Source organism: Qipengyuania pacifica (assembly GCF_019711555.1).
Lineage (GTDB): Bacteria > Pseudomonadota > Alphaproteobacteria > Sphingomonadales > Sphingomonadaceae > Qipengyuania > Qipengyuania pacifica.
The window spans coordinates 283,936-340,322 of sequence record NZ_JAIGNQ010000001.1 but is presented as its reverse complement, the minus strand read 5'-3'; the positions used below and the strand labels follow the sequence as shown (position 1 = coordinate 340,322).

The window sequence follows — 56,387 nt, the reverse complement described above, 5'->3', positions numbered from 1 at the left end:
CCATGGTGCTCGAGGCGCGCGGTCTGGACGTCACACCGGCCACATTGGCAAGGGTTCGCGCGCAAGGTGATGAAAACGGGGCGAAAATTCTCGAACGAATCCTTGACGATGAAATTCGTCACGTTGCCGCAGGGTCAAAGCACTTTCATGCGATCTGCGAAATGCGCGCGCAGAACCCGCAGAAAACATGGCAAAATCTGGTCGGAATGCATTTCGCGGGTGGTTTGAAGCCGCCGTTTAACGACTCAGCGCGTTTCGCAGGCGGCCTGCCGCGCGACTATTACGCGGGTATTGCCTGATTAACCTTTTCACCGATAACTCGAACTCACGAGACGCCGGGGGGTTCCGGCAGTGACTTAAAAGGTGGGTTCGACACGGGACGTCGGGTTCACTCAGGATCGAAAGGCGCGCAAAGCGCCAGATGGACGGGTTAGCATGATCACCAAGCGCAATACGCTTGCTCTCGCAGTAGTGGCCAGTTTCGGCATCGCAGCAGCTCCGGCTCAGGCGCAGGAAACCAACACCGCTGCTGCAGTCGGTGCGATCGACATGAGCAAGGTGGCTGCTCCTACCCAGACCGGCGAAGATGCCCAGTTCAAGCAGCTGTTCGCACAATGGGACAATCTGGATCGCGCTACTCCGGCAGCGACCAGCGTTTCGGTTCCCTCGCGCATGCCGCTCGATAACACCAAGCTGACCAGCGATTACGGAATGCGCACCCACCCGGTTCTGGGCGGACGTCGCAATCACAAGGGCGTCGATCTGGCCGCACCCGTCGGCACACCGATCTATGCTACCGCCGATGGCTATGTCAGCAAGGCCGAATGGTTCTCCAGCTACGGCAAATATGTTTCGATCGAACACGGTGCGAACCTGCAGACCTGCTTCGCACATATGTCGGATATCGCTGTAAAGGCCGGCACCCGCATCAAGAAGGGCGACATCATCGGCTATGTCGGCTCGACCGGTCGTTCGACCGGCCCTCACCTTCACTATGAAGTCCGCGTCGACGGCCAGGCCGTGAACCCGGTTCCCTACATGGTCGAATCGGAAGCCCAGCGTGCATTCGCTCTGGCGACGGGCACGGGTGGCCAGGGCGACGGCGACGACAACTGATTTTCGGGCCTTCGGGCTTCGCAAAAGGGCGGCGGGAGCGATCCTGCCGCCTTTTTTCTTGCCCGTGCGGATGGGTTAGGTAGGTTTCTTCTCGAAACTGGAAGAGTCCCCTCGTCGAGAAGGGGGCCACCGGAGAGGAGAAAGCAAGCCAATGCACCCCATCGCCCATGCGCAGACGCGCCCGGACCATCCCGCCATCATCATGGCCCCCAGCGGCGAGACCGTAACATTCGGCCAGATGGACAATTACGCCAATCGCTTTGCGCAACTGCTGCGGTCGCGGGGCTTGCAGCGCGGCGATCACTTTGCCGTGTTGATGGAGAATAACTCCCACTATCTGCAGGTCGTCTGGGGTTCGCAGCGTGCGGGCACGATGATGGTGCCGATTTCCACCCGGCTGACCGCGCCCGAGATCTGCTATATTCTGAAGGATGCGAACGCCAAATTCCTGCTGACGACCCGCAGGTTCGCCGATGTGATCGAGGGCATCCGCGGCGATTGCGCCGATCTGCCGCTGCTGATTGTCGGCGGCGAAGGCGATGAGGATTACGATGCGGCCCTTGCAGCGCAGCCCGCGGAGCCGATCGCGGATCAGGCGCCGGGCCAGTACATGCTCTATTCCTCCGGCACGACCGGAAGGCCCAAGGGGGTGAAGCCTGCGCCGCCAGTGGATGAGGACATCCAGGGCGTCAATCCGCTGGTCGGGCTGGCAGTCATGGGGGCGGGCATGCCGGCAGACGGCAGCATGGTCTATCTCTCCCCCGCGCCGCTCTATCATGCCGCGCCGCTTGGCTGGTGCACGACCGCGCAGCGCCTGGGCGGCACCGTGGTGGTGATGGAGAAATTCGATCCCGAACTCGCGCTCGCCACGATCGAGCAATACCGCGTGACCGACAGCCAGTGGGTGCCCACGCATTTCGTCCGGATGCTCAAGCTCGATCCCGAACTTCGCACCCGCTACGACCTGTCCAGCCACAAGCGCGCACTCCACGCCGCCGCGCCGTGCCCCGTTCCGATCAAGCGCGAGATGATCGAATGGTGGGGCCCGATCATCAACGAATATTACGCCGGGTCGGAAGGGATCGGCATGACGCTGATCAAGGCCGAGGACTGGCTGGACCATCCCGGCAGCGTGGGCAAGGCGATCCATGGCACGCTGCATGTCTGCAATCCCGATGGCGAGGAAGTACCGGCCGGGCAGGATGGGCTGCTGTTCTTCGAGAACGAGAATATCCCGACCTATCACAACGATCCCGACAAGACGCGCGAGGCGATGCATCCAAAGGGCTGGATGACGCTGGGCGACATCGGGCATCTCGATCCTGACGGCTATCTCTACCTGACCGACCGCAAGAGCCACATGATCATTTCGGGCGGGGTGAACATCTATCCGCAGGAGATCGAGAACCTGCTCGTCACCCATGACAAGGTGATGGATGCCGCGGTGATCGGCGCGCCCTGTCCCGATTTCGGCGAGAAGGTGGTGGCGGTGATTCAGCCGATGGACATGGAGGCCGCGGGCGACGCGCTGGAGGCGGAACTGCGCGATTTTCTGGCGCCCAGCCTGTCCAAGATCAAGATGCCCAAACAGTTCGACTTCCGCCCGCAACTGCCGCGCGAGGCGAACGGCAAGCTCTACAAGCGCGAGTTGCGCGATGAATATCTCGCCAAGGCGGAGATCGAGACGGAGCAGGCCTGATGGCCACGCAGGAAAGGAGGCCCCGGCTGGACCCGGCTACCGCCCGCCAGGTCATCGACCCGTCCAGCTATGCCGAGTGGGACGGACTGCTCGATACCTTCGACCGCCTCCGCGCCGAAACACCCGTCGCCTGGGTCGAGCCAGAGGACGGCGGCGTCCATCCGCCGTTCTGGCTGGTCACCCGCTATGACGACGTCATGCGCATGTCGAAGGACAATGCCACCTTCCTCAACAACCCGCATACCGTGGTCTTCAGCCTGACCGAGGGCATCGAATTCGCCAAGGCGTTCAGCGGCGGGAGCGAGCATATGGTTGCCAGCCTGGTGACCTTCGATGCGCCGATCCACATGAAATACCGCAAGCTGACGCAGGAATGGTTCATGCCCAAGAACCTGCGCACGGTCGAAGACGAGATTCGTGCCATCGCGCACGCAGCGGTCGACCGCCTGCTGGCAGGCGGCGGGGAAGCCGACTTCGTCAAGACGGTGGCCGCGCCCTATCCGCTGCATGTGGTGATGCAGATCCTCGGCGTGCCGGAGGAAGACGAGCCGCGCATGCTGATGCTGACCCAGCAGATGTTCGGCGGCAGCGACGAGGATCTCAACCAGTCCGGCATGAAGGACCTGCCGCCCGAGGCGATTACGCAACTGGTGGCAGGCGCGGTCAAGGACTTCGAAGCCTATTTCGCCAAGCTCACGGCAGAACGCCGGGCCAGCCCAACCGCGGATGTTGCCAGCACCATCGCCAATGCGGTGATCGACGGCGAGCCGCTGAACGACCGCGACATGATGGGCTATTACATCATCCTGGCCGCCGCGGGGCACGATACGACCAGTGCCAGTACGGCAGGCGCCATGCTCGCCCTGGCGCGCGATCCGGAGCAATGGGCCCGGGTGCGCGCCGATCGCAGCCTGCTGCCGGGTATCGTCGAAGAGGCGATCCGCTGGACCACGCCGGTCCAGCATTTCATGCGCACTGCCGCCGAGGATACCGAGGTCGGCGGCCAGCCCATCGCCAAAGGCGACTGGCTGATGATGAACTATGTCGCCGCCAATCACGACCCGGCGCATTTCGAGAACCCGCGCCGCTTCGATGCCGCGCGCAGCCCCAACCGGCACCTCGCCTTCGGGGCGGGCGCACACCAGTGCCTCGGCCTCCACCTCGCCCGGCTGGAAATGCGCATCCTGTTCGAGACGCTGCTCGACCGGATCGAGACGGTCGAACTGGCAGGCGAACCGGCGCGCAGCAGATCGACCTTCGTCGGCGGGCTGAAGACCCTGCCGCTGCGCTTCACCCCGGCCTGATTCGCCCGGCAGCTGTTCCGCTTCGCGCCGCGATGGGCCGAGACATGGACCGGGTGTTACACAGTCCAGGGGCAAAAACCTGTCGGTTTACGCAAGATCGCGTCAGCTTGCGCGGAAAGGCGTTGGCTTGCGCAGAAACGGCGTCAGCTTGTGCGAACCGGATGTCGGCTTGCGCAGGCGAAATGTCGGCTTGCGACGCGTACGTGTAAACTTGCGGCCTGGCAGACTGGGCGCGGCCGCGGGTGATGGACGGTAGGAAAGAGCCGCCGCGAAGCTAGCAGGCCAAGCGCTTGTAGGAAATCCACCACCTTCTTGCGGTACGCTGCATCCGCGCCGCGAATTTGCTATCGCTGAGCGAGCCCGGTTGCTACGCCTAAAGCACCGTAAAAAGGACAGAAACGAGCATCGCCATCAGGGGGACAGGGGGATGACCATCTTCGAGCCGCATAACCTGCCCTTCGCCGTCGCGCTGGCGGTGATGCTGGCGCTGGCGGCGATCCAGTTGGTAGGTCTTGGCGATGTCTTTGGCGGGGCGGATGTGGACGCCGATATCGATGGCGATGCCGCGATTTCTTCCGGGCCGATAGATGGCATTTTCACCCTCCTCGGTATCGGGCGGGTCCCCCTAACAATCTGGCTCGCACTTTTTCTGCTGCTGTTCGCCGGTATCGGCGTAGGTGGTCAGGCGCTGGCCGACAGCCTGCTCGGAGCGCCGCTGGACCGCTGGCTCGCTGCAGTCATGGCGGGCATTGCCGCATCACCCGTTACCGGAGTTCTGGCGCGACCGCTCGGGGCAATCTTGCCGCGCGATGAGACGACTGCAGTCTCTCTCGATGCATTGTTGGGTCGGCGAGCACGGATCACCGATGGAACTGCGCGCAGCGGATCGCCCGCCCGCGCGCAGGTTCGCGATCACTACGGCCATCCGCATCACGTCATGGTCGAACCGCACGAAACGGCCAGTGAGATGCACGCCGGGGACGAAGTATTGCTGGTTCGCCGCGAAGGCGGCAGTTTTTACGCGACAGCGCTGGCCGAGCGCCGCCTGTCGCCCGATTGATTTCTTCAAGGAGGGGTAATTGAATAATCTTGTAGAACTGGCGGTACCGGTTGGTGCGGTCGTCGTATTCATTCTGGTCGTCGGGCTGACAATTGCACGGCTGTACCGCCGCGCTTCGAAAGAAGTCGCTTTCGTGCGCACGGGCGTGGGCGGGGAAAAAGTCGTGATGAACGGCGGCGCGCTGGTGCTGCCGGTGTTCCACGAAACGATGCCGGTCAACATGAACACCGTGGTGCTGGCCGTGGTACGGCGCGACACCGAAGCGCTCATTACGCTGGACCGCCTTCGTATCGACGTGAAGGCTGAATTCTATGTCCGCGTGCGGCCCGATGCAGGCGCGATCGCCATGGCCGCGCAGACGCTGGGACAGCGCACCATGGTGCCCGAGGCGCTGAAGGATCTGGTCGAAGGCAAGTTCGTCGACGCCCTGCGCTCTGTCGCCGCCGGCATGACCATGAACGAATTGCACGAGCAGCGCGCCGACTTCGTCCAGAAGGTGCAACAGGCGAGTTCCAACGATCTCGCCATGAACGGGCTCGAACTGGAATCGGTTTCGCTAACCGGGCTGGACCAGACCAGCATCGAACATTTCAACGCCAACAACGCCTTCGACGCGGAAGGCCTGACCAAGCTGACCGAGCAGATCGAAGCGCGCAAGAAACTGCGCAACGATATCGAGCAGGACACCCGCGTCCAGATGGAAACCAAGAACCTCGAGGCGAGCCAGCGCTCGTTCGAGATCAGCCGCGATCAGGAATATGCGCGGCTGGAGCAGGAGCGTGAAGTCGAGGTCCGGCGCGCGGCGCAATCGGCCGAGATCGCCCGCGAACAGGCCGAACGCAACCGCGAGGCGGATGCTGCGCGGATCGAAGCGAAGAAGCAGGTCGATGCCCAGCAGATCGAAGCCGACCGGCTTGTCGAGGAAGCGCGGATCGACCAGCAGCGCGCGCTCGAGATCGCGCGACAGGAGCAGCAGATCGCCGTTCAGAACAAGAGCCGCGAGGAAAGCCAGGCCAAGGCCGACGCCGACGAGGCCCGCGCCAAGGCGGTGGCCGCGGAAGAACAGGTCGCTACCTCACGCGAAAGCGAGATCGCCGAGCGCCAGAAGAAGATCGAACTGATCGAAGCGTCGAAGCAGGCCGAACGCGACGCCATCAAGATCCGCGTCGATGCCGAAGCCGAAAAGGATGCTGCATCCAACCGCGCCGAGGCCGCCCGCCGCGAAGCGGAAGGCGAGGCCGAGGCCGAAAAGCTGCGCGCCGAAGCCGCCCGCGTGCGTTTCGAGGTCGAAGCTGCCGGTCAAAGGGCGATCAACGAGGCGGCCAACCTCCTGTCGTCCGACCAGATCAGCCTGCAGACCAAGCTGGCGCTGCTGAACGTGCTGCCCGAAGTCATCCGCGAAAGCGCAAAGCCTATGGAAGCGATCGATTCGATCAAGATCGTTCAGGTGGACGGGCTGACCAACGGCAATGGCAAGAGCGGGACGTCGACCACCGGAAACGGTTCGGGCAACCTTGCAAGCGATGCGGTGAGCGCAGCGCTTGCCTATCGGGCGCAGGCGCCCGTGCTAGACGGCCTGATGAAGGAACTGGGCCTCGACGGTTCGTCCTTGGACAATCTCGTGAAGGGTCCCGCAGCAGCCGAAACGTCGCTTCGTCTCGCCGAAGTGCAGGATGAACCGGCAGAAGAGACGACTAAGCCGCAGGGCAAGGCGAAGCCGGAGAAGGCTTCCGCCAAGGACGACGCCGAGGTTGAGTAAAAAAGCCAGCTAGAAGGGAGCAAGGGGGCGCCGCGGCGCCCCCTTCTTTGCCCTTTTACTCGCTCAGCAACCGCTCCGCCATCGCGCGTACTTCCGCGCCCATGTCTTCGCGTTCCATGGCGAGGGCCAGGGTTGCTTCGACGAAGCCGGTCTTGCTGCCGCAGTCGAAGCGGCGGCCGGCGAAGGTCGCGGCGTGGAAGGGCTGGTTGCCGATCATCCGGGCCATGGCGTCGGTCAACTGGATTTCACCGCCCGCGCCCTTTTCCTGGTCTTCCAGCAGGCGCATGACTTCGGGCTGGAGGATGTACCGGCCCGAAACGATCTTGTTGCTCGGCGCTTCGGCCACCGGGGGCTTTTCGACGAGACCGGTGACTTCGGTCAGCGTCTCGCTCTTCACCTCGCCGGGCGCGATGACGCCGTAGCTGGAGACGGCTTCCTGCGGCACTTCCAGCACCGAGATGAGGTTGCCGCCGACTTCGTTATAGGCATCGACCATCTGTTTCATGCAGCCGGTCCCGCCGCCCTTCTGCGCCACCATAAGCTCGTCCGGCAGCAGGATGGCGAAGGGTTCGTCGCCCACGATGGCGCGGGCGCACCAGATGGCATGGCCGAGGCCGAGCGGCACCTGCTGGCGCACGGTTATGATGTCGCCCGGCGTCGCCCGGGTCGGCTCCAGCACCGAGAGGTCCTTGCCGCGTTCGCGCATCGTGTGTTCGAGTTCGTAGGCGATGTCGAAATGTTCGACGATCGCGGTCTTCCCGCGGCCGGTAACGAAGATGATCTGTTCGATCCCCGCCTCGCGCGCTTCGTCCACCGCATACTGGATCAGCGGGCGGTCGACGATGGGCAGCAGTTCCTTGGGGATCGCCTTGGTCGCGGGGAGGAAGCGCGTGCCCAGCCCGGCGACGGGAAAGACGGCTTTCTTGATCGGCTTGTGCTGGTTCATGGCTGCAGGGGGTAAGTCGCCAGCGGTATCGGGTCAATCGACATAGGTTATGCGGCATGCGCGCTCCTGGCCCGCTGCCGTGATGCGACAGCGGCGTGACGCTTGCCAGCGGCGCTGCCTTCTCTAAGGAAGCGGCATGGACAAACTGATCATTCGCGGCGGCAATCGCCTTTCCGGTACCATCCCGATTTCGGGCGCGAAGAATGCCGCGCTCACCCTGATTCCCTGCGCGCTGCTGACCGAAGAGCCGGTGACGCTGCGCAATCTGCCGCGGCTGGCGGATATCGACGGGTTCCAGCACCTGATGGGCCAGTTCGGCGTGGCGCACACGATCCAGGGCCAGCGACCGGAAGATTTCGGTCGCGTGGTCACGCTGGAAGCGACGCGGCTGACCGGCACCGTCGCGCCATACGAACTGGTGCGCAAGATGCGCGCCTCCATCCTCGTGCTCGGCCCGATGCTGGCGCGCATGGGCGAGGCGACCGTGTCGCTGCCCGGCGGCTGCGCGATCGGCAACCGTCCGATCGATCTGCATCTGAAGGCGCTGGAGGCCTTCGGCGCGCATATCGAACTGGCGCAGGGTTACGTGAAGGCGAGCGCCCCCGACGGCGGCCTGCCCGGCGGCGATTTCGATTTCCCCATCGTGTCGGTCGGCGCGACGGAAAATGCGCTGATGGCGGCGGTGCTGTGCAACGGCACCAGCAGGCTGATCAATGCCGCGCGCGAACCGGAAATCGTCGATCTGTGCCGGTTGCTCACCGCCATGGGTGCGGAGATCGAAGGTATCGGCACGTCCGAACTGACGATTCACGGCGCCAAGCGGCTGCACGGTGCGACCTATCGCGTGATGCCGGACCGGATCGAGGCAGGCTCCTATGCCTGCGCTGCGGCGATCACCGGCGGCGACGTGCGGCTGGAAGGCGCGGAAGCGGAAGACATGGGCTCCACCCTCCACGCGCTGCGCAATATCGGCGTCGAGATCGAGAGCGACAAGAAGGGGATCGATGTGCGCGCCAGTGGGCCGCTGAAGGCGCACAACCTCACCACCGCGCCATTCCCCGGCCTTGCCACCGACATGCAGGCGCAGCTGATGAGCCTGCTGACCCGGGCCGAAGGCACCAGCGTGCTGAAGGAAACGATTTTCGAAAACCGCTTCATGCATGTGCCCGAACTGGCGCGCATGGGGGCGGACATCGAAACCGAAGGCCGCACGGCAATCGTGCGCGGGCCGGTCGACCTCACCGGCGCCGAAGTCATGGCGACCGATCTGCGCGCCTCGATGAGCCTGGTCATCGCGGGGCTTGCTGCAGAAGGCGAGACCACGGTGCGGCGGCTCTACCACCTCGACCGCGGTTACGAGCGGCTGGAAGAGAAGCTCCAGCTTGTCGGCGCGGATATCGAACGGGTTGGCGACGATTGAGGCAGCGGGTGCGGACCTTTCCGCGATGACGGGCGTTGGGTCAGCAACAAAGGAGTTTTGTCATGCTACTCAAGCTTTTGACCCTCGGCGGGCTCGGATATGCCGGCTATCGCTATTACGAAAAGAACAAATCGCAGCCGGCCTTTTCCGGCAACCAGGGCAACGCCTCGGTGCGCGACGCTGGTCCGGAATCCATGCGCGACAGTTCGGGCCGCAAATGGACGCAGGCTGACGAGGAAAGCGACCAGAGCTTCCCCGCCAGCGATCCGCCGGCCAATTACTGACCCGTTTGCTCCAGTTGGAGAGGACGAGAGTCCTAAGGGGCGGTTGGAGCGATCCAGCCGCCCCTTTCATGTGTAACCAGCCAGATGCGAATTGCCCCGGCAAGGCCCGGCGGCGTCGCGGCGCGGATCCGCTCGGCATCGATCTGGGCGACCAGCGCGTTGATCGACTGGTTGCGCGCGGCAGCCGCTGCGGTCAGCATCTCCCAGAACATGGGCTCGAGACTGATCGACGTGCGGTGGCCGTCGATCCGGACGGAGTATTTTTTCGGCGGATGGTACGGGGGCATTTCCATAAGCGGCGGCCCCTTACATCGCCGGGGCCGGGCCCGATACGATTTTTTTGGGGTGTGCGGTGAACCGTGCCGCGCCTAGGTTTCAGGCATGGCTGACGGCTATGACGAACTCACCGACAAGGAAAAGCAGACCCTGCGCCTGATGGTGCGCGGGCACGATGCGAAATCCGCGGCGAGCGAACTGGCGCTGTCGGTCCATACGATCAACGAACGCCTGCGCGCCGCGCGCCGCAAGCTGGAAGTCACCAGCAGCCGCGAGGCGGCCCGGCTGGTGCTGGAACGCGAAGGGGTGGCCCCCGAAAAACCTGTATCCAGAGATTTGGGGGATGCGGGGGCCCGGCAAAGCGATGACGATGGCGGGGCAACGGCAGGCATGCCCGCCCGCCGTCCGATCCTTGCAGGAGTCATCATCATGCTTACCCTTGCCGCAGCCGCATTGTTTCTCGTCCCCGCGGTCGTCCAGAACGACACATCTACAGGGACAACCCAATCGTCACCCAGCGATGCCGAGGTCGAAAGCGCCGCGCGGGCCTGGCTTGCGTTGCTCGATGCGGGCGACTGGGAGGCGAGCTTTGCCGCCACAGCATCCTCGTTTCGCAAAGCCAACACGCTGAAGCTCTGGAGCGATACGGCGGAAAAGGTCCAGTCCGGCCTCGGGAAGACGCTGTCGCGCGAATATATCGGGCAGGACGATGTGCCGTCGCCGCAGGGCATCACCATCGTGAAGTTCCACACGGATTTTGCCAATCGCACAGGCGTGGTCGAAACGATCTCGCTGGTGCGCGAGGATGGCGCGTGGAAAGTCGCAGGCATTTACGTGTCGTGATGGGAGAGGGCGGATGCCTTGCGCGATCCGCCCTCCCGCCGATCAATACATGTGCTGGCCACCGTTGATGCTCATGGTCGAACCAGTGACGAATTCGGCATGGTCGGAACATAGGAAGCTGACGCCGCGGGCGATTTCGCTCGCTTTGCCGAGCCGGCCGACGGGGATCTTGGCGACGATCTTTTCCAACACCGGTTCGGGCACGGCGGCGACCATGTCGGTGTCGATATAGCCCGGGGCGATGGCGTTGACGGTGATGCCGAAACGCGCGCCTTCCTGCGCCAGTGCTTTGGTGAAGCCGTGGATGCCGCTCTTCGCGGCGGCATAATTGACCTGGCCATACTGGCCCGCCTGCCCGTTGATCGAACCGATGTTGACGATCCGGCCCCAGCCGCGTTCCTTCATGCCCGAAAAGGTCGCCTTGGCGAGATTGAAACAGCCGCCCAGATTGGTTCGCATCACGGCGTCCCAGTCTTCGTAGCTCATTTTTAGCAGCGTGCCGTCACGGGTGATGCCGGCATTGTTGACGACGACGTCGATCGGGCCGTGTTCTTCCGCCACCTTGCCGCAGGCATCCTGCACCGCGTCGAAATCGCCGACGTCGAACTTGATCGTCGCAATGCCGGTTTCATCGGTGAATTTGCGCGCCGCATCGTCATTGCCCGCATAATTGGCGATGACGGTGAATTCGCGCTCGTCGCGCAGGCGTTCGCAGATGGCGCGGCCGATTCCGCGCGTGCCCCCGGTAACGATGGCCACACGTGTCATGATCTTTCTCCCAAGCTTTCCGTAGCGTTGCCACGACTTAAGCGAGGGATGCACGACGCGCCAAGTCCTTTCGCCCAGACGGGCGAGGATGCAGACGTATTTTCCGGTAGTGCCTAGAAGTTGACGCGGGTGCCGACGTAAACGGCCTGATCGTCTTCGACCCCATCGGTCAGCGGGGCAAGGCGGTTGTTATCCTTCGACAGGCGAACGCCAGCCGTCACGTTGACGTTGCCGATCACGCGATAGGATGTGCTGAGATCCACGCTCTGGCCGGGCAGGCCGTCGGGCGTGCGCAGCGAACGGGTGCCGCTGTCTTCCCGGTTGATCGCGACGCGCGAATTGAAGCGACTCGGCTTGTCGGCCTTTTCGCTCTTGTCGGGTGCAAAGGCGGCCAGATCGGGCATGCCCATGTCGCGCAGGCCGACCGAAACGGTCTTGGGCTGCGTGGGCTGCGAGAAGCTCTGGTAACCGCGGGCGACGCCGAGGTTGTAACTGGTCGGGTTGACCGCAAGAACGCGTTCGCGGTTACCGGCGGTGCCGACCGAATCGATGCCGCTGCGGATCGAAATCGCGCGGGCCGTTGCATCGTCCACCCGGACGGCCACGGTGACGGTGCGGTCCTTGCTCAGTCCCGGCTTGCTGGCCGGGGTGAAGCGAAGACCCTTTTCCCCCATCACGGCAGCGACGCGCGCAGCAAGCTGCGGATCGATCTTGGCCGGGGTGAAGGGCAGGTAGGCGATGTCTTCGGGAAGTTCCGCGGCAGCGCTGGTCTGAACGACGGCAAGGCCGGCAGCGGGAATGGAAAGGGCCAGACCGGCAGCAACCAGCGCCGCGGGTACGAACCGCGCCTTGCTCTGGTTTTTGACCGAATGTGCCACCGAATTTCTTTTCCTATGTTGCTGCACCAGTAAGCCAGAAATCCGCTGAACGGTCCCTGACTCCTGCATTAAAGGCGCAGGCGATTCCCTCTACTCCGGCAAACATCCTACCACTCGCCCATGCCTTGGCCAGCTTTTCCACAAACCCTGGTGGTAATTGACAGAAAGTGTTGCCCAGTTTCCACAAGCACGCGAACCCTAACTTGTTCCCGGGCAATGAATTAAGGCCATATTCACGCGCTGGAGACTGTGTGGGCCGCTGGCCCGTTTGCCTTGCTCCGAGGCGTGCAGGCATTATAGAGCCAAGAAACCTGCAGGATACCAAGGACCGACATGAGCGCTTTCGCAAACATCCGCCGCCCCGCAACCTTCGCCGTTGCGATCGCAGCCACGTTTGGCCTCGCGGCATGCGGTGGCGGGCGCGAACGGCCGCGGGCCGACGTCGCAGCCTCACAGGTCACCACCATCGGCGTGAACTCCTATCTCTGGCGCGCCGCGCTCGATGCGGTCAGCTTCGCACCGCTGCTGCAGTCCGACAGCAATGGCGGCGTGATCGTGACCGACTGGTACGCCAACCCCAGCAATCCGGGCGAACGGGTGAAGATGACCGTCACCATCCTCGATTCGGATCTGCGTGCCGATGCCCTGCGCGTTGCAGCAAGCCGCCAGGTCAATCAGGGCGGGACATGGGTCGATGCGCCGGTGCAGGCCGCAACCGTGCAGAAGCTGGAAGACGTCATCCTGACGAAGGCCCGCGAACTGCGCCGCGAAGCGATGGGCTGACCTGAGCAGGCATTGGCGGGCGCTGGCCTGAAAAGCGCCTTCCAATAGCCGGCAAAATCCGTAAACGCGGCTGCCTATGAGCAGCGATACCCGTTTCGATCCGGCCAGCGCCGATGCGCGCTGGCAAAATGCGTGGGACCAGGCGCAGACCTTCCGCGCCGACAGCAATTCCGCCAAGCCCAAGAGCTACGTGCTCGAGATGTTCCCCTATCCTTCAGGGCGCATCCACATCGGCCACGTGCGCAATTACACGATGGGCGACGTGCTGGCGCGCTACAAGAAGGCGGTCGGGCACGAAGTACTGCACCCGATGGGCTGGGACGCCTTTGGCATGCCGGCCGAAAACGCGGCGATGGAAAAGGGCGTCCACCCGGGCGGCTGGACCCGCGCCAACATCGAACACATGAAAGCGCAGCTGAAGCGGCTGGGCTTCGCGCTCGACTGGAGCCGCGAGCTGGCCACCTGCGAGCCGGATTATTACGGCCACGAGCAGGCGCTGTTCATCGACCTCTACGAAGCGGGCCTCGTCTATCGCAAGGAGAGCGAGGTCAACTGGGACCCGGTCGAAATGACCGTTCTGGCCAATGAACAGGTGATCGACGGCAAGGGCTGGCGCAGCGGCGCCGAGGTCGAGAAGCGCAAGCTGGCGCAGTGGTTCCTCAAGATCACCGACTTTGCCGAAGAACTGCTCGAAGGGTTGGACGGCCTCGAAAACTGGCCCGACAAGGTCCGGCTGATGCAGGAAAACTGGATCGGGAAGTCCAAGGGGCTGGAATTCAGCTTCGACCTGTCGAACGGCGAGAGACTGCCGGTCTATACGACGCGGCCCGACACGATCTTCGGCGCCAGTTTCGTCGCCGTTGCGGCCGATCATCCTGTGGCGCAGTCGCTGGACAGCGACGAGGCACGCGAATTCATCGCCCTGTGCAAGAAGGGCGGCACGACTGCCGCCGAACTGGAAACCGCGGAAAAGCTCGGTTTCGACACGGGTATCACCGCGAAGCATCCGTTCACCGGCGCGGACCTGCCGGTCTATATCGCGAACTTCGTGCTGATGGATTACGGCACGGGCGCGATCATGGCGGTGCCGGGCCACGACCAGCGCGACTTCGAATTCGCGACCAAATACGGCCTGCCGATCCCGCGCGTGGTCGCTGCCAGCGTCGAAGATGCCGGCAAGCCCTTCGCGGGCGAGGCCGAGGCGGGGGAAGGCGTGCTCGTCAACTCCGACTTCCTCGACGGGATGGCGGTCGAAGATGCCAAGCGCGAAATCATCGCCCGGATAGAACAGCAGGGCCGCGGTCAGGGCAAGACCGTATGGCGCCTGCGCGACTGGGGCGTATCGCGCCAGCGGTACTGGGGCACGCCGATCCCCTTCATCCATTGCGACACATGCGGCGTGGTGCCCGCGCCTAAGGACAGCCTGCCGATCACCCTGCCCGAGGATGTCGATTTCCAGACGCCGGGCAACCCGCTGCTGCGCCATCCGACATGGAAGCATGTCGACTGCCCCAAATGCGGCGGTAAGGCGGAGCGCGAAACGGACACGCTCGACACTTTCGTCGATTCGTCGTGGTATTTCCTGCGCTTTGCCAGCCAGCCCGCGGACAAGCCCTTCGACAAGGACGAGATCGCCAAGTGGCTGCCGGTCGAACAGTATATCGGCGGCATCGAACATGCGATCCTGCACCTGCTCTACGCCCGCTTCTGGACCCGCGCGCTGGCCCACATGGGACAGATCGATGTGAAGGAACCCTTCGCTTCGCTGTTCACGCAGGGCATGGTCACGCACGAGACCTACAGCCGCAAGACGGGCGGCAAGACCGTCTATTATGCGCCCGACGAGATCAGCCGCGAAGCCGAACGCGCGTTGCTGAAGGACGATGGCGGCGAGGTCGAGATCGGCCGTGTCATCAAGATGTCGAAGTCGAAGAAGAACGTGGTCGACCCCGACACCATCGTCGACACCTATGGCGCAGATGCCGTGCGCTGGTTCATGCTGTCCGACAGCCCCCCCGAACGCGACCTGCCATGGTCCGAAGCCGGGATCGAAGGCTGCAGCCGTTTCGTCCATCGCCTATGGCGCCTGTTCGGTGCGTTCGATGCAGGTGTTCAGGGCACCGATCAAACGCTTGATCGACATGTGCACAAGACCGTTCAGGCGGTCGCGGGCGATATCGAATCGCTCGGCTTCAACAAGGCGGTGGCGCGGATTTACGAACTGACCGGCGCGGTGGAAAAGGCACAGCCTTCTGCCAGCCGCTCGGCCGCGATCCGCACGCTGGTCCAGCTTGTCGCACCCATGATGCCCCATCTGGCCGAAGAAGCCTGGGCTTCGCTGGGCGAAACCGGGCTGGTCGCCGATGCGGATTGGCCGACGGTCGATCCAACGCTTCTGGTCGACGATGAAGTCACCATCGCCGTTCAGCACAAGGGCAAACTGCGCGATACGCTGACCGCACCCAAGGGTGCTTCGAAGGAAGATCTCGAAGCCATGGCCCTTGCCAGCGAGAAGGTCCAGCGCTCGCTCGACGGGGCAGAAGTGCGCAAGGTCATTGTGGTCCCCGACAGATTGGTGAATATCGTCACCTGATGCGTATCCTCCTCGCCAGCCTCGCCCTCGCCACACTGTCGGCCTGCGGCCTTTCGCCCATGTATGCGGGCGGCGGCAGCGGTGCGGTGGCGCAATCGCTCGCCGCGATCGAAGTGGCGCCGATCGAAGGGCGCGCGGGCTGGCTGGTGCGCAGTGCTCTGGAAGAACGCTTTGCCGCAGCGGGTAATCCCGCGCCGCGCTACCGGATCGATATCCGCCTGGACGACCGGCTCGAAGGGTTGGCGATCCTGCGCGACGATACGATCAGCCGCGAACGCCGCACTTTGCGCGCACGCTATCAGCTGACCGACCTTTCGACGGGCGAGATCGTCCTCGATGCGACCGACGGGTCGGATGCCGGCATCGACGTGGTGTCGAGCGAATATGCCGTCATCGCCGCCGAACAGACGGCGCTTGAAAATCTCTCGCAGGACCTTGCCCAGCGGATCGTGACGCGCGTCGCGCTGGCGCTTCGCAAGCAGCGGTGAAGCTGACGAACCGCGATTTCGCGGCGAAGGGGCGTTCGGCCGCGCAGGGCTGTTCGATTTTCTTCTTTTGCGGCCAGGATGAAGCCGGGGCGACAGCTGCGGCCAACGACCTAGTCACGTGGCTTCCCGAACCGGGCGAGCGGCTGGAGATGTCCGGCGGCGAGGTGAAGAACGATCCGGCCAAGCTGGGCGATGAAGCGCGCACCAATTCGCTCTTCGGCGACAAGCGTCACATCTGGATTCGCGCCAGCGGAGACGAGGCGGCAGAGGCGCTGAAAGTGTTGATCGAAACCAGCGATGCGGGGGCGGGCGAGGCCTGTCCGGTGATTGTCGTGGCCACGTCCGCCACCGACAAGTCGCGCACCGCCAAGCTGCTCGAAAAGCGCCGGGATGCGCTGGTGGCCATGTTCTATCCACCAGATCTGCCCTCCGTCACCCGCAGCGTGCGCGCATTGGCGGATGGGGCGGGCGTGCGGCTGGGCGGCGATCTGGCGGAACGGATCGCGCGCGCCGCCAATCTCGACATCCGACTGGCCAAGAGCGAAGTCGACAAGCTGGCTCTTTATCTGGATGCCAGCGCGCAAAGTCCGCAGACGGCCACCGCGGACGATCTCGATGCCATCGGCGCATCGAGCGAAGACGATGGTTTTGCCTCGCTCGTCAATGTCGTGATGGGGGGGCAGGCCGCCAAGCTCGGGATCGAACTGGGGCGGATGAAGCAGCTCGGCCTCAATCCGGTGGGCGTGCTGCTGGCCTTTGAGCGGCGTGCGGCGCAGCTGGCGCGGATCGCCGCAGCACTCGGCTCGCGCGGGTTTGGCGATCTGGATCGGGGCGAAGAGGCGCGGCTCGGCATCTTCTTCAAGGAAAAGCGCGAGATCGGGCAGCAACTGGCGCTGTGGCGGCACGGCGACAAGCTGGACCGGCTGACCCGGCGGCTCGTCTCCCTGCACCGCGAGTTGCTGACCAACAGCCAGGCGGCCGAACTGCTGCTGGCGCAGGGCCTGGCGGACATCGCCAGGGTGGCGACAGCGCGGACCCGCTAAGCGGCAGGTATCAGTTTTCGGGGACCGAGAACGTGCCTGTCACGCGGCCGCCCGACTGGCCCTGGCCGGTGACCGAGGACGATCCGCTGGCACGGCCATCAACGCTGGATACGCCGGTCGCCAGATCGATGACCAGCCGTCCGCCGTTCAGCGTATCGCCGCCGCGATTGAGGCGGACATTGCCCGCCATGGTGATGATCCGGCGGTTGAAATCATAGACCGCGGTATCGCCGCGCGCGCGCTCGTTCCCGCGGGTCACCTGGACGCCGCCTGTAGCCATGATGCGCTGGATTTTCAGCGAACCGGCATCGGTATAATTGACGATGGTGCGCGCCGCATCGAGATTGAGGCCAGCCTGCGTGATCTTCACATTGCCCGACAGGACGACGCGGTTCTGACGGTCCTGCAGTTCGATGCGGTCGGCCGCATAGCTGACCGGCGCATTGGAATTATGCCCGGCAATCGCCTGCGCCGAAAGCTGGATGCCAGCAAAGGCGGCCGCCGCGACGGCAAAAGACCCGATGCCCCAGCGGGCGATGGTGGGGAGCAACGGCTTCATCAGGGCATCCTCAGCTTTCCGGGTTCCATGCGCAAGCGCGCATTGCCTGTCAGGGTAATGGTGCGTGCCGACAGATCGGCGTTCAGGCGGTCGGCGCTGAAGGTACCGGCAGGTATGGCGCCGTCGACCCCGCCCGAACCGACGAGTTGCTTGTTCGCAAGATCGAGCGATACGCCGCGCGCGACCATGCGGTAACCGTCGGCGGCCGTCAGGCGCAACGGCCCGCGTACTGCGACGATTTCGTTATCGATACTGTATTGCCCGCCCTGCGCGACCAGCCTTGCGGGACCTTCGTCGAGCAGCAGACGCGCCACGACATCGTTCATGCGCACGATGCCTTCGGCGCTGGAGCGCTGGACCGCATCGCCCGCTGTCAGAGAGAAGGGACGGTTCTTGTTGTCGGCACCGCGATAAAGCGCATTGTCGACGCGCAGCCGCTCGTTGATGACGGCCACCTTGTTCCGATCGAGCAGGAAGCTGACTTCACCGCGCGGACTGAGCGGTGTGATCACCATCAGCGCTGCCAGCACCCCGACGCCCATGGGCAGAGCGCGCGACAGGAAAGCAACCATGCGATCGTGCGAGCCACCGGGCTCGGCCCAGTGCTGGCGCTCGCTGCGGCGCGCTTTCGCTTCCTGCGTTTCTATCCTGCGGTGCCGCGATACCATGGGTTATGCCTGACCGGCCTATCCTTACATATGGCTGAAGATGTCGTGGTCGGCCCAGCCTGCCACGTCCAGCCGCGCGCGTGTGGGAAGGAAATCGAAGCAGGCCTGTGCCATCTCGGTGCGCCCTTCGCGTTCCAGCCGACGGTCGAGTTCTTCCTTCATCCGGTGAAGATAGCGAACATCGCTTGCGGCGTATTCACGCTGCGCATCGTTCAGCACCGGGCCGCCCCAGTCGCTCGACTGCTGGGCCTTGGAGATGTTTTCGCCGAGCAGTTCCTCGACCAGCATCTTCAGTCCATGGCGGTCGGTATAGGTACGGATGAGCTTGCTGGCGATCTTGGTGCAGTAGCAGGGCGTCGCCATGACGCCGAGGTAATGCTCGATCGCGGCCAGGTCGAAGCGGGCGTAATGAAAGAGCTTCAGACGGGCCGGATCGGCCAGCACGGCTTTCAGGTTCGGCGCATCGTAACTGCTGTCGGGGCCGAACCGGACAAGGTGCTCGTCGCCCTTGCCGTCGCTGATCTGGACGACGCAAAGCCGGTCGCGGATCGTGACCAGACCCATGGTTTCGGTATCGACGGCAACGGGGCCGTCGGCGAGTACGCCTGCGGGGAGGTCTTCTTCGTGGAAATGCACTGCCATGTGCGCGGCCTTAGGCCGATTGGGGATTGGTGGGAAGGGGTGCTGGCGAGCAAAGGCGGATCGGCCTAGTCCCGCTGTCATGGCAGGCGAACCGATCCCCGAAAGCTGGCAACCCCTACTTGAACCGGTCCTGGCGACCGCAGAGGCCCGGCAACTGGGTGGGTTTCTGGTTGCTGAAGAACAGGCGGGCAAACAGATCTACCCGCCCCGCGGCTGCCGGTTGAAAGCGCTCGAACTGACGCCGCTGGACGAGGTGAAGGTCGTGATCCTGGGGCAGGATCCCTATCATGGTCCGGGTCAGGCCATGGGGCTGTGCTTTTCCGTCCCCGAAGGGGTGAAGATCCCGCCGAGCCTTGTAAACATCTACAAGGAACTGGAAGCGGACCTTGGTGTGGCGCGCGCCGATCATGGCGATCTGAGCAATTGGGCGCGGCAGGGCGTGCTGCTGCTTAATAACACCCTGACGGTCGAGGCGGCCAAGGCCGGCAGCCACGCCAAGCGAGGATGGGACGCCATCACCGACGCCTGCGTTGCAGCAGTTGCGGCCCGCGATGAACCGAGCGTGTTCATTCTCTGGGGCAGCCATGCGCAGGCGAAGGCAAAGCGGATCGCCGGCCTGCGCGAAGGGCCGCACTGCGTGATCGAGAGCCCGCACCCCAGCCCTCTATCGGCGCATCGCGGGTTTTTCGGCTCGAAGCCGTTCAGCAGGACCAATGCCTTTCTTTCAGACCATGGCCGCGAGGCGATCGACTGGGCGTTGTAATCGCTTGCCAGTCGCCGGCACCTGTAGGATGATCGGTGGGATGGCAGGGGGAACGATGAAGCAAGCGATATTCAGGGCGAGCACTGCGCTGGCGGTGCTGGGCATGGCGATACCTGCGGGGGCGCAGACCGACAGGGCGCCCGCCGTGCAGACCGAACCCGCTGCGCAGATGGATGCTGCCAAGGCAGCCGCGCTGGCCGAAGCCATGCGCGCCAGCGAATTATGGATCGAAGGTCAGCGCCGATACCGCAACATTCCTGCGATCTCCGCCGCTGTGGCTTTGGGCGACCGGACGGTGTGGGCGAAGGGGTTCGGCGCGACCGATCGCGGGCAGGACAAGCCCGCTACACCCGAGACGATCTATTCGATCTGCTCGATATCCAAACTGTTCACTGCCGTCGCGCTGATGCAGCAATGGGAACAGGGCAAGGTCGCGCTCGACGCGCCGATTACGCAATATCTGCCGTGGGCGAGGCTGGCCGACGATCCGCGTGAAAGCGTGCCGATCACCTTGCGCGGGGCGTTGACCCATTCGGCAGGCCTGCCGCGCGAAGCGGACTTTCCCTACTGGACCGGGCCCGATTTTACCTTTCCCTCGCAGGAGCAGGTTCGCGCGACCATCGGCAGCCAGTCCCCGCTCTATCCTGCATCGACAACCTGGCAATATTCGAACCTCGACCTGACGCTGGTCGGCGAGACGGTCGAAGCGGTGAGCGGCCGACCCTATGCGGACTATGTGACCGCGAACATCCTCGAGCCTCTCGGCCTCAGCGATACGCGTCCGGGTATTCCGGCGGAACTCTACGGCAAGCAGATGGCCGTGGGCTGGGGCGCTCTGGAGGCGGATGGCACACGTCCGGAACTGAAGCTGTTCGATCCGGCGGGCATTGCGCCTGCGGCAGGCTTCAGCGCCAGCGTGGCAGACCTCGCCAAATTCGCCAGCTGGACGTTCCGCCTTGCCCGGACGGGGCAGCGCGAAGTCCTGCGGCCCTCGACCCTGCGCGAGATGGAACGGGTGCATTACGTGTCGCCCGATTGGGAGACCAACTGGGGCCTCGGCTTTGCCGTGCGCAATATCGGCGGCACCACCGTGGTCGGGCATGGCGGCAGTTGCCCCGGCTATCGCAGCATGCTGATGCTGGCGCCGGCCGAAGAGATGGGCGTGGCCATCGCCATGAATGCGATGGACGATCCCGGGCGCCTCGCCGAAGGGATCGCGGCGCTGATCAAGGCGCGCGGCGAAGCCAAGCCGTTCGATGCGGTCGAAGGTGTCGACCTCGCTGAATTCGCGGGCGTCTATGACGGGCAGCCGTGGTCGGGCGAATTCATGTTCGTGCCATGGGCCGGCGGGCTCACCTGGATCGACCCCGATGCCGGGGCACCGGCGGACAAGATGTCGCGCCTGAAACCCCTGGGCGGCGATCGCTTTCGGGTCATCTCGCCCAGCGGCGAAGAGCGCGAGGAGGTGGTCTTCGAACGCGACCGTGCAGGCAGGATCCACACGGTCCGGCAGCATTCGAATACCAGCCGCCGGCTCAGGCCGCTGTAGCTCAGAAAATCGTGTAACCGCCGTCGATTACTACCGAATCGCCGGTGTGGAACCGGCTGGCATCGCTGGCGAAATAGACGGCGATGCCGGCAAAGTCCTCACCTTCGCCCCAGCGCCGCATGGGTACGCGGCCGATGGCCTTTTCGTTGAAGGCATCCCAGTTCTGCAGGCGTTCGGTCATGTCGGTGGCGATCCAGCCGGGCAGCACGGCATTGGCGCGAATGCCGTGCCGGGCAAGCTCCACCGCCGTGCCGCGCACCATCGCCAGCACGCCGGCCTTGGTAGCGGCATAGGCCTGGTTCTGCGGGGCGCCGTGGATCGCCGATACGCTGGATGTCACCAGCAACGAACCGCCCTTGTCACCCCGTTCCGCGCGTTCGACCATGTGCCGCGATGCTTCGCGCAGCGTCCAGAATACCGCGTCGAGATTGACCGTGGTCACCTTGCGCCATTGCTCGGTCGTCTGCTCAATCAGCGGGGCGCTGCCGCCCACGCCCGCATTGGCGATGCAGGTGTCGATCCGGCCCATCCGCGAAAGGCTTTCCGCCATCGCGTCCACCACGGCGGCCTCGTCCGACACGTCGACCGACAGCGCTTCTATCCGCGTGCCATAGGCTTTCAGCTGTTCGAGGGCGGCGGCGTTCTTGTCCGCCTTGCGGCCCCAGATGACGACATCCGCGCCCGCCCCGGCAAGCCCTTCGGCCATGCCCAGCCCGATACCGCCATTGCCGCCGGTCACCACCGCCACCTTGCCGGTCAGATCGAAGGGGGTGAAGGCCATGGCTGTCGCTCCTGTCAGCGGGGTAGTTCGCTCGCCCCCATCAGGGCGAGATCGACGGCGCGCGCGCACTGGCGCCCTTCGCGGATCGCCCACACGACGAGGCTCTGCCCGCGCCGCATGTCGCCGCAGGAAAACACATTCGCTTCGCTGGTGAGATACCATTCGGTATCCGCCGCCACATTTCCGCGGCCGTCCAGATCCACGCCTGCCCGGTCGAGCAGCCCGCGGCGCTTCGGCCCGGTAAAGCCCATGGCCAGCAGGATGAGATCGGCCTTCAGCGTGAATGTGCTGCCTTCCACTTCCTGCATCCTGCCGTCTTTCCATTCGACGCGCACGCATTCGAGCCCGGCGACATCGCCGTTTTCTTCGGTGACACGCTTGGTCAGGACGGCCCAGTCGCGATCGACCCCCTCTTCGTGGCTGGACGACGTGCGCAGCTTCAGCGGCCAGTCGGGCCAGGTCAGCGCCTTGTCTTCCTTCTCGGGCGGCTTGGGCATGATTTCCAGCTGGGTGACGCTGGCGGCGCCCTGCCTGTTGCTGGTGCCCACGCAATCGCTGCCGGTATCGCCGCCGCCGATCACGATCACGTGCTTGCCGGTCGCGGTGAGCGAGCCGCGCGGGGCGGCGCGCACTTCCTCGTCGCCTGCGTTGCGCTTGTTCTGCTGGGTCAGGAATTCCATCGCCAGCCGCACGCCGTTCAGTTCCGATCCGGGAATGTCCAGCATGCGCGCTTCTTCCGCGCCGCCCGCCAGCACGACCGCGTCGAAATTTTCCTGCAGCGCCTGGAAGCTGACTTCCACGCCCACTTCGCTGGAAGTGCGGAACTGGACGCCCTCGGCCTCCATCTGCACCGCCCGGCGGTTTATCAGGTGCTTTTCCATCTTGAAGTCGGGAATGCCGTAGCGAAGCAGCCCGCCGATGCGGTCGGACTTCTCGAACACGGTCACGGCATGGCCGGCGCGCGCCAGTTGCTGCGCGCAGGCAAGCCCTGCCGGACCGCTGCCGATTACCGCCACCGATTTGCCGGTGCGCTTTTCGGGCACTTCAGGTTTGACCCAGCCTTCCTGGAACCCGCGGTCGATGATCGCGCATTCGATCGACTTGATGGTTACCGGGCTGTCGACGATGTTGAGCGTGCAGGCCGCCTCGCACGGGGCGGGGCAGACGCGGCCGGTGAATTCGGGGAAGTTGTTGGTGGAATGCAGCACTTCCAGCGCATTCTTCCAGTCGTCCTCGTAGACCAGATGGTTCCAGTCCGGGATGATGTTGTTCACCGGGCAGCCGTTATGACAATAGGGGATGCCGCAGTTCATGCAGCGCGCCGCCTGGTTCCGCAGTTGTTTCTCCGACAGCGGAACGACGAACTCCTTGTAGTGCGTCAGCCGTTCTTCGGGATCGCGATAGGTGCGATCCTCGCGGTCGAATTCGAGGAAACCTGTTTCCTTGCCCATTCAATCAAACCCTAAACTAAATTCGCAATCCCCGCGAAAGCAGGGACCCAAGGCCGCGCCGCACCCGTACCGGCTGGATGCCGGCCTGCGCGGGAATGGCGAGGTATGCGTGGTCATTCCGCGGCTTCCATCGCGGCCTGTTCGCGTTCTTCCTCGAGCGCCTTCAGCGCCCGGGCATAGTCGCGCGGCATCACCTTGCGGAAATTCTTGAGCTCGTTCGCCCAGTCATCCAGCAAGGCCTTGGCGCGGGCCGATCCGGTGTGCAGCAGATGGCGTTCGACCAGCACCTTCACCCGCTCCGCGTCGTGGTAGAGCGGATCGCCCATGCCGAAATTCTCGACCGAAACGCCGCGCTGCTGCGGCCTGCCCCAGCTCTTGTCGGCCCCGTCGCCATCGCCCGGCTGGACATCCAGCACATCGACCTGCGCCAGATTGCACAGCTTTTCGAACCGGCGCTCCGGATCGTAGACATAGGCTATGCCGCCGCTCATCCCGGCGGCGAAGTTGCGGCCGGTGGGGCCCAGCACGCAGACCACGCCGCCGGTCATATATTCGCAGCCATGGTCGCCCGTGCCTTCGACGACGGCGACCGCGCCTGAATTGCGCACGGCAAAGCGTTCGCCCGCCACGCCGTGGAAATAGGCTTCGCCGGCAATCGCGCCGTACAGCACCGTATTGCCTACGATGATGTTTTCGCCCGGCGCGCGTGGGGCCTCTTCGGGCTGGCGAACGATGATGCGCCCGCCCGACAGGCCCTTGCCGACATAATCGTTGGCATCGCCGGTCAGGCTAACGGTCACGCCGTGGGCCAGCCACGCACCGAAGCTTTGTCCGGCAACGCCGGTAAAGTCGATCCGGATGGTGTCGGGCTGCAGGCCCGAATGGCCATGCACCTCCGCAATCCGGCCCGACAGCATGGCGCCGACGGTGCGGTTCACATTGCGGATCGTGCGGGTAAGCTGGACGGCCTGCCCGCTTTCGATGGCGGGCGTGCAGGCCTTGATCAGTTCCACATCCATTGCCGCGGCAAGGCCGTGATCCTGCGTTTCGGTATGGTGGAGAGACTGGCCCTCTTCCAGCGGCACCGCGTGGAGAATGCGCTTCAGGTCGACGCCATGCGCCTTCCAGTGGCGTTCCACCCGGCGCATGTCGAGCCTGTCGACCCGGCCGATCATTTCTTCGATCGTGCGGAAGCCCATTTCGGCCATGATGGCGCGCAGTTCTTCCGCCACGAAGAAGAAGTAATTGATGACGTGTTCGGGCGTACCGGTGAACCGCTTGCGCAGCACCGGGTCCTGTGTTGCCACGCCGACCGGGCAGGTGTTGAGATGGCACTTGCGCATCATGATGCAGCCGGCGGCGATCAGCGGGGCGGTGGCGAAACCGAATTCATCCGCGCCCAGCAGTGCACCGATGGCCACGTCCCGGCCCGTACGCAGGCCGCCATCGACCTGCACCGCGATGCGGCTGCGCAGATCGTTGAGCAGCAGCGTCTGCTGCGTTTCGGCAAGGCCGATTTCCCATGGGGATCCGGCATGCGTGAGCGACGTCAGCGGGCTCGCCCCGGTGCCGCCTTCGTATCCCGAAATGGTGATATGGTCGGCCTTGGACTTCGATACGCCCGCGGCGACCGTGCCGACTCCGACTTCGGATACCAGCTTGACCGAAATACGGCTCTTGGGCTGGACGTTCTTCAGGTCGTGGATCAGCTGGGCAAGATCTTCGATCGAATAGATATCGTGATGCGGCGGGGGCGAAATCAGGCCCACACCCGGCGTCGCATGACGCACCGCGCCGATGCGCTTGTCCACCTTGTGTCCGGGCAACTGCCCACCTTCGCCGGGCTTTGCACCCTGCGCCATCTTGATCTGGATATCGTCGGAATTGACCAGATATTCGGTGGTCACGCCGAACCGGCCGCTGGCGACCTGCTTGATCCGGCTGCGCATCGAATCGCCATTGTCCATCGGGCGGAAGCGTTCCGGTTCCTCGCCGCCTTCGCCCGTGTTCGAACGTCCGCCCAGCCGGTTCATAGCGATGGCCAGCGTCGAATGCGCTTCGTGGCTGATCGAACCGAAGCTCATCGCGCCCGTGCTGAAACGCTTGACGATCTCGACCGCCGGTTCGACCTCATCGATGTCGATGGGCTGTTCGGCAGGCTTCAGTTCCATCAGTCCACGGATCGTCAGCAGCCGTTCGGACTGCTCGTTGATCGCCGCTGCGAACTCCTGGTAATTCTTCGGATCGTTGCCGCGTACCGCGTGCTGCAATTGCGCGACCGATTGCGGCGTCCAGGCATGCGCTTCGCCGCGCAGGCGATATTGGTAGATACCGCCGACATCCAGCATACCCTTGTAGAGCGGGCTGTCGCCATAAGCCTGCGCGTGGCGCAGCACGGCTTCTTCGGCCACTTCTTTCAAGCCGATGCCTTCGATCGTGGTGGCGGTGCCGTTGAAATAGGCATCGACGAATTCGGAATTCAGCCCGACTGCATCGAAGATCTGCGCCCCGCAATAGGACTGGTAGGTCGAGATGCCCATCTTGGACATGACCTTCATGATCCCCTTGCCGACAGCTTTGACGTAATTCTGGCGGACCTGATCCGCGTCGAGTTCGGGGAACCGCTTTTCGCGCAGCATCTCGAGCGTTTCGAACGCCAGATAGGGGTTGATGCCTTCCGCGCCGTAACCTGCCAGCGCGCAGAAATGGTGCACTTCGCGCGCTTCGCCGGTCTCGATGACCAGACCGGTCTGCATGCGCAGTCCCTGCCGCACCAACTGGTGATGCACTGCCGACGTCGCGAGCAGTGCGGGCATGGGAATACGGTCGGGGCCCTGCCCGCGATCCGACAGGATCAGGATGTTGGCATCGCCCAGTACGGCCTCGGTCGCAGCCCAGCACATTTCCTTCAGCGCCATGGCAAGCCCGTCGGCGCCCGTGCTTGCATCCCAGGTGATATCGATCGTGGCGGTCCGGAACGCGCCGTCCAGCGCGACTTCCACCGAACGGACCTTGGCCAGGCCTTCGTTGGTCAGGATCGGCTGGCTTACTTCCAGGCGCTTGTGCGTGCCGGCGTCGCGGCCCAGCAAATTCGGGCGCGGGCCGATCATCGACAGCAGGCTCATCACCAGCTCCTCGCGGATCGGATCGATCGGCGGGTTGGTGACCTGGGCGAAGTTCTGCTTGAAATAATCGTACAGCAGGCGGCTGCGGTCCGACAGCACGGCGATCGGGGTGTCGGTCCCCATCGAACCGATCGGGTCCTCGCCGCCGCGCGCCATGGGTTCCAGGAAGCGACCGATGTCTTCCTGCGTGTACCCGAATGCCTGCTGGCATTCGAGCAGGCTGGTGTCGGTGCTCGCGATCTCGCTCAGATCCGGCTCGATGTGATCGAGATCCTTGAGCTTGTACTGTGCCGCTTCCAGCCATTCCTCGTAAGGTTCGGCATTGGAGAGCTGGGTCTTGAGCTCCTCGTCCTCGACGATACGCCCTTCTTCCAGATCGATCAGCAGCATGCGTCCCGGCTGGAGACGCCACTTGCGCGTGATGTCCTCGTCCCTGAACGGCAGCACGCCGCTTTCCGATGCGAGGACGACGAGATCGTCCTTGGTCGTGCACCAGCGTGCGGGGCGCAGGCCGTTGCGATCGAGACAGGCGCCGATCTGGCGGCCATCGGTAAAGCACACGGCAGCCGGGCCATCCCATGGCTCCATCAGGGCGGCATGGTATTCGTAGAAAGCGCGGCGCGCGGGATCCATCAGCGGGTTCTTCGCCCAGGCTTCCGGCATCAGCATCATCATCGAATGGGCCAGGCTGTATCCGCCCGTCACCAGCAGCTCGAGCGCATTGTCGAGGCAGGCGGTGTCGGATTGCCCGTGCGGGATCAGCGGCCACATCTTGTCGAGATCTGCGCCGAGCAGTTCGCTTTCCATCGTCCGGCGGCGCGCTTCCATCCAGTTCACGTTGCCGCGAACGGTGTTTATCTCGCCATTATGGGCCATGAATCTGTAGGGATGCGCCAGGCGCCAGCTCGGGAAGGTATTCGTCGAGAAGCGCTGGTGGACGAGGCCGAGTGCCGAAACGCAGTCCGGATCGCGCAGGTCGTCGTAGAAACTGCCCACCTGATTTGCCAGCAGCAGGCCCTTATAAACGACCGTGCGGCTGGAAAAGCTGGGGATATAGGCTTGGCTAAGCCCTTCTATTTCATGCTTTTCTTCCAGTGTCTTCAGCGGATTGAGCGTCTGCTTGCGGATCACCACCAGCTTGCGTTCGAAGGCGTCCTGGTCGGGGCAATTGGGGCCGCGCGCGATCACGCACTGGCGGATGCGCGGCATCGATTCGATCACGGCCTCGCCCAGTCCGTCGAGCGTTGTCGGAACGTCGCGCCAGCCGATCACACGCTGGCCTTCCTTTTCGGCGAAGCGTTCGAGCTGTTCGGTGACAAAATCAAACGCTTGATCCGCAGGTGGTAGGAAGCACATCGCGACCGCGTAATCGCCCGGTGCGGGCAGTTCCTTGCCTTCGCTCTGCGCCCATTTGCGGAACAGCGGATCGGGAATCTGCAGCAGAATCCCTGCGCCGTCGCCCAGCAACGGGTCCGCGCCTACCGCGCCGCGGTGGTCCAGATTTGCAAGTATTTCAAGCGCTTGCGTGACGATGGCGTGGCTCTTCTCGCCCTTGATATGGGCGACCATGCCGACGCCGCAGGCATCGTGCTCGTTACGCGGATCGTAAAGACCCGTAGCGTGGGGCGGCGTGCGTCCCATTGGCGAAGCGTCCTCCTTCATGCCCACCGACCGCCCGCCCAAAGCACGGATCGGTCAGGAACAGGATCAATCGGCACCGCGCGCGATGCCTGCAAAATTGCGCGAAGGGACCTAATGCCGACAGGAACGGTTTTTTGCAACTGCGAGCAGCGTAGCAAAATTTCACGGGCTGCAAGATTTACACTTTAACGGGCGTCAGGCGCTGAAAAGCGCGTACCCGGCTGGCTCTATTGCGACTTGGTCGCCCTGTTGAGCTTTTCAAGCGCGCTGCGCAGTTCCGCCTCCGGATCGCCGGTCTCGTCCTGGCGAGGCCGCAAAGGTGTTTCATTCTCGGCCTCGCGGCGGAGAAAGGCAATGACCGGATCGGTATTCTCGCCCTGGCGCGCCGCCACGGGGCCTGCCTTGCATGCTTCCAGAGCGCGTTCAAGCCGCGCCGTCAGCGCATCCAGCGAGAGGTCGCCAACCGCCTCCGCCATGACTTGAGGAGCGGGATGGGGTGTGTCGAAGGAAATCTCTTCCGTGTCGCCAACGGGTTGCCCACCGTCGGGTTCGTGGTCCCCGGAACCGCGCGCTTCGTCGTCGATCGGTTCAGCAACTTCAGAGGGGGAAGCGTCGACTTTGGAAGAATAGTCCGTTGGCTCGTCGATAGGAGGCGCGGCAACCTCGGCTTCATCTGCCTGAAAAGTCGCAATCCCTTCTTCATGCATATCTTCGCGCGGATTGAACGGGCGGCGCGGCGCGTCTTCGGTGGCGGCGACAGGAAGCGGTTCTTCCTCCTCGCGAAGCCAGGTGGGGTCGACGTCGTTTTCTTCATCGTCGTCGAGTACGGCGTCGTTTATCGCCGCGACACGCATGGCCAGTACGACACCTATCAGCAGGCCAAGCAAAGCCGCCATTACGGACAGAACAATCCTGCTCGACGCGGCGCTCAGCACGCCATCCAGCGAAAGTCGTTCGGCCAGTGCCTGATGGATGCTCTCGGGCATTACAAACAGGCCAAGCCCCATCAGCAACGCAAACCACAAGCCGACGCCCCATTTGAACGCGGGGTGTTTGCTGACTGGTGCAGTGCGGGTTGCGTCGGTCATCGGTCGGTCTCAACTCACCATGGGCGGCTCAGGCGGCCGCGGACGGGGCACGTCCTAGCAGTTCTTGGTAAACGGCACGATAACGATCGATGTTCCTGCTCCAGTCGTGCTTTGCAGCGACATGCATGCGACCGGCCTCGCGCATGGCGGGCCAACGCTCCTTGGCATCGACAAATCCAGCCAAGGCGGTCGCGATGGCCTGGGGGTCGTCGGGCGGAAAAAGGAGACCGCTGACGCCGTCTTCGATCAGTTCGCGATGCCCGCCGACATCGCTCGCGGCAACGATCCGCTGCTGTGCCATTGCCTCCAGCGGTTTCAGCGGGGTGACCAGATCGGTAAGCCGCGATTTTTTGCGTGGGTAGGCAAGCACATCGATCAGCGAATAATACCGTTCGACCTCGTCATGAGGGACCCTGCCGGTAAATACGATAGCCTCGCCCACACCCGAGGCGGCAGCTTGCGCACGCAGTGCCGCATCCATCGGGCCGCCACCGACCAGCAGCAATTGTGCGTTCGGATGATGATTGCGTAGCGCAGGCATGGCGGCGATGAGATCGTCCAGCCCTTCGTAATCGTAGAAGCTGCCGATGAAGCCTATGACCGGCCCGGACCCGATCCCGATACTGGCTGCAAGCGTTTCGTCGCGCGCAGGGGGATGTCCGAACAGCGTAAGGTCGACCCCATTGGGCGAGAGCACGATCTTGTTGCCATCGTGACTGCGGGAGACCAGATCGTCACGAAGGCCGTTGCAGATAGTGAAGACGGCGTCGGCCTTTGCGACCACGCGATTTTCCAGCGCGCGGGTCAGGCGGTATTTTATCGAGCCTTCGCTGCCGGTTCCGTTGCCGATTGCCGCATCTTCCCAGAAAGCGCGTATTTCGTAAACGAAAGGCATGCCCAGACGGCGTGCGGCGCGTAAGCCGGCCATCCCGCATAAGGCGGGCGAATGGGCATGGATGATATCGGGCCGCCATTCCTTTGCCACGCGTTCGATCCCTGCGCGCAAGGCTTCGATTTCCTGCCATTCACGGATGATCGGGGGGCTGGATAATTTCGTTGCGGTGCGATGGAAGGTCAGCCCGTCGACGGTTTCGACCGGCGGCCCTTGGGCCAGGTGGCGGTTGCCCGTGATACCGCAAACCTCGATCCCGGCGCTCTGCGAACTCTTGAGTATGGCGCGCGTGCGAAAGGTATAACCGCTGTGCAGCGGCAATGAATGGTCGAGAATGTGCAGAACACGGGTCATAAGATCGGTTCCTGTGACACATCACGCTTAACGACGCGTCAACTGCATTGCATTAGAGGCGCACTGGAAAGACCTGCACGTGATCGATTATTTCGCCCTTGCCCTTGCCCACGCGCTTCTCGTCATTGCGCTTTTGCGCATACTTGCGCGCGGTGAGCTCGACCGAGAGGAGGCATTGGGCGATGTGCTCGACGAGCCCCAGGCGCAGTCAAAGCAAAAGCGACCGGGTGGCACCCGCCAACGCAAGAAGCGCGGCGATGCTTGATGTAGCGCTGTTCCTGACCGTCATGGCCATGTTCCTGCTCGGTCTCAGGCGTCCGTTCATCTGGGTGCTGGCCTATCTCTATATCGATATTCTCGCGCCGCAGAAAATCGGGTGGACGCTAACGCCGATGCTGCCGATCTCGCTGATCGCATTCTTGCTGGCGTTTGCGGGATGGGCATTTGCGGACCCCAAGTCCGACACGAAGTTTACGCTGCGCCAGGGCATCATGTGCGCATTGCTCGCCTACTGCTTCATGACCCTGCAATGGGCCGATTTCCCGATCGAGGCCCATGAGAAGTGGGACTGGGTATGGAAGGCGCTGGTCTTTGCCATCTTCCTGCCGGTCACGCTGATAACCCGCCTGCGGATCGAGGCTGCGGCGCTGGTGCTGGTGCTGACCGCAGGGGCGATCATCATTTCGGCAGGCATGAAGACGGCGCTCGGCGGTGGCGGGTACGAAAATCTCTATCTGTTCGTGAACGACAATTCGAACATCTACGAAAGTTCGACCCTGGCAACGGTTTCCATTGCGCTGATCCCGATCATCTTGTGGTTTACTAGGCATGGTACGATCTTCCCGCCCGACTGGCGCGTGAAGACCTTTGCCGGGTTGCTCATTTTCGCCTGCCTGCTGATTCCGATCGGCACCGAAGCGAGGACCGGCCTGCTCTGCATCGGCGTGCTCGGCATCCTGATGCTGCGCGATGTCAGGAACCGGCTGATGTATGTAATGGCCGCCGGCGCGCTGGGGGTTGCCGCGCTGCCCTTTCTTCCCGCCAGCTATTACGAACGCATGGCAACGCTGGGTTCGGTCGAATCCGACGAATCGGCTTCGACCCGTATGCAGGTCTGGATGTGGACGCTGGATTATGTGTCCGAACATCCGCTGGGCGGCGGGTTCGACGCCTATCGCGGTAACAAGTTCACGTACCGCATGCCGGTAACGCGCGAGGAAGGCGGTGCCCTGGTCACCGAAATACAGGATGTGACGGATGCAGGGCGCGCCTATCACTCCTCCTTCTTCGAGATGCTGGGCGAACAGGGCTGGCCGGGTCTGATCATGTGGCTCAGCCTGCATGCACTGGGCCTCCTGCAAATGGAGCGGATCCGCAGGAAGTGGCGGGACCGGACAAACCCTGCAGAACAGTGGCAGGGCCCGCTGGCAAGCGCATTGCAGTTTTCCAACATCGTCTATCTTGTCGGTGCAACCTTCCAGGGGATCGCCTATCAGCCGGTGTTCCTCATGCTCATCGGCTTGCAGATCGCTTTGTGGACCTATTGCCGAAAACGCGATTCGGCGCGTGAAGCAGCCGAGCACAAGGCGCGCCGCGACGCTCGTCGCGCGGCTGCTTCGGCCAAGCCCGCCATTCCGTAACGGCACACTTCGCGCGGTTGCGCACCCCCTTTGCATGCGCCATGAGTCGCGCCGCATCGTGCGGTAGAGTCGCGCGAAACCAAGCGTTCTGAGTAGAGGAGAGGCGAGTATGAGCCCGCAAGAACTGGCAGAGAAGGTTGGACAGCAGATCGGCACCAGCGAATGGGTCGAAATGAGTCAGGACCGCATTAACAAGTTTGCCGATGCGACCGGCGATCACCAGTTCATCCACATCGATGAAGAAAAGGCCAAGATGACGCCCTTTGGCGGGACCATCGCGCATGGCTTCCTCACATTGTCGATGATCCCCTATCTCGGCGCCAAGTCCGACATGCCCAAGATCGACGGCGTGAAGATGGGTGTGAATTATGGCGGTAACAAAACGCGCTTCATCTCGCCCGTTCGCAGCGGCAAGCGCATTCGCGGCCACTGGAAGCTGGTGGAAATGATCGAAAAGCGTCCCGGACAGTGGCAGCAGACCAGCGAGATCACCATGGAGATCGAGGGTGAGGAAAAGCCGGCTCTGATCTGCGAGTGGATCACCCAGATTTTCGTCTGATTCCCCCCTCCTCCCCGGTGAGGATCAGGTACATTTAGCAATCCAAGGAAATACCCATGCGTGACGCAGTCATCGTCTCCACCGCCCGCACCGCAATCGGCCGCGCTTACAAGGGCGGGTTCAACGACACCAAGGGGGCCACGCTCGGCGCTTATTCGCTGAAGCCCGCAATCGAACGCGCCGGCATCGAGCCCGGCGAAGTCGACGACGTATTGTGGGGCAGCGCGCTCCAGCAGGGCACGCAGGCCGGCAATCTTGCTCGCCAGGTGGCCCTTCGCGCCGGTTGCCCGATCGGCACCAGCGGCATGACCATCGACCGTCAGTGTTCAAGCGGCCTGATGAGCATCGCCACGGCGGCAAAGCAGATCATCACCGACCGCATGGATGTGGTTGCCGCCGGTGGTCAGGAGAGCATCAGTCTCGTCCAGACCAAGGAAATGCGCGTGATGCCGGATCCGGAACTGATGCAGATGCATGGCGCAATCTACATGCCCATGCTGCAGACTGCCGAGACGGTCGCGCAGCGGTATGGCATCAGCCGCGAGGCGCAGGACGAATATGCGCTGTCGAGCCAGCAGCGCACTGCCGCCGCACAGGAAGCAGGCCTGTTCGACGATGAAATCGTCCCCGTCACCACTACGCACAAGGTGCAGGACAAGGAAACGGGCGAGATCTCCGACGTCGAGATCACCATTGCCAAGGACGAAGGCAATCGTCCCTCTACCACGCTGGAGGGCCTGCAATCGCTCAAGCCCGTAATGGGCGAAGGCACCACGATCACGGCAGGCAACGCCTCGCAGCTGTCGGACGGTTCGTCGGCCAGCGTGTTGATGGAAGCCAAGGTTGCAGAAAAGAAAGGCCTGACACCGCTGGGCCGCTATGTCGGCATGGCGGTTGCGGGCACGGAACCCGATGAAATGGGTATCGGCCCGGTCTTCGCCATTCCCAAGCTGCTCGAGCGGTTCGATCTCAAGGTCGACGATATCGGCATCTGGGAACTGAACGAAGCGTTCGCAGTGCAGGTGCTTTACTGCCGCGACAAGCTTGGCATCCCCGGGGATCTGCTCAACGTCAATGGCGGTTCCATCTCGATCGGCCACCCCTATGGTATGACCGGTGCGCGTTGCACCGGGCATGTATTGCTCGAAGGCAAGCGTCGCGGCGCCAAATACGGCGTCGTCACCATGTGCGTCGGCGGCGGTATGGGTGCAGCCGGCCTGTTCGAGATCTTCTAAGGAGAATTTTCGATGACCGAGCGCTGGCCAGAACTCGATTTCGCGGCCCAGCGCCCGGTCATCGAAAGCTTACATGCCTATCTTCAGGTGATAGGCAAACTGCCGACGCGCAGTTTGCCCTGTTGCAACCACAGCTGGCATCTCGCCTTGCGCGTGGTCCCTCGCGGGTTCCGAAGCTACCCTGTCTTCGCGCAGAATGGCGAAGCAGAGGTAATGGTGGACTGCCACCGTTCGACCGTCTGGGTCGAAACATCGGCAGGCTCTGCCGAAAGCTTCGCAATTACCGGCCAGAGCGTTGCGGAATTCCATGACCAGCTGACTCAACTCCTTCGCGAGGCAGGAGTGGAAACCGACATATCCGGAGCCCCGAACGAAGTCGAAGATGCCGTTCCCTTTGCGCAGGATACGCGCGGCAGGGTGTGGAACCAACAGGCGATTGCGAAGATACATCGCGCCTTTTCCGATGCCAACCGGGTCTTCGAGCAATTCCGGACGGGCTTTGTCGGAAAATCCAGCCCCAGCCACCTATTCTGGGGTAGCTTCGATCTGGCAGTCACCCGTTTTTCCGGGCGGGAAGCGCCCGTGCATCCAGGCGGGTTTTCCAATCTTCCCGACGACGTGACGCGGGAGGCATACAGCCACGAAGTGGCAAGTGCCGGATTCTGGCTTGGCGGCGGGGGCGTCGAGGAAGCTGCATTCTATGCCTATGGCTATCCTTCGCCAGAAGGACTGGAGGACGCGAAGGTGGGACCGCAAGCCGCCTATTGGCACGAACAGCTTGGTGAATGGGTGTTGCCCTATGCCCGCGTGCGCGCGTCGGGTGATCCGGACGCGATGCTGATGGAATTTCTCGAAACGAGTTATACCGCAGTGGCTGAGCTTGCGAATTGGGACCGGGCCGCGCTGGAAATTCCATTCGGTGCATACGGAAAGCCTTATGATGTGGCACATCATCGCGCCGATTGAGTTGTCCCAAGGGGCATTGGTGGCGTAGCCTCATAATCATGGGTGTGATGGAGATCATCGGCATAGCGGGGAGCGTGAGCCTGCTGGCGGGATGGCGGCTCTATCTGTGCATCTTTGCAACGGGCCTTGCCATGCGGATGAATGCGCTACCCTTGCCCGAGCATCTTGCCAGTCTCGACGTCTTGGCGAACCCATGGGTTATGTGCATTGCCGCGCTGGCGGCAATTGTGGAATTCCTTGCCGACAAGGTGATGTGGCTCGATACTGCCTGGGATGCCGTTCACACCATTGTCCGGCCGATCGGCGGGGCGCTGCTGGCGCTGGCAATCATCGATCCGTCCGATCCCGGTACGCAGGTAATCGCTTTTCTGCTCGGTGGCGGCGCGAGCCTCGCTGCCCATGCAGGTAAAGCCGGCGCCCGCGGAATGGTCAACGCCAGTCCCGAGCCAGTCAGCAATGTCGCCGTATCGACAGCGGAAGATGTGGCGACGGTCGGACTTTTGTATGTCGCTTATGAATTCCCGCTGCTGGCCGGCGGGATCGCACTGTTTCTGCTGGCCCTGACCATCACGCTACTCGTGATTATCCGGCGGGCCATTGGCAAGGTGCTGGCGCGGCGCAGACCGCCGCCGCCAGCGTAATCTGCCTCAGCCGTGCGTGGCGATGAATTCCTCTACCACCGGAGCGATCTTCCCGCGCCATTTACTGCCGTTGAAAATGCCGTAGTGGCCCGCGCCTTCCGCCATGTAATAACGCTTTTTCCTGTCCGGCAATTTAGGCGTCAGGTCGAGCGCGGCCTTCGTCTGGCCGAGACCTGAAATATCGTCACGCTCGCCTTCGATCGCGAGCAGAGCGGTCTCTGTAATGTCGGCAAGATCGACGGGTTTGTCGCGATGGACGAAAGTCCCGTTGGGGAGCGAATGCGTCTGGAACACTTCCTCCACCGTCTGGAGATAGAATTCCGCGGTCATGTCGCAAACGCTGCGATATTCGTCGTAGAAATCCTTGGTGGCCTGAGCGCTTTCGTCGTCACCCACGGTGAGGTGTTTGAACATCTCGTAATGGCTCATCATGTGATTGCCGAGGTTCATGCTCATGAACCCGGCAAGCTGCATGAAGCCGGGATAGACGCGTCTTCCGGCCCCGCGATACTGCATCGGTACGGTGGCGATAACGCTGTGGCGGAACCATTCGATCGGACGTTCCATGGCGAGATCGTTGACGCTTGTCGGTGAACACCGCGTGTCAATCGGCCCGCCCATCATCGTAAGCGTCTTGGGGGTGCAGGGATGCTTGTCGGCGTTCATGATCGCAGTCGCAGCGAACACCGGTACCGATGGCTGGCACACAGCCATTACGTTTGCACCGGGCCCTATGTGTTCGAGATAGGCGATGACGTAATCGATGTAATCATCCAGATCGAATTCGCCTTCGTGCAGCGGCACGGTCTTGGCATCCGCCCAGTCGGTTACGAAAACGCGATAGTTTTCCAGCATCCGTTCGACCGTGCCGCGTAGAAGAGTCGCGTAGTGCCCGCTCATCGGCGCGACTACCAGAAGGCGCGGAGCATCTTCGGGCAGATCTTCGCGATAGAACTCTTTCAGATCGCCGAACGGCATGTTGACGACCGTTGATTCGATGACCGCATGGGATTCGCCGCCCGCGTCAACGGCTTCGATGTTCCATGCCGGCTTGCCATAAGTGGCGGTGGCGTGCGCGAACACTTCGAGTGCGCTCGCCGCGATAGGGCCGATATTCATGTAGCCCATGGGGCCTACGTAATTCAAAGGATTGGCTGGATTGTTCAGCATTTCCACCCCGATCGAGGCGAAAGTGCTGGCCGAATTGAGCCAACTGCGCTGAAGTTCATGGGCGTGGTAAAGCAATGCGTATCCCCTGCTGACCCGGCCTTTTTTTCTTGTCTCGTACCGGACGAAAGACAGCTATCCTGCCTTTCCGGCATCTCTTGTGCAATGCACAAATTACCAAATTGTGCCTTCGCGCATGCAGCAGTGTGGATTTTCCGCGTCCGCCCACCTAACTGAATGCCATGGGATCCAAGGACGATACCGAAACCGAGGGCCGCGGACGTTTTTCGCGTAAGCGGACGGCCAAGAACAATCCGCGCGAACGCTCTCTTCGCCCCTTGAGGATGGTTTATCGTGCCGGCGCCAATTATCCCGGCCATGTCGCTTTGGCTCTGGTTGCTCTGTGCATTACCGCCGCCGCGACGCTCGCCATTCCGGCAGGCTTCAAGCTGGTGATTGATCGCGGCTTTGCCGATGGTGCCGATCCGGGCAGCGTAGCGCGCTGGTTTCAGTATCTTCTCATGATCGTGGGCGTTTTGGCCATTGGCACGGCCATGCGGTTCTATTTCGTGAGCTGGCTGGGTGAACGCGTTGTCGCCGACATTCGGCTGCGTGTGCAGGAAAATCTGCTGCGACTGGCGCCGGGTTTCTATGAAGAGAACAGCCCGAAAGAAATCTCCAGCCGGATGACCAGCGATACGGCGCTGATCGAGCAAGTGGTGGGCACAACCGTATCGGTTGCGCTTCGTAATCTTCTCATGGCGATCGGCGGGACGGCCTATCTGTTCTGGCTGGTGCCGGGGCTCACCATGGGGCTGCTCCTGCTCATCCCCGCAATCATTATTCCCATAACCATATTCGGACGGCGGCTGCGCAAGGTGTCGCGCACCAGCCAGGATCGGGTGGCCGATATCGGCGCGATGGTCACCGAAGTGCTCTCGGCCATGAAGATCGTTCAAGGTTTCAACCAGGAAGGCCGCGAGCACGGTCGGTTCCAGGAGGCGGTCGAGCGTACCTTCTCCGTCGCGAGGCGCCGGGTCATGATCCGCGCAGCCATGACTGCTGTCGTCATCCTGCTGGTGTTCGGCGGAATTACCCTGCTGGTCTGGCGGGGCGCGCAGGCTGTAAGCGAAGGAACGATCACAGGCGGGACGATTGCTGCTTTCGTCTTGACGGCAGGCCTCGTCGCCGGCGCCATCGGAGCGCTTACCGAGGTATACGGGGACTTGTTACGCGGTGCAGGCGCGGCAAGCCGCCTGTCCGAATTGCTCGATGAAAAGCCTGTGATTACCGCTCCTGCCCGTCCGCAGGAACTACCCGTTCCCCCGCGGGGTGGGCTATCCTTCCGCAATGTGACTTTTCGTTACCCCACGCGGCTGGAAGCTCCGGCAATCACCGATTTCAGTCTCGAGGTTGAGCCAGGAGAGACAGTTGCCATCGTCGGGCCTTCGGGTGCAGGCAAGTCGACGATTTTTCAGCTGGCCGAGCGGTTCTACGATCCGCAGGCAGGGTCCATCCGCCTCGACGGGATCCCGCTAACGGGCGCCGACCCCGCCGAAGTGCGGCGTCGTATCGCCTATGTACCCCAGGAAGGGGTTCTCTTCAGCGCCAATGCACGCGATAATCTGCGCTATGGAAATTGGGACGCAAGCGAGGAAGATATCTGGGCAGCGGCGCGCGCTGCCAATGCGTCCGGCTTCCTGCAGAAGCTTCCGCAGGGCCTTGATACCTATCTCGGGGAAAGCGGTACTCAGCTGTCTGGCGGTCAGCGTCAACGCATAGCCATTGCCCGCGCTTTGCTGCGCGACGCACCCATACTGCTGCTTGACGAGGCGACCAGTGCGCTGGATGCGGAAAGCGAACGCCTGGTGCAGGATGCGCTGGAACATCTGATGGAAGATCGCACCACGCTGGTTATTGCGCATCGCCTTTCCACTGTTCGCGCGGCAGACCGTATCGTGGTGATGGAAGATGGCCGGATCGTCGAACAGGGAACGCACCAGCAGCTTTCCTCGAAAGGCGGTCTCTATGCGCGGCTGGCTTCGCTCCAATTCGGGCTCGAAAGCGCCTGATCCTTCTGCGGACTGCCCGTGCGCTCCGATGAACCGCTTCGCCGCTACGACCAAACGTGTTAGATCGCGAGGCCTGAGGCCCGTTCGGGCCGGTCGTATTGAATCTCGGGAGAATGCAGAAATGATCCGTACCATGCTTGCCGCTGGCGCGAGTGCGCTTGCGTTGACGCTGGCCGCACCTGTTGCCGCACAGGACGAAACCGATACGCCCCTACCCACGATGAGCTTCGGCGAATGGGGTTTCGATCCCGCCTATATCTCGCAGGACATCGAGCCGGGCGACGACTTTTTCGCCTATGCGAACCAGAAGTGGCTCGAGGCCAATCCGCTCCCTGCGGAATTCAGCCGTTTCGGCGCGTTCAATCTGCTTCGTGAAAAGTCGACGAGCGATGTTCAGACGCTGGTAAACGAGCTTCTCAAGAAAGACGCTTCCACTCTCTCGGCCGATGAGAAGCGCATTGTCGATGCGTACAATGCCTACCTCGATACGAACAGCATCGAGGCCGCGGGTCTTACCAACATCAAGCCCTATCTGGACGCGATTGACGGCGCGGAAACCCCGGCAGCGCTCGCCTCGCTCTGGGCAACGCCTGGCTATGCTTCGCCCCTGGGCGGTTATGTTTCTGTCGATGCGAAAGAACCGAGCCGGTACTCTGTCTATCTGGGGTCGGGCGGCCTGGGTCTGCCGGATCGCGATTATTATCTCGACGATAGCGAGAAGGGTCGCAACATCCAGGCCAAGTATCGCGAATATCTGGCGTTTCTGCTGGGCGAAGCAGGCTATGCGGATGCTGCCGGCATGGCCCAGAAGGTATATGATTTCGAAGACACCATCGCCCGCACCGTAAGCTGGGACCGCGCAACGCGGCGCAACCGGGACCTCACCTACACAGCTCTGACTCATGCCCAGGTGGACGAACTCGCCAATGGCTTCCCGCTCGAGACCATGCTGCAGAAGATGGGGCTTGGGCAGACCGATCGTTTCATCGTGAGCGACATGCCGCCGAGCGCCGAACGCGCGGCGGAACTCGGGCTGGACGAAGCGACGCTGGCGAAGATCGGCGGAGGCACTCCGGCGATGACAACGCTCATCATGAATACGCCTGTCGATGTATTGCAGGCGTGGACGACCAAGGAGATGCTGGAAAACAACGCGGCGATCCTGCCCAAGCGGTTCGACGATGCCGATTTCGCTTTTTACGGAACTCTGCTGCAGGGCACGCCCGAACAGCGCCCGCGCTGGAAGCGCTCGATCGCGGCTACCGAAGGCATGCTCGGCGAACTCGTCGGCAAGTCCTATGTGGAACGCTATTTCCCCGCAGAGAACAAGGCCGCAATGATCGACCTGGTCAGCAATCTGCGCAAGGCGCTCGCCGAAAGCATCGATGAAATCGACTGGATGAGCGATGCGACCAAGCGCGAAGCTATGGCCAAGCTCGACAGCTTCGATCCAAAGATCGGCTATCGCGATAATCTCGAGACCTATCCGGATCTCGCTATCACAGCCGGCAATCCGGTTGCGAACAGCATGGCGGCCGCCGAATGGGGCTGGCAGGACATGGTCTCCAAGCTCGGCCAGCCGATCGACCGGACCGAATGGTTCATGCTGCCGCAGACGGTGAATGCCTATTACAACTCGACCAAGAACGAGATCGTGTTTCCCGCTGCCATCCTGCAGCAGCCCTTCTTCGGCATAAGTGCCGATGATGCAGTGAATTACGGCGGCATCGGCGCTGTAATCGGCCACGAAATGGGCCACGGCTTCGACGATCAGGGTTCCAAATCGGACGCAACCGGCATGCTTCGCAACTGGTGGACCGACGCTGACCGCCAGGCTTTCGACAAGCTCGGAAACGCAGTAGTCGCGCAATACGACCAGTTCTGCCCGCTCGATGACGGCGAAACCTGCGTGAACGGACGGCTCACGCTTGGCGAAAATATCGGCGACCTTGGCGGACTGAGCCTTGCCTACCGCGCCTACAAGCTATCGCTCAACGGCAAGGAAGACGAAGTCATCGACGGCCTCACCGGCGATCAGCGTTTCTTCCTGGGCTGGGCGCAGGTCTGGCGCTCGCAGCAGCGCGAGGACGCCGCTCGTCAGCGTCTGCGTACCGACCCGCACAGTCCCGAAGAATACCGGGTCAACGGCGTCGTGCGCAATATGGATGAATGGTACGAAGCTTTCGGCGTGACGCCGGATGATGAACTCTATCTTCCCCCGGAAGAGCGCGTCCGTATCTGGTAAAGCCCGGTTTGCCGGTAATCTGCCATGGGGCGGAGCGGGTCGCTTGACTTGCTCCGCCCTTTCTTCATGGACGCATGCGCATGAATGATTATCTCACCGCGATCTTCCTCGGCATCGTCGAAGGACTGACCGAATTCATCCCGGTATCCTCGACCGGACATCTCATTCTCGCTACCGAATTGTCGGGCGCCGATCCGAGCGAATGGGCGATGTTCAATGTGGTGATCCAGCTCGGCGCCATTCTGGCGGTGGTGTATCAGTATTGGGGCACGTTCTGGTCTGCCGGGATGGGCGTTCTGCGGCGCGAGCGGGAAGGTCTCATGTTCGCCCGCAACATTCTGCTCGGCTTTCTGCCCAGCGCCGTTATCGGCTTCACGCTTTACGAAAATTTCGAGGCCATGCTCGGCAATCCCGGCATCGTCCCCTGGGCGCTGATCGCTGGCGGTATAGCCATCATCGTGATCGAACGGCTCGCCAAACCGCGTGAGGACGGTCAGGGTGTTGCCGATCTGTCTTTGACAAAGGTTCTGGCGGTCGGTTTCGCCCAGTGTCTGGCCATGGTGCCGGGCGTCAGTCGTTCGGGCGCAACCATCATGGGCGCGCTGGCCATGGGCATCAACCGCAAGACCGCAGCGGAGTTTTCATTCTTCCTCGCCGTGCCAACGATGGTTGGCGCGACCACCTTGGAAATGGCGACCAAATACGATCAGTTGATGGCGGGGGCGACGCGCGTCGGCTGGGACGAAATCGCGATCGGCTTCGTCGTAAGCTTTATCGTCGCGCTCTTCGTGATCCGAGCCTTCGTCGCTTTCGTCAGCCGGAACGGTTTCACGCCCTTTGGCTGGTACCGCATCGTCGCTGGCACAGCGGCGCTGCTGTGGCTCGGCATCGTGTAGCAGGTGTTGCAATATTGCGGCACCAATGTTTCCATTCGGCAGATTTGGCGGAACCTTTGCCCGCCTGCGCGTTTTTCCAATTCGTATGAAACGCAAATGTAAGTAGGCACCGATGGGTTTGTTGATCCTGATTGTCGTGGGCGCTCTTCTGGGATGGTTGGCAACAATCATCCTTCGTATCGAGGATGGTCGCGGCATTTTGGCCAATGCACTGATCGGCGTGCTCGGCTCGCTGGTAACCGGTCTTATCGCCGGAAACGGGGCGATTTTCGGCACGGTAAGTGGGACAGCCCTACTGTGGGCCGTGCTTGGATCGGTTGTCGCCATCGGGTTGTTCAATCTCGTACGACAGCGCGCTTACAGCTAAACCGGTCCCCCGATATCTTGGGGTTTCCCGACGCGTCCCGGTCTTTTGCCGAGGCGCGTTTCTTGCTTTGCTCAATACGTTCGACCGTGAATGGAAAAAGACGGGAACTCGCATCTGTCCGGCCCGTTCATCACATTCTCGCCGCATTTCGTTTACGGCGTTAACACGGCGTCGCCATTGCGGCGCGATACAAGGTCAAGGGGAATACACATGAAATTCACCAAAGCTTCGCTCGTCGTTTCGGTTGCCGCTCTTAGCCTCGTCCTCGCCGCTTGCGACGGCCCGAACGAAAACGCCATGGAAGATGCCGGCGAACAGCAGGCAGAAGCCGTCAACGAACGTGTTGATGCCATGGAAGACGCTGGCACCATCAGCGACGCACAGTCGGACGCTATCACCGACCAGGCAGAAGATAAGGCAGATGCCATGGAAGAGCAGGGCGAAGCCATGGATGATGCCCAGGGCATGTAAGCTCTGAGTTATTCTAACGATAACGGCCCCGGAGCGATCCGGGGCCGTTCTTGTTTAAACAGGCTTTGCGCCGGACCCACGACCGCCGCGCAGAGTGTATTCCAAAGTCCCCCGGTTTACCACGTAGTCGACGTCGATCACCGCCGTATTGGCGTAGGTGAAACCGGGCCCCAGGTTCCGATAGAGCTTATCGAAATCGCGCTCTACTGTCTGGCGGTAGAGATCCTCGAAGCTTTCGATGACGAAATATGTCGGCTGCAAATCGCTAATGACATAATCGGTGCGCATTACACGATCCACGTTCAGCATGATGCGGTTGGGGCTTTCCGCCTCGATTGCGTAGACCACCTCGGTCGGGCCCGACAGAATGCCGGCGCCATAGGCCTTGATGCCGTCTTTTTCCTCGATCAGCCCGAATTCCACCGTATACCAGTAAAGCGAGCCCAGTGCCTTGAGGCGATTGTGCCGCATGGCTTTCCAACCCGCGCGGCCATATTCCTGCATATAGTCGGCATAGACCGGATCGGTCAGCATCGGGACATGCCCGAATACGTCGTGGAAGACGTCGGGCTCCTGGATGTAATCGAAGGTTTCGCGCGTGCGGATGAAATTGCCCGCAGGAAACCGGCGGTTGGCCAGATGCCAGAAGAACACATGATCAGGGATGAGCATCGGCACGGGAACAACGCTCCACCCGGTCAAGGCGGTCAGGTCTTCCGAAAGCTTGCCGAATTCCGGCACACCGCCGCGATTGAGATTGAGCTTCTGTAGCCCCGCCATGAAAGCGCTCGCTGCCCGCCCCGGCAACACGCCCATCTGGCGCTCGAACAGATCGTTCCAGATTGCATCGTCATCGCTATCGTACTGCGTCTGCTGGGGCTCGAGCCAGTCGTCGCCGACATGATCCGGCTTCTTCAACGGTGCGGTGAATACCTCTGCCGGAAGGTCGGGTAGCCGGTTAAAGTCCTGTTCGGTTTCTTCGAATGTAGCCATATTGTTGCTGTTGATACTAGCATTGCGTTCACCATTCAAATCCGGCGCGGGAAAACCATGAAAAAGAGCGATTACGAAGCCGAGTTGACGCCGATGAAGGCCGAACTTGTCGGGATGGCACGCTGGGCGCGCGCGACAGGGCAGCGGGTCGTGGTCCTTTTCGAAGGGCGGGATACGGCAGGGAAGGGCGGCGCTATCCGCGCCGTGTCCGAACCACTGAACCCGCGCCAATGCCACATCGTAGCGCTGCCGAAGCCCACGGATACGCAGCAGACCCAGTGGTATTTTCAGCGTTATGTCGAACATCTTCCCAGTGCCGGAGAAATCGTGCTGTTCGACCGCAGCTGGTACAACCGGGCCGGGGTGGAAAAGGTGATGGGCTATGCCGAGGAAAGGCAGGTCGGCGCTTTCCTTTCACAGGCGCCGATATTCGAAAAGCAGTTGGTCGATGATGGGATACTGTTGTTCAAATATTGGCTGACCACCGATCAGGCCCGGCAGGAGGAGCGGCTGCGAGAACGGCTTGATGATCCGTTGAAACGCTGGAAGCTGTCTCCAGTCGATCTGGCAGCACGGGACAAGTACGAGGCCTATACCGAGGCGCGCGAAACCATGCTGTCCGCCACGCATACGGAATGGGCCCCGTGGACATTAGTGGATTTCAACGATCAGAAGCGTGGTCGGTTGACGCTGGTGCGCGATCTGCTCGATCGGCTTCCCGATACGAATGTGCCGCCCGAAGATATAGAACTGCCCGAACTCGGGCATGAACCGCACGCGGAACGTTACACGCTGCTTCAACCTATCGCAGACTATCCGCTGAACTAAACCAGGCTGGCAGAAGCTTTCGTCACCTGACGCCCGTCGGTTGCGAACGCACCCATTTCGATTGCCTCTCCCCTACCCCGCATGACGAGGTGCAGGGGCTCGCCCGCTATTGCGGGGCTCACGCCACGAAAGGAGAAGCTCGCCAGACGGTTTTCGCCGAAACTTCCTGCAGCACATTGCAGCAGCAAGCTCGCAATCAGCGGCCCGTGGACGACCAATCCACGATAGCGCTCTACATCGCGCGCATAGGGTGCGTCGTAATGGATGCGATGGGTGTTGAAGGTGAGGGCGGAAAAACGGAACAGCAGCCGCTCGTCGGGAGTGGCGATGTGGTGAGCCTCCCATGCGGAAGGATCGAAGGTTTCGCCTGTCGGCTCCGGTGGAACCAGAGGCGCCGCGCTATCCTGCGCCTCCAGGTAGACGAGCGTTTGTCGTTCGGTCACTGCCAGTTGCCCGTCGGCGCCGGTCTCGTGGTCGATGTCGACGAAAACCATGTCGCCCCGGCTTCCCGACTTGGCTTCGATGGAAACCACGCGGCTCACGCGATCTATGGCCGAGCCTATGGATATGGGGGCGTGAAACCGGATGGCACTCGATGCCCACATGCGCCTTGGCAAAGGAACTGGCGGGAGGAAGCTGGCCGGACTGTCCTCGCGCGAAGGGTGGCCATCGGCGCCAAGTTGGCCTGTTCGCGCTTCGGGCGTACACAGGCAGAGGTGAATGCCCTGCGGCATCGCATCGCCCGAGGGTGCGTTGCGGTCGAAGGTTGCGCACCAGCGCGCGGCAAGCGAGGGGTCGAGCTGGTCGGCACTGCGCTGCTCGCGCCCGATCCAGTCCGACCACTCAGTCGTCATGCGGCGCGCTCGAATACCGCAGCCATGCCCTGACCGCCACCGATGCACATGGTTTCAAGTCCATAGCGGGCTTTGCGGCGTTGCATCTCGTGCGCCATGTCCGCGAGGATGCGGATGCCGGTCGCGCCGATCGGATGGCCAAGCGATATGCCGGAACCGTTGACGTTGACGATCTCGCGTCGGCTGTCGTCCTCGCTGAAGCCCCAGCCCTTCATCACGGCGAGCGCCTGAGGGGCAAATGCCTCGTTGAGTTCTATCAGATCGATATCGTCCCAGCCGAGGCCTTTCCTGGCAAACAACCGTTCGACAGCCGGGACCGGCCCGATTCCCATGCGGCTGGGATCGCAGCCGGCCGCGCTCCACGAATGGAACCAGAGAATGGGTTCGAGGCCTAGTTCCTCGACCTTGTCTTCGGCGACGACGAGGCAGGCAGCCGCCGCATCGTTCTGCTGGCTGGCGTTGCCGGCCGTCACGATGGCATCCGGGTCGCGCTTCACATCGATGGCGCGCAGGGCTCCGAGCGTTTCGATGGTTGCGTCGGAGCGGAAGCCCTCGTCCCTGGCGAAGACGAGCGGATCGCCCTTGCGCTGCGGGATTTCCACCGGGACCAGCTGGTCTTCGAACTTGCCTTCATCCCATGCGCGGGCCGCGTTCTGATGGCTGCGCGCAGCGAAGGCATCGGCCTCTTCGCGCGTAATGCCGTAATCCTTGGCGAGGTTTTCCGCCGTTTCGATCATGCCGGTGATGATGCCGTACCGTTCGATCGGCTGGCTCATCAGGCGGCCACGGGTCAGGCGATCCCACAGTTGCAGGTCGCCGAGGCGGGAGCCGTGACGGGCCTTGGTCGTGTAATGTTCGACATTCGACATGCTTTCGACACCGCCGGCCAGCACGCAATCGGCGACGCCGGTTTGCACCATCATGGCGGCCGTTGCGACGGCTTGAAGGCCCGACCCGCAGCGGCGGTCCAGCTGGAAGCCGGGGACTTCTTCCGGATAGCCTGCCGCCAGCCAGCTCCAGTGGCCGATGGCCGGCGCTTCGCCGCTGCCATAGCCCTGACTGAACACGACATCGTCGACGCGCGTAGGATCGATCCCGCTGCGTTCCACCAAAGCCTTGATGATGATGGCGCCAAGCTGCCCCGCCTCGAGCGGAGCGAGAGTGCCGAGAAAGCGCCCGACCGGGGTCCTGAGCGGCTTGCAGATGGCTACGCGGCGGTTAGTCGTCATGGGTCAGTCCTTGTCAGAAAGGCGGGCGATGCCCCGGTCGACGAGATCGCCGATGGCGCCGGAGGGGAGGCCGAGGCGGTCGGCCAGGACTTCCTCGGTGTGCTGGCCCAAGTAGGGAGCGGCCCGGGGCAATCCTGCATCGAGGGTGGGGATGTTGGCGAAGCTGCGGGTTGCAGGGTATTCGAAGCCGCTGGGGTTGGCCGGGGAGGGGCCGAAAAGAGGATTTTCCGTCACCAGTTCCGCATCGTTGGCGGCTTCGTGCATGGTGCGATAGCGCTCGAACGTGGTGCCGTGCTGCGTCAGACGGTCCGACAATGCATGCCAATCATACGTTTGACTGCGGGTGCCGAACAGTTCGAACAGTCGGTGCCGGTGTTCGAAACGCGGCCGATCACCGTCGGCGAAGCGCACGTTCAGTTCGTTTTCGAGTTCGGCGATCTCATCGGCGAGATCGAAAGCCGCGACGAGGCCGTCCCATTGCTTGGCCGTCAGCGCGGCGACCATGAAGCGCACGCCATCGCGGCTGCGGAAATCGCGCCCGAATGCGCCCCAGATGGCATTGCCGAGCCGTTCGCGGTCGCCGCCGCGATAGAGCATTTCGGCCATGGCGCCGCTATTGGCCATGGTGCCGATGGCGACATCGCCGAGCGGCACGCGGATTTCGCTGCCCTCGCCGCTGGCGTCGCGGTGGCGCAGCCCCGCGAGCAGAGCGAAAGCGCAATAGGCGCCGGTGACGAAGTCCCAGGCGGGTAGCACCTGGTTGACCGGCGGCGCGGTGGCCGGGTCCCAGTCTTCCGGGCCGCACATGAGCGGATAGCCGCTGGCGGCGTTGACGGTGAAGTCCATCGCCTGCCGGCCATCGTGCCAGCCCATGATGCGCACGCTGACCAGATCCGGACGCCTGGCAGCGATGGCGCCATGCGAAAGGAAGCTCTTTTCCGGCAGGTTGGTGATCAGATTGCCGGTCTTCGCCGACAGTTCGACCAGCAGTTCCCGCCCTTCGTCGCTGCGCAAGTCGAGCGCGACGGATTTCTTCGCCCGGTTGAGATTTTCCCAGCTGAGCGAACGGCCTTCCTTCGTCAGCATGTAACGATCGTAATCGAGACCGCCCGCCTTGTGATCGACGCGGATGACTTCCGCCCCCATCTGCGCGCAGTACAGACCCGCCGTCGGCGAGGCGACGAAGCTCGACGCCTCGATGATGCTCAGACCCGATAGAAGGTCGTACATTCCCTAAAGGCCAGCGGCGTAATCGCGCAGCATGTGCTTGGCGATCTGCAGCTGGAGGATCTGCGTCGTGCCTTCGTAGATGCGATAGATGCGGGCATCGCGGAAGAAGCGTTCCGCGTCATATTCGGCAAGATAGCCGGCCCCGCCGTAGACCTGCACGACGCGATCGACCACGCGACCGCACATTTCGGAGGCGAAGACCTTGAAGGCGGCGGCATGCTTGACCGTGTTTTCGCCCCGGTCGACCCGCGCGGTAACATCGGCCATCATCGCTTCGGCGGCGTAGATTTCGGTCCAGCTTTCGCTGAGCATCTGCTGGATCAGCTGGAAATTGGCGATCGGTTCGCCGAAGGCCTGCCGCTCGCTGGCATATTTGATCGCGCTGTCGAGCGCGCGGCGGGCGTAGCCCGTGCTGGCCGCGCCGACCGAGATGCGGCCATTGTCGAGGCTCATCATGGCAAAGCGGAAGCCTTGCCCGGTCTCGCCGCCCAGAAGCGCATGGCCCGGCACATGCACATCGTCGAGCATGACATCGGAGATATGGCTGCCGGCCTGACCCATCTTGTGATCCGGGCTGCCGGTCGACACGCCGGGCGTGTCCATGGGCACGATGAAGGCGGAGACATGCGCGTTCTTGGGCAGCGCGTCCTTTTCCGTGCGGGCCATGATGAGGCCGACATCGGCATGCGGCGCATTGGTGATGTACCGCTTGGTGCCGTTGAGGATCCAGCCATTGCCATCGGGATCGGGCCGGGCGGTGGTCGCCATGGCGGCGCTGTCGCTGCCGGAACCGGGTTCGGTCAGGCCGAAGCAGGCAATCGCGCCATTGGCGATCCGGGGCCACCATTCGGCCTTCTGCGCATCGGTCCCGCCGTTCTTGATCGCCGAATTGAACATGCCGACATTGATCGAGAAGATCGACCGGTAGGCAGGCGCGGCATATGCCATGGTCTTCACGACCTTGGCATATTGGGTGCAGTTCAGGCCCGCGCCGCCATATTCTTCCGGCACGGTGAGGCCGAACAGGCCCATATCCTTCATTTCGGTGATGATTTCGTCGGGAATGCGGTCATCGGCGATGACCTGCTTTTCTGCCGGGAGCAGCCGTTCGCGAACGTAGCGTTCGAGCTGTTCGAGGAACTGGTCGAAGATGTCGGCATCCATGCCGGGATTGACGGTTTCGGTCATTCGGTAGCTCCATTTTCCGGACCGCCGGTTGCGCGCGTATCCGCGCCAGCGGGCATGGCATCTTCTGCGTCGGCAGCGAGTGTCCCGTCGCCTGCGGAGGGAACCGCGTCATCCGGCAGGCGCCGCTGTTCGATCATTTCGGCAGCGTCGTCGAGCGCTTCGGCTTCGCTTTGCGAGACCGCTTCGACCGGCTGATCATCATCGTAGCCCGAACAGGCGGACAGCGCAGTCAGCGCGGCGAGAAGGGGGACGAGTCGTTTCATTGGCGCGGAAGCTAGGCGCTATCGAACGCCGCGCAAAGGACGCTACGGCGCGGCTGGACGCGGGCGAGCCGGCTGGCCCGCCCGCATGCCAATCAGTTGCTGGAGTCTTCGGACATGGCATCCATGGCTGCGGCAGCGGTATCGGCTGCGCTGTCACCAGCTTCCTGGATCTGGACTTCTTCGCTGGGCGAGGTCACCTGCGGCGCGGGTTCGGTATTGGCGGCCGGATCGGCGACCGGCGTTTCCTCGATCCCGGTCAGAGCTTCGTCGGCGGGCATTTCGACGGTGTCTGCTTCGACTTCGGTCGAGGCATCTTCGGTGCTGCCGCAGGCAGCAAGGGCGATGGTTGCGGCGGCCGTCAGGGCGATACGGAATTTCATGATAAAGTCTCCTTCGTGGAATCTGGCTGGCGGTAAAGCGCAAGCGCGGCATGCGGGGCAAGGGGAAAATTGCCCGCCAGCGGTTGCGCTTGCCCCCGCGTCTGCCATCAGGCCCCGATGAGCGGGATCGCAGGCGCATATCAATCCTTGAAAGATGTCTTCGGCTTCGACGGATTTCGCGGTCGGCAGGAGGATGTCGTCACGCGCATCCTGGCTGGCGCATCGACGCTGGCGGTGATGCCGACCGGCGCGGGGAAATCGCTGACCTACCAGCTGCCCGCCGTGATGCTGCCGGGCACCTGCGTGGTGATCAGCCCGCTGATCGCGCTGATGCACGATCAGCTTCGCAGCGCGCGCGCCAATGGCATCCGCGCGGCCACGCTGACCAGCGCCGATGCCGACTGGCGCGAAACGCAGGATGCCTTCCGGGCCGGCGAGCTGGATCTTTTGTATGTCGCGCCGGAACGGGCGAGCCAGCCGGCCTTTCGCGAATTCCTGAGTTCTGCGCCGCTGTGCCTGTTCGCGATTGACGAGGCCCACTGCGTATCCGAATGGGGCCACGATTTCCGTCCCGATTACCGGATGCTGCGCGGCCTGATGGACGCTTTTCCGCAGGTGCCGCGGCTGGCGCTGACCGCGACGGCGGATCGCCAGACGCGCGCCGATGTCATGGCGCAGCTCGGCATAGCGGAGGACGGGCTGGTACTGGCGGGGTTCGACCGGCCCAATATCCGTTATGCGATCCGCCATCGCGATAACCCGGTGCGGCAGCTGACCAATCTGATGGAAAGCGAGCCGGGGCCGGGGATCGTCTATGCCCAGACCCGGCGCAAGGTCGAGGATCTGGCGGACAAGCTGGCAGCGGCGACCGGGCGGGCCGTGCGGCCCTATCACGCAGGGCTGGATGCTGAGGTGCGCGCGGCGAACCAGAGCGCCTTCGTTGCCAGCGAGGACATGGTGATCGTGGCCACGGTCGCCTTCGGCATGGGGATCGACAAACCGGACGTGCGCTTCGTCGCCCATGTCGGCGTGCCCAAGTCCATCGAAGGCTATTACCAGGAAACGGGCCGTGCCGGCCGCGACGGCGATCCCAGTCAGGCGGTCATGTTCTGGGGGGCGGGGGATTTCGCCACCGCACGCCAGCGGCTGGCCGAGGTGGACGAGGCGCGCCGGGCGGCAGAGCGGACGCGGCTCGATGCGTTGGCGGGACTGGTGGAGACGGCCGAATGCCGCAGGGCCGTGCTGCTGCGGCATTTCGGCGAACACCCGCCGGCAAGCTGCGGCAATTGCGACAATTGCCTGGAGCAGCCCGATGTCACCGATGCGACCGAACTGGCGCGCAAGCTGCTGTCGGCGGTCTATCGTACCGGGCAGAGCTTCGGCATGGGGCATCTGCAGAAGGTACTGACCGGAAGCGAGGACGAGCGGGTGCGCCAGCGCGGCCACGACCGGCTGAGCGTGTTCGGCATCGTCGAACCGGCAGAAGCCGTCTTGCTGCAGCCGCTGTCCCGGGCCTTGCAGGCGCGCGGTGATCTGGTGGCCAACGAGCATGGCGGACTGGCGCTGGGCGGATCGGCCCGTGCCATCCTGAAGGGGGAAAGCGCGGTACAGATCGTGGTCCCGCCCAAGCGCAGGCGCAGGCGCGGGCGACGCGGCGACATGACGCCCAACCCGGTCGGGGATCCCCTGTTCGAGGCCCTGCGCGCCCTGCGCAAGGAACTGGCCGAGGATGCGCAGGTGCCGCCCTATGTCATCTTCCACGATTCAACCCTGCGCGAGATGGCGGCGGCACGACCGGCCACGCTCGACCAGCTTGGCCGGTTGCCGGGCATCGGCGCCAAGAAGCTGGAAGCCTATGGCGACCGCTTTCTGCGCGCGATCGAGCGCCATTGACGGGATCCGATTGACGAAATTCGCTGCCTGATATAAATATGATATCATAATTATATCGAAGGAGTGATTCGTCATGTCGGTGGAATTCAAGGGGATGAATACGAGCACCGAGCGAGCGGGGTCGAGCTTCAGCGGCTATCCCATGCTGCTGTTCATTCTCGCCCTGCTGGTGCTGGTTGTCTGGAACGTGGCGGGAAACATCCCGCCGGACGGTGCGGCCAAGGCCGTGAAGCTGACCTTTTTCGGGCTGATCATCTTCCCGCTGCTGGTGCTGGCATTTCTGGCAGCCGGGTTCTTCATGATCCAGCCCAACCAGGCGACCGTGATTACCCTGTTCGGCGAATATCGCGGGACCGAACGGCGCGAAGGGCTGCGCTGGGTGTGGCCCTGGATGATGAAGAACAAGATGTCCGTTCGCGCGCACAACATCCATTCCGAACGGGTGAAGATCAACGATCTGCGCGGCAATCCCATCGAGATCGCCTGCAACGTGGTGTGGCGGGTGGCCGATACCGCGCAGGCGAGTTTCGACGTCGACGATTACAAGGAATTCGTGAACATCCAGATCGAGGCGGGCCTGCGCACGGTCGGTTCGCGCCATCCCTATGACGATTTCGAAAACGAGGAAGTCACGCTGCGCGGCAGCGCCGATGTCATCAATCGCGAACTGCTGGAGGAGCTGAACGACCGGCTGAAAGTCGCCGGCATACTGGTGGACGAGGCGGGGCTTACGCATCTTGCCTATGCCAGCGAAATCGCCAGCGCCATGCTGAAACGCCAGCAGGCCGATGCGATCATCGCCGCGCGGGCCAAGATCGTGCTGGGCGCGGTGGGCATGGTGGAAGATGCCCTGATCAAGCTGTCGCAGGACAATATCGTCGAGATGGACGATGAACGCCGCGCCGCCATGGTCAGCAACCTCATGGTCGTGCTGTGCGGCGAAAAGGAAGCGCATCCCGTGGTGAACGCGGGCACGCTGTACCAGTAGGCGGACCGGGCGGAACGCTGTCATGAAGAAGAAGGCCTTTGCCCTGCGTCTCGACCCGGCAGTCCATGCCGCGGTCGAGCGCCTGGCCGCGGCCGAACTGCGCAGCGCGAATGCCCAGATCGAGATGCTGCTGCGCGAAGCGCTGGAGAAGCGCGGCATCAATGTCGGCGTCAGCAAGGCGCCGAGGCGCGGACGACCGGCGAAGGAGGACTGACATGGACGACGGCAGACCCTGGTTCGCGCAGAAGCGGTATGGGTATGGCGCGGGCCTGCCCATCGCCTGGCAGGGCTGGGCCGTGCTGGGGGCATGGTCGCTGGCCCTGCTGACCGGCATCGGGCTGGCCGCATGGGACGAGGACGTGGGCCTGATCGCGGGCCTTGCATTGATAGTTCCCGCAACCGCCGCGCTGATCTATGCAAGCGCGATCAAGACCCGCGGCGGATGGCGCTGGCGGTGGGGCGGCGACGAGTGACGCCGTTACCTAAGGGGGGTAACTTATCTCGATGTTAACCATCAAATCCTATGTCGGGACGATGATGTCTCCCTTTGTCTCGCCCGCTTCGCGTCTGCCACGCTGGCTCCTGGCCGCAGTCGGCGTTGCCGCGGTGGGGGCAATTCCGCTTGCTGCCCTGCTTGCCCAGGGCGGCGGCGCGAGCAGTTTTACCGTGCTCGAAACGGGCCGCGGATACGGATCGCTGCAGGAAGCGGTCGACGCGATCGGCGACCGCGAAGGCACCGTGATCATCGCCCCCGGCAACTGGAGCGAATGCGCGGTACAGAGCGAAGGCGTGGTCCATTTCCGTGCCGCCGAAGCGGGCAAGGCCCTGCTGGGCGGGCAGGCCTGCGAAGGCAAGGCGGCGCTGGTCCTGCGCGGCCGCGGGGCGACCGTCGACGGCCTGGTCTTCGCCGATCTGGCGGTGGACGACGGCAATGGTGCCGGTATCCGGCTGGAGCAAGGCCCGCTGCGCGTTTCGCAAAGCTGGTTCCGCGACAGCCAGCAGGGCATCCTCACCGCGAACGGCGTCGACAGCGAACTGGTGGTCGACAAATCGACCTTCACCCGCCTCGGCACATGCGAGAATTCGGCCGGATGTGCGCATTCGATCTATGCCGGCGATTACGGCACGGTCACGGTGACCCGCAGCCGGTTCGAACAGGGCACGGGCGGCCACTATCTCAAATCGCGCGCATCGCGCACCGTGGTGGAAGATTCCAGCTTCGACGATTCGCAGGGCCGCGCGACCAACTATCTCATCGACCTGCCCAATGGCGGCACCGGTTCGATCCGCGGCAACTGGTTCGTGCAGGGGCGCGACAAGGAAAACTGGTCGACCATGATCGCCGTGGGCGCGGAAGGTGCGAATTACAGTTCGAACGGTCTCGTCATTGCGGGCAACGAAGCGCGGCTGGTGCCGGGCCTGTCGCGCAACCCGGCCTTCGTGGCGGACTGGACGGGCGACGATATCGTCATGAGGGACAACCAGCTCGGCAGCGGCATCAGGGCGTTCGAGAAACGCTGATACTGCGCGCCCGCGCCGCTGGTCAGAGGAGATGTCCCGACCGGTCGCGCTTGGTGGCGAGGTAATCGGTATTGTGCGGATTGTCCGGCAGGGCATGCGGCACGCGCTCTGCGACATGGACGCCCTCTGCCTCCAGCGCGCGGACCTTGGCCGGATTGTTCGTCATCAGGCGGATCGTGTCGATCCCCAGCAGATCGAGCATGCGGGCCGCAGTGGGAAAATCGCGCGCTTCGTCCGGCAGGCCCAGCCGCGTGTTGGCATCGACCGTATCGAAGCCCTGGTCCTGGAGCCGATAGGCACGCAGCTTGTTGATGATGCCGATGCCGCGCCCTTCCTGACGCATGTACAGCAGCACACCCCAGCCGCCCCTGCCGGCCTCTGCGGCCATGGCATGCAGGGCCGCATCGAGCTGCGGGCCGCAATCGCATTTGAGACTGCCGAGGATGTCGCCCGTCAGGCATTCGGAATGCAGGCGCACCAGCGGCGTGCGGTCCGCCGACTGTTCGCCGATGACGAGTGCGATATGCTCGCGCGTGTCGTCGGGACTGCGAAACGCGACGATGCGCGCATCTTCCGCCGCCGCCACCGGCAGGCGGGCCCGCGTCGCGATCTGCAGGCGCGATGCGTCGGCGAATGCCGCCACATCGCCTGCCGAAAGCGATACGGCTTCACCCGCGCCCTGCGGATCGACCAGGAAGGCGGGAAGCACGCCGGCCATGCGGGCCAGTTCCAGCGCCGCCCTGGCCTGCGTTTCCCAGCCGAGCGGGAGGGCCTTGAACGGACCCTTGAGCGGGTTCTGCATGTCGAGCGCGGGATCGGCGACGGCAAGGGCCGCCGGCAGATCGAAGGCCTGCGCCCCGCGCATCAGCACCGGCTGGCGCGGCGCCGCCGCTTCGCGCTGGTTGGCCAGCTTCAGCGTGGTCGCACGCGTGGCGGAGATCAGCATCGCCTCGCCCGTCATCTCGCCAAAGGCCGTTTCGACGGGCTGCAACAGCGGTGCGCCCTCGATCGCCAGCGGCCAGCCATGGCGCAGCGCATCGACGGCCTGCGCAGCGCGGCGCGAAGGCGAGCCTGCGCTCAGAGCGCGAACTCCGTCACCAGCGGAACATGGTCGGACGGTTTTTCCCAGTCGCGGGCATATTCGTGGACCGAGTGGCCGACAGCCTGTTTCGCCAGTTCGGGGCTCGCCCACATATGGTCGAGCCGGCGCCCGCGATCGTTCGTCTTCCAGTCTTTCGAGCGATAGCTCCACCAGCTGTAATAGCGATCGGGCGCCTTGATGTGTTCACGGCCGATATCGGACCAGCCGTGCGCATCCATGAAGCGCTGCAGGCTTTCGACCTCGACCGGCGTATGACTGACCACCTTGAGCAATTGCTTGTGGTTCCACACATCGCTTTCGAGCGGGGCGATGTTGAAATCGCCGACGATCAGCGTGGGCCGGTCGATCGCGTCGGCCCAGCGGGTCATGCGTTCGAGAAAGTCGAGCTTCTGGCCGAACTTGTGGTTTACCTCCCGGTCGGGCTCGTCGCCGCCGGCAGGAACATAGACGTTTTCCACGATCATGCCCTGATGTTCAGGCAACTCCACCCCGACATGACGGGCTTCGCCATTGTCCTGCCAGTCGTAACGGGAAAATTCCCTGAGCGGCGTCTTCGATACGGTTGCCACGCCGTGATAGCCTTTCTGACCGTGCACCGCGAAATGTTCGTACCCCAAGGCGCGAAAGGCTTCGTAGGGGAACTGGTGTTCCTGACACTTGATCTCCTGCAGGCACAGGACGTCGGGCGCCTGCTCCTCGATGAAGCGGGCGACGATCGGCATCCGCAGACGAACCGAATTGATGTTCCAAGTAGCAACAGTGACCATGCGCAGCGAGGTAGGCGAGCGCCCCTTTTCCCGCAAGCGTCACACTTTTGTCTTGTGGGTCACTGATATACGACCTCACGAGTTTCATTCCGGAGATACTGCATGATGTTCCGTTCGTT

At 63.0% G+C, this 56,387-nt stretch carries 55 protein-coding genes (2 of these 55 only partly in view); 33 read left to right on the top strand and 22 right to left on the bottom strand.

The features are described from left to right. From K3177_RS01675 to K3177_RS01650, 6 genes are all read left to right on the top strand, one after another. Positions 1-299 carry the end of a ferritin-like domain-containing protein gene (locus K3177_RS01675; RefSeq protein WP_221596614.1) on the top strand. The gene continues 502 nt to the left of window position 1, outside the view, so the window shows 299 of its 801 coding nt (coding positions 503-801); the start codon falls outside the window, past its left edge; the stop codon is at positions 297-299. A gap of 136 nt (positions 300-435) precedes the next feature. Next, complete coding sequence (locus tag K3177_RS01670) at positions 436-1,116, top strand: M23 family metallopeptidase (protein WP_221596612.1); 681 nt, start codon at positions 436-438, stop codon at positions 1,114-1,116. Positions 1,117-1,267: 151 nt separating this feature from the next. Further along, entirely contained in the window at positions 1,268-2,815 is a 1,548-nt protein-coding gene (locus K3177_RS01665; RefSeq protein ID WP_221596610.1) for an acyl-CoA synthetase, read from the top strand. Beyond that, on the top strand, positions 2,815-4,119 hold the full coding sequence (locus tag K3177_RS01660) for a cytochrome P450 (RefSeq protein ID WP_221596608.1): 1,305 nt from the start codon (positions 2,815-2,817) through the stop codon (positions 4,117-4,119). Before K3177_RS01665 ends, K3177_RS01660 begins: the two co-directional genes overlap by 1 nt. A gap of 427 nt (positions 4,120-4,546) precedes the next feature. Further along, complete coding sequence (locus K3177_RS01655; protein ID WP_221596606.1) at positions 4,547-5,179, top strand: OB-fold-containig protein; 633 nt, start codon at positions 4,547-4,549, stop codon at positions 5,177-5,179. Positions 5,180-5,249: 70 nt separating this feature from the next. After that, positions 5,250-6,938, top strand: a complete 1,689-nt coding sequence (locus tag K3177_RS01650; protein WP_475609441.1) for a flotillin domain-containing protein — start codon at positions 5,250-5,252, stop codon at positions 6,936-6,938. Positions 6,939-6,993: 55 nt separating this feature from the next. Here the strand turns inward: K3177_RS01650 and galU are convergent, their stop codons facing one another. Then, positions 6,994-7,884: a UTP--glucose-1-phosphate uridylyltransferase GalU gene (gene galU / locus K3177_RS01645; protein WP_221596602.1), complete on the bottom strand. Its 891-nt coding sequence runs from the start codon at positions 7,882-7,884 to the stop codon at positions 6,994-6,996. Between the two features lie 136 nt (positions 7,885-8,020). Here galU and murA point away from each other — a divergent pair, with 136 nt between their 5' ends. Continuing rightward, positions 8,021-9,304: a UDP-N-acetylglucosamine 1-carboxyvinyltransferase gene (gene murA, locus K3177_RS01640; RefSeq protein ID WP_221596599.1), complete on the top strand. Its 1,284-nt coding sequence runs from the start codon at positions 8,021-8,023 to the stop codon at positions 9,302-9,304. A 62-nt stretch (positions 9,305-9,366) separates the two neighbouring features. Next, a complete protein-coding gene (locus tag K3177_RS01635) occupies positions 9,367-9,588 on the top strand; it encodes a hypothetical protein (protein WP_103023950.1) in 222 nt (73 codons plus the stop codon). A gap of 32 nt (positions 9,589-9,620) precedes the next feature. On the opposite strand, the gene K3177_RS01630 is transcribed toward K3177_RS01635, so the two are convergent. Continuing rightward, positions 9,621-9,881 (bottom strand): ribbon-helix-helix domain-containing protein, encoded by a 261-nt coding sequence (locus K3177_RS01630; protein WP_420493660.1) that lies wholly within the window; start codon positions 9,879-9,881, stop codon positions 9,621-9,623. Positions 9,882-9,969: 88 nt separating this feature from the next. On the opposite strand from K3177_RS01630, the gene K3177_RS01625 reads away from it, so the two are divergent. After that, a complete protein-coding gene (locus K3177_RS01625) occupies positions 9,970-10,707 on the top strand; it encodes a helix-turn-helix domain-containing protein (protein WP_221596598.1) in 738 nt (245 codons plus the stop codon). Between the two features lie 42 nt (positions 10,708-10,749). Here the strand turns inward: K3177_RS01625 and phbB are convergent, their stop codons facing one another. Continuing rightward, on the bottom strand, positions 10,750-11,475 hold the full coding sequence (phbB, locus tag K3177_RS01620; RefSeq protein WP_103023952.1) for an acetoacetyl-CoA reductase: 726 nt from the start codon (positions 11,473-11,475) through the stop codon (positions 10,750-10,752). Positions 11,476-11,588: 113 nt separating this feature from the next. Next, complete coding sequence (locus K3177_RS01615) at positions 11,589-12,353, bottom strand: hypothetical protein (RefSeq protein WP_301643216.1); 765 nt, start codon at positions 12,351-12,353, stop codon at positions 11,589-11,591. 333 nt (positions 12,354-12,686) lie between these two features. Here K3177_RS01615 and K3177_RS01610 point away from each other — a divergent pair, with 333 nt between their 5' ends. The 4 genes from K3177_RS01610 (at position 12,687) to holA (ending at position 17,260) form a co-directional block, all read left to right on the top strand. Next, the gene (locus tag K3177_RS01610; protein ID WP_221596596.1) at positions 12,687-13,136 is read left to right on the top strand and encodes a DUF3576 domain-containing protein; all 450 of its coding nucleotides are present in this window, start codon (positions 12,687-12,689) and stop codon (positions 13,134-13,136) included. Positions 13,137-13,212: 76 nt separating this feature from the next. After that, positions 13,213-15,729: a leucine--tRNA ligase gene (gene leuS, locus K3177_RS01605; RefSeq protein WP_221596594.1), complete on the top strand. Its 2,517-nt coding sequence runs from the start codon at positions 13,213-13,215 to the stop codon at positions 15,727-15,729. After that, positions 15,729-16,217, top strand: a complete 489-nt coding sequence (lptE, locus tag K3177_RS01600) for an LPS assembly lipoprotein LptE (protein ID WP_221596592.1) — start codon at positions 15,729-15,731, stop codon at positions 16,215-16,217. The genes leuS and lptE overlap by 1 nt, the downstream gene beginning before the upstream one ends. Then, complete coding sequence (gene holA / locus K3177_RS01595) at positions 16,214-17,260, top strand: DNA polymerase III subunit delta (protein ID WP_221596590.1); 1,047 nt, start codon at positions 16,214-16,216, stop codon at positions 17,258-17,260. The genes lptE and holA overlap by 4 nt, the downstream gene beginning before the upstream one ends. A 10-nt stretch (positions 17,261-17,270) precedes the next feature. Here holA and K3177_RS01590 read toward each other — a convergent pair whose 3' ends face one another. The 3 genes from K3177_RS01590 to K3177_RS01580 are packed head-to-tail and all read right to left on the bottom strand — an operon-like array spanning position 17,271 to position 19,129. Beyond that, positions 17,271-17,819, bottom strand: a complete 549-nt coding sequence (locus tag K3177_RS01590) for an LptA/OstA family protein (RefSeq protein WP_221596588.1) — start codon at positions 17,817-17,819, stop codon at positions 17,271-17,273. Beyond that, positions 17,819-18,487, bottom strand: a complete 669-nt coding sequence (locus tag K3177_RS01585; protein WP_221596586.1) for an LPS export ABC transporter periplasmic protein LptC — start codon at positions 18,485-18,487, stop codon at positions 17,819-17,821. Before K3177_RS01585 ends, K3177_RS01590 begins: the two co-directional genes overlap by 1 nt. Before the next feature lie 24 nt (positions 18,488-18,511). Beyond that, positions 18,512-19,129 carry a ribonuclease D gene (locus tag K3177_RS01580; RefSeq protein ID WP_196847145.1) on the bottom strand — a complete coding sequence of 206 codons (618 nt, stop codon included), beginning with the start codon at positions 19,127-19,129 and terminating at the stop codon, positions 18,512-18,514. A 79-nt stretch (positions 19,130-19,208) separates the two neighbouring features. Between K3177_RS01580 and ung the strand changes: the two genes are divergently transcribed. Next, entirely contained in the window at positions 19,209-19,892 is a 684-nt protein-coding gene (ung, locus tag K3177_RS01575; protein WP_221596584.1) for a uracil-DNA glycosylase, read from the top strand. A gap of 40 nt (positions 19,893-19,932) precedes the next feature. Continuing rightward, on the top strand, positions 19,933-21,441 hold the full coding sequence (locus K3177_RS01570; protein WP_221596582.1) for a serine hydrolase domain-containing protein: 1,509 nt from the start codon (positions 19,933-19,935) through the stop codon (positions 21,439-21,441). A gap of 1 nt (position 21,442) precedes the next feature. Here the strand turns inward: K3177_RS01570 and K3177_RS01565 are convergent, their stop codons facing one another. The 5 genes from K3177_RS01565 to K3177_RS01545 all read right to left on the bottom strand — a co-directional run bounded on the left by K3177_RS01565 (position 21,443) and on the right by K3177_RS01545 (position 30,773). Beyond that, a complete protein-coding gene (locus K3177_RS01565) occupies positions 21,443-22,222 on the bottom strand; it encodes an SDR family NAD(P)-dependent oxidoreductase (protein WP_221596580.1) in 780 nt (259 codons plus the stop codon). A 14-nt stretch (positions 22,223-22,236) separates the two neighbouring features. Further along, the gene (locus K3177_RS01560) at positions 22,237-23,673 is read right to left on the bottom strand and encodes a glutamate synthase subunit beta (protein ID WP_103023963.1); all 1,437 of its coding nucleotides are present in this window, start codon (positions 23,671-23,673) and stop codon (positions 22,237-22,239) included. 113 nt (positions 23,674-23,786) lie between these two features. Continuing rightward, positions 23,787-28,439, bottom strand: a complete 4,653-nt coding sequence (gene gltB, locus K3177_RS01555) for a glutamate synthase large subunit (RefSeq protein ID WP_221596578.1) — start codon at positions 28,437-28,439, stop codon at positions 23,787-23,789. Positions 28,440-28,666: 227 nt separating this feature from the next. Then, positions 28,667-29,527, bottom strand: a complete 861-nt coding sequence (locus K3177_RS01550) for a hypothetical protein (RefSeq protein ID WP_221596576.1) — start codon at positions 29,525-29,527, stop codon at positions 28,667-28,669. A 28-nt stretch (positions 29,528-29,555) separates the two neighbouring features. Continuing rightward, positions 29,556-30,773: a TIGR04063 family PEP-CTERM/XrtA system glycosyltransferase gene (locus K3177_RS01545; protein WP_221596574.1), complete on the bottom strand. Its 1,218-nt coding sequence runs from the start codon at positions 30,771-30,773 to the stop codon at positions 29,556-29,558. Positions 30,774-30,852: 79 nt separating this feature from the next. On the opposite strand from K3177_RS01545, the gene K3177_RS01540 reads away from it, so the two are divergent. The 6 genes from K3177_RS01540 to K3177_RS01515 all read left to right on the top strand — a co-directional run bounded on the left by K3177_RS01540 (position 30,853) and on the right by K3177_RS01515 (position 35,814). After that, positions 30,853-31,038, top strand: coding sequence for a hypothetical protein (locus K3177_RS01540; RefSeq protein ID WP_221596572.1), 186 nt, complete (start codon positions 30,853-30,855; stop codon positions 31,036-31,038). Continuing rightward, positions 31,031-32,413: a DUF5935 domain-containing protein gene (locus K3177_RS01535; RefSeq protein ID WP_196847136.1), complete on the top strand. Its 1,383-nt coding sequence runs from the start codon at positions 31,031-31,033 to the stop codon at positions 32,411-32,413. Before K3177_RS01540 ends, K3177_RS01535 begins: the two co-directional genes overlap by 8 nt. Before the next feature lie 109 nt (positions 32,414-32,522). Beyond that, a complete protein-coding gene (locus K3177_RS01530; protein ID WP_103023968.1) occupies positions 32,523-32,972 on the top strand; it encodes a MaoC family dehydratase in 450 nt (149 codons plus the stop codon). A 56-nt stretch (positions 32,973-33,028) separates the two neighbouring features. Beyond that, the gene (locus K3177_RS01525) at positions 33,029-34,207 is read left to right on the top strand and encodes an acetyl-CoA C-acyltransferase (RefSeq protein WP_103023969.1); all 1,179 of its coding nucleotides are present in this window, start codon (positions 33,029-33,031) and stop codon (positions 34,205-34,207) included. Between the two features lie 12 nt (positions 34,208-34,219). Then, on the top strand, positions 34,220-35,173 hold the full coding sequence (locus tag K3177_RS01520; RefSeq protein WP_221596570.1) for a DUF5996 family protein: 954 nt from the start codon (positions 34,220-34,222) through the stop codon (positions 35,171-35,173). A 38-nt stretch (positions 35,174-35,211) separates the two neighbouring features. Continuing rightward, positions 35,212-35,814 carry a DUF4126 domain-containing protein gene (locus tag K3177_RS01515; protein WP_221596568.1) on the top strand — a complete coding sequence of 201 codons (603 nt, stop codon included), beginning with the start codon at positions 35,212-35,214 and terminating at the stop codon, positions 35,812-35,814. A 6-nt stretch (positions 35,815-35,820) separates the two neighbouring features. Here the strand turns inward: K3177_RS01515 and K3177_RS01510 are convergent, their stop codons facing one another. Continuing rightward, positions 35,821-37,059, bottom strand: a complete 1,239-nt coding sequence (locus K3177_RS01510) for a polyhydroxyalkanoate depolymerase (protein ID WP_221596566.1) — start codon at positions 37,057-37,059, stop codon at positions 35,821-35,823. Between the two features lie 266 nt (positions 37,060-37,325). Between K3177_RS01510 and K3177_RS01505 the strand changes: the two genes are divergently transcribed. From K3177_RS01505 to K3177_RS01485, 5 genes are all read left to right on the top strand, one after another. Further along, a complete protein-coding gene (locus K3177_RS01505) occupies positions 37,326-39,053 on the top strand; it encodes an ABC transporter transmembrane domain-containing protein (protein WP_247714255.1) in 1,728 nt (575 codons plus the stop codon). A 121-nt stretch (positions 39,054-39,174) separates the two neighbouring features. After that, positions 39,175-41,298: a M13 family metallopeptidase gene (locus tag K3177_RS01500; RefSeq protein ID WP_103023974.1), complete on the top strand. Its 2,124-nt coding sequence runs from the start codon at positions 39,175-39,177 to the stop codon at positions 41,296-41,298. Between the two features lie 80 nt (positions 41,299-41,378). Beyond that, positions 41,379-42,194, top strand: a complete 816-nt coding sequence (locus tag K3177_RS01495; RefSeq protein ID WP_420493659.1) for an undecaprenyl-diphosphate phosphatase — start codon at positions 41,379-41,381, stop codon at positions 42,192-42,194. A 112-nt stretch (positions 42,195-42,306) separates the two neighbouring features. Beyond that, complete coding sequence (locus K3177_RS01490) at positions 42,307-42,561, top strand: GlsB/YeaQ/YmgE family stress response membrane protein (RefSeq protein ID WP_196847131.1); 255 nt, start codon at positions 42,307-42,309, stop codon at positions 42,559-42,561. Between the two features lie 210 nt (positions 42,562-42,771). Further along, a complete protein-coding gene (locus K3177_RS01485) occupies positions 42,772-43,032 on the top strand; it encodes a hypothetical protein (protein ID WP_221596560.1) in 261 nt (86 codons plus the stop codon). Between the two features lie 54 nt (positions 43,033-43,086). Here the strand turns inward: K3177_RS01485 and phhA are convergent, their stop codons facing one another. Continuing rightward, the gene (phhA, locus tag K3177_RS01480; protein ID WP_221596558.1) at positions 43,087-44,025 is read right to left on the bottom strand and encodes a phenylalanine 4-monooxygenase; all 939 of its coding nucleotides are present in this window, start codon (positions 44,023-44,025) and stop codon (positions 43,087-43,089) included. A 57-nt stretch (positions 44,026-44,082) separates the two neighbouring features. Between phhA and ppk2 the strand changes: the two genes are divergently transcribed. Further along, positions 44,083-44,853 carry a polyphosphate kinase 2 gene (gene ppk2, locus K3177_RS01475; RefSeq protein ID WP_221596556.1) on the top strand — a complete coding sequence of 257 codons (771 nt, stop codon included), beginning with the start codon at positions 44,083-44,085 and terminating at the stop codon, positions 44,851-44,853. Here ppk2 and K3177_RS01470 read toward each other — a convergent pair. The 6 genes from K3177_RS01470 to K3177_RS01445 all read right to left on the bottom strand — a co-directional run bounded on the left by K3177_RS01470 (position 44,850) and on the right by K3177_RS01445 (position 49,997). Continuing rightward, entirely contained in the window at positions 44,850-45,707 is an 858-nt protein-coding gene (locus K3177_RS01470; protein WP_221596554.1) for an HTD2 family dehydratase, read from the bottom strand. The genes ppk2 and K3177_RS01470 overlap by 4 nt on opposite strands. Then, complete coding sequence (locus K3177_RS01465; RefSeq protein WP_221596552.1) at positions 45,704-46,936, bottom strand: acetyl-CoA C-acetyltransferase; 1,233 nt, start codon at positions 46,934-46,936, stop codon at positions 45,704-45,706. The genes K3177_RS01470 and K3177_RS01465 overlap by 4 nt, the downstream gene beginning before the upstream one ends. Before the next feature lie 3 nt (positions 46,937-46,939). Further along, positions 46,940-48,166: a CoA transferase gene (locus K3177_RS01460; protein ID WP_221596550.1), complete on the bottom strand. Its 1,227-nt coding sequence runs from the start codon at positions 48,164-48,166 to the stop codon at positions 46,940-46,942. A 3-nt stretch (positions 48,167-48,169) separates the two neighbouring features. After that, entirely contained in the window at positions 48,170-49,354 is a 1,185-nt protein-coding gene (locus K3177_RS01455) for an acyl-CoA dehydrogenase family protein (RefSeq protein ID WP_247714187.1), read from the bottom strand. Further along, positions 49,351-49,617, bottom strand: a complete 267-nt coding sequence (locus tag K3177_RS01450; RefSeq protein ID WP_221596548.1) for a hypothetical protein — start codon at positions 49,615-49,617, stop codon at positions 49,351-49,353. The genes K3177_RS01455 and K3177_RS01450 overlap by 4 nt, the downstream gene beginning before the upstream one ends. 92 nt (positions 49,618-49,709) lie before the next feature. Beyond that, entirely contained in the window at positions 49,710-49,997 is a 288-nt protein-coding gene (locus K3177_RS01445) for a hypothetical protein (protein WP_103023984.1), read from the bottom strand. Between the two features lie 117 nt (positions 49,998-50,114). On the opposite strand from K3177_RS01445, the gene recQ reads away from it, so the two are divergent. The 5 genes from recQ (at position 50,115) to K3177_RS01420 (ending at position 54,399) form a co-directional block, all read left to right on the top strand. After that, positions 50,115-51,890 (top strand): DNA helicase RecQ, encoded by a 1,776-nt coding sequence (recQ, locus tag K3177_RS01440; protein WP_221596546.1) that lies wholly within the window; start codon positions 50,115-50,117, stop codon positions 51,888-51,890. A 73-nt stretch (positions 51,891-51,963) separates the two neighbouring features. After that, the gene (locus tag K3177_RS01435; protein ID WP_247714186.1) at positions 51,964-52,878 is read left to right on the top strand and encodes an SPFH domain-containing protein; all 915 of its coding nucleotides are present in this window, start codon (positions 51,964-51,966) and stop codon (positions 52,876-52,878) included. Between the two features lie 22 nt (positions 52,879-52,900). Further along, on the top strand, positions 52,901-53,092 hold the full coding sequence (locus K3177_RS01430) for a type II toxin-antitoxin system antitoxin (protein ID WP_221596544.1): 192 nt from the start codon (positions 52,901-52,903) through the stop codon (positions 53,090-53,092). A gap of 1 nt (position 53,093) precedes the next feature. Next, the gene (locus tag K3177_RS01425; RefSeq protein ID WP_221596542.1) at positions 53,094-53,351 is read left to right on the top strand and encodes a hypothetical protein; all 258 of its coding nucleotides are present in this window, start codon (positions 53,094-53,096) and stop codon (positions 53,349-53,351) included. A gap of 31 nt (positions 53,352-53,382) precedes the next feature. Continuing rightward, the gene (locus K3177_RS01420) at positions 53,383-54,399 is read left to right on the top strand and encodes a right-handed parallel beta-helix repeat-containing protein (protein WP_234003178.1); all 1,017 of its coding nucleotides are present in this window, start codon (positions 53,383-53,385) and stop codon (positions 54,397-54,399) included. A 22-nt stretch (positions 54,400-54,421) separates the two neighbouring features. Here the strand turns inward: K3177_RS01420 and ribA are convergent, their stop codons facing one another. Further along, a complete protein-coding gene (gene ribA, locus K3177_RS01415) occupies positions 54,422-55,528 on the bottom strand; it encodes a GTP cyclohydrolase II (protein ID WP_221597414.1) in 1,107 nt (368 codons plus the stop codon). Then, positions 55,477-56,268, bottom strand: coding sequence for an exodeoxyribonuclease III (gene xth / locus K3177_RS01410; protein WP_221596540.1), 792 nt, complete (start codon positions 56,266-56,268; stop codon positions 55,477-55,479). Before xth ends, ribA begins: the two co-directional genes overlap by 52 nt. 102 nt (positions 56,269-56,370) lie before the next feature. On the opposite strand from xth, the gene K3177_RS01405 reads away from it, so the two are divergent. Further along, positions 56,371-56,387, top strand: the 5' portion of a protein-coding gene (locus tag K3177_RS01405) for an alkaline phosphatase (RefSeq protein ID WP_221596538.1). The gene runs 1,414 nt beyond the window's last position; 17 of the gene's 1,431 nt are visible here — the first part of the coding sequence; it begins with the start codon at positions 56,371-56,373; the stop codon falls past the right edge of the window.

Coding starts and splice junctions, on each gene's coding strand:
- K3177_RS01670 (WP_221596612.1), top strand. CDS start 436: ATGATCACCAAGCGCAATACGCTTGCTCTCGCAGTAGTGGCCAGTTTC.
- K3177_RS01665 (WP_221596610.1), top strand. CDS start 1,268: ATGCACCCCATCGCCCATGCGCAGACGCGCCCGGACCATCCCGCCATC.
- K3177_RS01660 (WP_221596608.1), top strand. CDS start 2,815: ATGGCCACGCAGGAAAGGAGGCCCCGGCTGGACCCGGCTACCGCCCGC.
- K3177_RS01655 (WP_221596606.1), top strand. CDS start 4,547: ATGACCATCTTCGAGCCGCATAACCTGCCCTTCGCCGTCGCGCTGGCG.
- galU (WP_221596602.1), bottom strand. CDS start 7,884: ATGAACCAGCACAAGCCGATCAAGAAAGCCGTCTTTCCCGTCGCCGGG.
- murA (WP_221596599.1), top strand. CDS start 8,021: ATGGACAAACTGATCATTCGCGGCGGCAATCGCCTTTCCGGTACCATC.
- K3177_RS01635 (WP_103023950.1), top strand. CDS start 9,367: ATGCTACTCAAGCTTTTGACCCTCGGCGGGCTCGGATATGCCGGCTAT.
- K3177_RS01630 (WP_420493660.1), bottom strand. CDS start 9,881: ATGGAAATGCCCCCGTACCATCCGCCGAAAAAATACTCCGTCCGGATC.
- K3177_RS01625 (WP_221596598.1), top strand. CDS start 9,970: ATGGCTGACGGCTATGACGAACTCACCGACAAGGAAAAGCAGACCCTG.
- phbB (WP_103023952.1), bottom strand. CDS start 11,475: ATGACACGTGTGGCCATCGTTACCGGGGGCACGCGCGGAATCGGCCGC.
- K3177_RS01610 (WP_221596596.1), top strand. CDS start 12,687: ATGAGCGCTTTCGCAAACATCCGCCGCCCCGCAACCTTCGCCGTTGCG.
- leuS (WP_221596594.1), top strand. CDS start 13,213: ATGAGCAGCGATACCCGTTTCGATCCGGCCAGCGCCGATGCGCGCTGG.
- lptE (WP_221596592.1), top strand. CDS start 15,729: ATGCGTATCCTCCTCGCCAGCCTCGCCCTCGCCACACTGTCGGCCTGC.
- K3177_RS01590 (WP_221596588.1), bottom strand. CDS start 17,819: ATGAAGCCGTTGCTCCCCACCATCGCCCGCTGGGGCATCGGGTCTTTT.
- K3177_RS01585 (WP_221596586.1), bottom strand. CDS start 18,487: ATGGTATCGCGGCACCGCAGGATAGAAACGCAGGAAGCGAAAGCGCGC.
- K3177_RS01580 (WP_196847145.1), bottom strand. CDS start 19,129: ATGGCAGTGCATTTCCACGAAGAAGACCTCCCCGCAGGCGTACTCGCC.
- ung (WP_221596584.1), top strand. CDS start 19,209: ATGGCAGGCGAACCGATCCCCGAAAGCTGGCAACCCCTACTTGAACCG.
- K3177_RS01570 (WP_221596582.1), top strand. CDS start 19,933: ATGGCAGGGGGAACGATGAAGCAAGCGATATTCAGGGCGAGCACTGCG.
- K3177_RS01565 (WP_221596580.1), bottom strand. CDS start 22,222: ATGGCCTTCACCCCCTTCGATCTGACCGGCAAGGTGGCGGTGGTGACC.
- K3177_RS01560 (WP_103023963.1), bottom strand. CDS start 23,673: ATGGGCAAGGAAACAGGTTTCCTCGAATTCGACCGCGAGGATCGCACC.
- gltB (WP_221596578.1), bottom strand. CDS start 28,439: ATGGGACGCACGCCGCCCCACGCTACGGGTCTTTACGATCCGCGTAAC.
- K3177_RS01550 (WP_221596576.1), bottom strand. CDS start 29,527: ATGACCGACGCAACCCGCACTGCACCAGTCAGCAAACACCCCGCGTTC.
- K3177_RS01545 (WP_221596574.1), bottom strand. CDS start 30,773: ATGACCCGTGTTCTGCACATTCTCGACCATTCATTGCCGCTGCACAGC.
- K3177_RS01535 (WP_196847136.1), top strand. CDS start 31,031: ATGCTTGATGTAGCGCTGTTCCTGACCGTCATGGCCATGTTCCTGCTC.
- K3177_RS01530 (WP_103023968.1), top strand. CDS start 32,523: ATGAGCCCGCAAGAACTGGCAGAGAAGGTTGGACAGCAGATCGGCACC.
- K3177_RS01525 (WP_103023969.1), top strand. CDS start 33,029: ATGCGTGACGCAGTCATCGTCTCCACCGCCCGCACCGCAATCGGCCGC.
- K3177_RS01520 (WP_221596570.1), top strand. CDS start 34,220: ATGACCGAGCGCTGGCCAGAACTCGATTTCGCGGCCCAGCGCCCGGTC.
- K3177_RS01515 (WP_221596568.1), top strand. CDS start 35,212: ATGGGTGTGATGGAGATCATCGGCATAGCGGGGAGCGTGAGCCTGCTG.
- K3177_RS01505 (WP_247714255.1), top strand. CDS start 37,326: ATGGTTTATCGTGCCGGCGCCAATTATCCCGGCCATGTCGCTTTGGCT.
- K3177_RS01500 (WP_103023974.1), top strand. CDS start 39,175: ATGATCCGTACCATGCTTGCCGCTGGCGCGAGTGCGCTTGCGTTGACG.
- K3177_RS01495 (WP_420493659.1), top strand. CDS start 41,379: ATGAATGATTATCTCACCGCGATCTTCCTCGGCATCGTCGAAGGACTG.
- K3177_RS01490 (WP_196847131.1), top strand. CDS start 42,307: ATGGGTTTGTTGATCCTGATTGTCGTGGGCGCTCTTCTGGGATGGTTG.
- K3177_RS01485 (WP_221596560.1), top strand. CDS start 42,772: ATGAAATTCACCAAAGCTTCGCTCGTCGTTTCGGTTGCCGCTCTTAGC.
- phhA (WP_221596558.1), bottom strand. CDS start 44,025: ATGGCTACATTCGAAGAAACCGAACAGGACTTTAACCGGCTACCCGAC.
- ppk2 (WP_221596556.1), top strand. CDS start 44,083: ATGAAAAAGAGCGATTACGAAGCCGAGTTGACGCCGATGAAGGCCGAA.
- K3177_RS01470 (WP_221596554.1), bottom strand. CDS start 45,707: ATGACGACTGAGTGGTCGGACTGGATCGGGCGCGAGCAGCGCAGTGCC.
- K3177_RS01465 (WP_221596552.1), bottom strand. CDS start 46,936: ATGACGACTAACCGCCGCGTAGCCATCTGCAAGCCGCTCAGGACCCCG.
- K3177_RS01460 (WP_221596550.1), bottom strand. CDS start 48,166: ATGTACGACCTTCTATCGGGTCTGAGCATCATCGAGGCGTCGAGCTTC.
- K3177_RS01455 (WP_247714187.1), bottom strand. CDS start 49,354: ATGACCGAAACCGTCAATCCCGGCATGGATGCCGACATCTTCGACCAG.
- K3177_RS01450 (WP_221596548.1), bottom strand. CDS start 49,617: ATGAAACGACTCGTCCCCCTTCTCGCCGCGCTGACTGCGCTGTCCGCC.
- K3177_RS01445 (WP_103023984.1), bottom strand. CDS start 49,997: ATGAAATTCCGTATCGCCCTGACGGCCGCCGCAACCATCGCCCTTGCT.
- recQ (WP_221596546.1), top strand. CDS start 50,115: ATGAGCGGGATCGCAGGCGCATATCAATCCTTGAAAGATGTCTTCGGC.
- K3177_RS01435 (WP_247714186.1), top strand. CDS start 51,964: ATGTCGGTGGAATTCAAGGGGATGAATACGAGCACCGAGCGAGCGGGG.
- K3177_RS01430 (WP_221596544.1), top strand. CDS start 52,901: ATGAAGAAGAAGGCCTTTGCCCTGCGTCTCGACCCGGCAGTCCATGCC.
- K3177_RS01425 (WP_221596542.1), top strand. CDS start 53,094: ATGGACGACGGCAGACCCTGGTTCGCGCAGAAGCGGTATGGGTATGGC.
- K3177_RS01420 (WP_234003178.1), top strand. CDS start 53,383: ATGTTAACCATCAAATCCTATGTCGGGACGATGATGTCTCCCTTTGTC.
- xth (WP_221596540.1), bottom strand. CDS start 56,268: ATGGTCACTGTTGCTACTTGGAACATCAATTCGGTTCGTCTGCGGATG.